The sequence below is a fragment of the Streptomyces sp. NPDC093510 genome (genome assembly GCF_040683555.1).
Lineage (GTDB): Bacteria > Actinomycetota > Actinomycetes > Streptomycetales > Streptomycetaceae > Streptomyces.
Genome location: NZ_JBFBEE010000037.1, coordinates 1 through 55,755, shown reverse-complemented (window position 1 = coordinate 55,755; position 55,755 = coordinate 1). Strand labels below are relative to the sequence as shown.

At 70.2% G+C, this 55,755-nt stretch carries 51 protein-coding genes and 1 pseudogene; 28 read left to right on the top strand and 24 right to left on the bottom strand.

The window, feature by feature from the left end; genetic code table 11:
- Nucleotides 1-5 precede the first annotated feature (5 nt).
- From recA to AB0N81_RS38200, 3 genes and pseudogenes are all read left to right on the top strand, one after another.
- A complete protein-coding gene (gene recA, locus AB0N81_RS38210; RefSeq protein ID WP_365366831.1) occupies nt 6-1,082 on the top strand; it encodes a recombinase RecA in 1,077 nt (358 codons plus the stop codon).
- A gap of 368 nt (nt 1,083-1,450) precedes the next feature.
- Nucleotides 1,451-1,802: pseudogene (locus AB0N81_RS38205) on the top strand (AMP-binding protein); the annotation flags it as partial.
- 22 nt (nt 1,803-1,824) lie between these two features.
- The gene (locus tag AB0N81_RS38200) at nt 1,825-2,346 is read left to right on the top strand and encodes a hypothetical protein (RefSeq protein WP_365366829.1); all 522 of its coding nucleotides are present in this window, start codon (nt 1,825-1,827) and stop codon (nt 2,344-2,346) included.
- A gap of 60 nt (nt 2,347-2,406) precedes the next feature.
- On the opposite strand, the gene AB0N81_RS38195 is transcribed toward AB0N81_RS38200, so the two are convergent.
- Entirely contained in the window at nt 2,407-3,579 is a 1,173-nt protein-coding gene (locus AB0N81_RS38195) for an epoxide hydrolase family protein (protein WP_365366827.1), read from the bottom strand.
- A 103-nt stretch (nt 3,580-3,682) separates the two neighbouring features.
- On the opposite strand from AB0N81_RS38195, the gene AB0N81_RS38190 reads away from it, so the two are divergent.
- On the top strand, nt 3,683-4,258 hold the full coding sequence (locus AB0N81_RS38190; protein WP_365366825.1) for a CGNR zinc finger domain-containing protein: 576 nt from the start codon (nt 3,683-3,685) through the stop codon (nt 4,256-4,258).
- Between the two features lie 277 nt (nt 4,259-4,535).
- The gene (locus tag AB0N81_RS38185; RefSeq protein WP_365366823.1) at nt 4,536-5,150 is read left to right on the top strand and encodes a polysaccharide deacetylase family protein; all 615 of its coding nucleotides are present in this window, start codon (nt 4,536-4,538) and stop codon (nt 5,148-5,150) included.
- A gap of 34 nt (nt 5,151-5,184) precedes the next feature.
- Here AB0N81_RS38185 and AB0N81_RS38180 read toward each other — a convergent pair whose 3' ends face one another.
- Nucleotides 5,185-5,874: a GntR family transcriptional regulator gene (locus tag AB0N81_RS38180; protein ID WP_365366821.1), complete on the bottom strand. Its 690-nt coding sequence runs from the start codon at nt 5,872-5,874 to the stop codon at nt 5,185-5,187.
- 149 nt (nt 5,875-6,023) lie between these two features.
- Here AB0N81_RS38180 and AB0N81_RS38175 point away from each other — a divergent pair, with 149 nt between their 5' ends.
- The 3 genes from AB0N81_RS38175 to AB0N81_RS38165 all read left to right on the top strand — a co-directional run bounded on the left by AB0N81_RS38175 (nt 6,024) and on the right by AB0N81_RS38165 (nt 10,853).
- On the top strand, nt 6,024-7,403 hold the full coding sequence (locus AB0N81_RS38175) for an MFS transporter (RefSeq protein ID WP_365366819.1): 1,380 nt from the start codon (nt 6,024-6,026) through the stop codon (nt 7,401-7,403).
- A gap of 128 nt (nt 7,404-7,531) precedes the next feature.
- Nucleotides 7,532-10,318 (top strand): hypothetical protein, encoded by a 2,787-nt coding sequence (locus tag AB0N81_RS38170; RefSeq protein ID WP_365366817.1) that lies wholly within the window; start codon nt 7,532-7,534, stop codon nt 10,316-10,318.
- Nucleotides 10,319-10,418: 100 nt separating this feature from the next.
- Nucleotides 10,419-10,853: a VOC family protein gene (locus tag AB0N81_RS38165; protein ID WP_365366815.1), complete on the top strand. Its 435-nt coding sequence runs from the start codon at nt 10,419-10,421 to the stop codon at nt 10,851-10,853.
- Between the two features lie 97 nt (nt 10,854-10,950).
- Here the strand turns inward: AB0N81_RS38165 and AB0N81_RS38160 are convergent, their stop codons facing one another.
- Nucleotides 10,951-11,238 (bottom strand): hypothetical protein, encoded by a 288-nt coding sequence (locus AB0N81_RS38160; RefSeq protein ID WP_365366813.1) that lies wholly within the window; start codon nt 11,236-11,238, stop codon nt 10,951-10,953.
- A 151-nt stretch (nt 11,239-11,389) separates the two neighbouring features.
- Here AB0N81_RS38160 and AB0N81_RS38155 point away from each other — a divergent pair, with 151 nt between their 5' ends.
- The gene (locus AB0N81_RS38155; protein ID WP_365366811.1) at nt 11,390-12,121 is read left to right on the top strand and encodes an aminoglycoside phosphotransferase; all 732 of its coding nucleotides are present in this window, start codon (nt 11,390-11,392) and stop codon (nt 12,119-12,121) included.
- Here the strand turns inward: AB0N81_RS38155 and AB0N81_RS38150 are convergent.
- From AB0N81_RS38150 to AB0N81_RS38125, 6 genes are all read right to left on the bottom strand, one after another.
- Nucleotides 12,115-13,080 carry a glycoside hydrolase family 6 protein gene (locus tag AB0N81_RS38150; protein WP_365366809.1) on the bottom strand — a complete coding sequence of 322 codons (966 nt, stop codon included), beginning with the start codon at nt 13,078-13,080 and terminating at the stop codon, nt 12,115-12,117. The genes AB0N81_RS38155 and AB0N81_RS38150 overlap by 7 nt on opposite strands.
- Nucleotides 13,081-13,298: 218 nt before the next feature.
- Nucleotides 13,299-15,530 (bottom strand): glycoside hydrolase family 3 N-terminal domain-containing protein, encoded by a 2,232-nt coding sequence (locus AB0N81_RS38145; RefSeq protein ID WP_365366807.1) that lies wholly within the window; start codon nt 15,528-15,530, stop codon nt 13,299-13,301.
- A gap of 48 nt (nt 15,531-15,578) precedes the next feature.
- Nucleotides 15,579-16,415 carry a carbohydrate ABC transporter permease gene (locus tag AB0N81_RS38140; RefSeq protein WP_365366805.1) on the bottom strand — a complete coding sequence of 279 codons (837 nt, stop codon included), beginning with the start codon at nt 16,413-16,415 and terminating at the stop codon, nt 15,579-15,581.
- Complete coding sequence (locus AB0N81_RS38135) at nt 16,412-17,395, bottom strand: sugar ABC transporter permease (protein WP_365366866.1); 984 nt, start codon at nt 17,393-17,395, stop codon at nt 16,412-16,414. Before AB0N81_RS38135 ends, AB0N81_RS38140 begins: the two co-directional genes overlap by 4 nt.
- A gap of 5 nt (nt 17,396-17,400) precedes the next feature.
- Nucleotides 17,401-18,735 (bottom strand): extracellular solute-binding protein, encoded by a 1,335-nt coding sequence (locus AB0N81_RS38130; protein ID WP_365366803.1) that lies wholly within the window; start codon nt 18,733-18,735, stop codon nt 17,401-17,403.
- A 127-nt stretch (nt 18,736-18,862) separates the two neighbouring features.
- Nucleotides 18,863-19,924, bottom strand: a complete 1,062-nt coding sequence (locus AB0N81_RS38125) for a LacI family DNA-binding transcriptional regulator (RefSeq protein ID WP_365366801.1) — start codon at nt 19,922-19,924, stop codon at nt 18,863-18,865.
- Between the two features lie 169 nt (nt 19,925-20,093).
- Here AB0N81_RS38125 and AB0N81_RS38120 point away from each other — a divergent pair, with 169 nt between their 5' ends.
- Nucleotides 20,094-20,828, top strand: a complete 735-nt coding sequence (locus tag AB0N81_RS38120; RefSeq protein ID WP_365366799.1) for a trypsin-like serine protease — start codon at nt 20,094-20,096, stop codon at nt 20,826-20,828.
- A gap of 208 nt (nt 20,829-21,036) precedes the next feature.
- Entirely contained in the window at nt 21,037-21,723 is a 687-nt protein-coding gene (locus AB0N81_RS38115; protein WP_365366797.1) for an HNH endonuclease family protein, read from the top strand.
- Between the two features lie 143 nt (nt 21,724-21,866).
- On the opposite strand, the gene AB0N81_RS38110 is transcribed toward AB0N81_RS38115, so the two are convergent.
- Complete coding sequence (locus AB0N81_RS38110; protein WP_365366795.1) at nt 21,867-23,228, bottom strand: NAD(P)-binding domain-containing protein; 1,362 nt, start codon at nt 23,226-23,228, stop codon at nt 21,867-21,869.
- Nucleotides 23,229-23,332: 104 nt separating this feature from the next.
- On the opposite strand from AB0N81_RS38110, the gene AB0N81_RS38105 reads away from it, so the two are divergent.
- From AB0N81_RS38105 to AB0N81_RS38090, 4 genes are all read left to right on the top strand, one after another.
- Nucleotides 23,333-23,707, top strand: coding sequence for a metalloregulator ArsR/SmtB family transcription factor (locus AB0N81_RS38105; RefSeq protein ID WP_365366793.1), 375 nt, complete (start codon nt 23,333-23,335; stop codon nt 23,705-23,707).
- A 531-nt stretch (nt 23,708-24,238) separates the two neighbouring features.
- A complete protein-coding gene (locus AB0N81_RS38100; RefSeq protein ID WP_365366791.1) occupies nt 24,239-24,685 on the top strand; it encodes a hypothetical protein in 447 nt (148 codons plus the stop codon).
- Nucleotides 24,682-26,697: an ABC transporter ATP-binding protein gene (locus tag AB0N81_RS38095; protein WP_365366789.1), complete on the top strand. Its 2,016-nt coding sequence runs from the start codon at nt 24,682-24,684 to the stop codon at nt 26,695-26,697. The genes AB0N81_RS38100 and AB0N81_RS38095 overlap by 4 nt, the downstream gene beginning before the upstream one ends.
- Nucleotides 26,698-26,857: 160 nt before the next feature.
- Nucleotides 26,858-27,523 (top strand): MSMEG_1061 family FMN-dependent PPOX-type flavoprotein, encoded by a 666-nt coding sequence (locus AB0N81_RS38090; RefSeq protein WP_365366786.1) that lies wholly within the window; start codon nt 26,858-26,860, stop codon nt 27,521-27,523.
- 521 nt (nt 27,524-28,044) lie between these two features.
- On the opposite strand, the gene AB0N81_RS38085 is transcribed toward AB0N81_RS38090, so the two are convergent.
- From AB0N81_RS38085 to AB0N81_RS38075, 3 genes are all read right to left on the bottom strand, one after another.
- Nucleotides 28,045-28,236 carry a hypothetical protein gene (locus AB0N81_RS38085; protein WP_365366784.1) on the bottom strand — a complete coding sequence of 64 codons (192 nt, stop codon included), beginning with the start codon at nt 28,234-28,236 and terminating at the stop codon, nt 28,045-28,047.
- The gene (locus AB0N81_RS38080) at nt 28,233-28,535 is read right to left on the bottom strand and encodes a hypothetical protein (RefSeq protein WP_365366782.1); all 303 of its coding nucleotides are present in this window, start codon (nt 28,533-28,535) and stop codon (nt 28,233-28,235) included. Before AB0N81_RS38080 ends, AB0N81_RS38085 begins: the two co-directional genes overlap by 4 nt.
- Before the next feature lie 816 nt (nt 28,536-29,351).
- Nucleotides 29,352-30,116 carry a TetR/AcrR family transcriptional regulator gene (locus tag AB0N81_RS38075; protein WP_365366780.1) on the bottom strand — a complete coding sequence of 255 codons (765 nt, stop codon included), beginning with the start codon at nt 30,114-30,116 and terminating at the stop codon, nt 29,352-29,354.
- An 89-nt stretch (nt 30,117-30,205) separates the two neighbouring features.
- Between AB0N81_RS38075 and AB0N81_RS38070 the strand changes: the two genes are divergently transcribed.
- From AB0N81_RS38070 to AB0N81_RS38050, 5 genes are all read left to right on the top strand, one after another.
- Complete coding sequence (locus AB0N81_RS38070) at nt 30,206-31,150, top strand: ATP-binding cassette domain-containing protein (protein ID WP_365366778.1); 945 nt, start codon at nt 30,206-30,208, stop codon at nt 31,148-31,150.
- On the top strand, nt 31,147-31,968 hold the full coding sequence (locus AB0N81_RS38065) for an ABC transporter permease (protein WP_365366776.1): 822 nt from the start codon (nt 31,147-31,149) through the stop codon (nt 31,966-31,968). The genes AB0N81_RS38070 and AB0N81_RS38065 overlap by 4 nt, the downstream gene beginning before the upstream one ends.
- Nucleotides 31,969-32,094: 126 nt before the next feature.
- Nucleotides 32,095-32,727, top strand: a complete 633-nt coding sequence (locus AB0N81_RS38060) for an NAD(P)H-dependent oxidoreductase (protein WP_365366774.1) — start codon at nt 32,095-32,097, stop codon at nt 32,725-32,727.
- A gap of 142 nt (nt 32,728-32,869) precedes the next feature.
- Nucleotides 32,870-33,559 carry a recombinase family protein gene (locus AB0N81_RS38055; RefSeq protein WP_365366772.1) on the top strand — a complete coding sequence of 230 codons (690 nt, stop codon included), beginning with the start codon at nt 32,870-32,872 and terminating at the stop codon, nt 33,557-33,559.
- Between the two features lie 251 nt (nt 33,560-33,810).
- Nucleotides 33,811-37,011 carry a VCBS repeat-containing protein gene (locus tag AB0N81_RS38050; protein ID WP_365366770.1) on the top strand — a complete coding sequence of 1,067 codons (3,201 nt, stop codon included), beginning with the start codon at nt 33,811-33,813 and terminating at the stop codon, nt 37,009-37,011.
- A gap of 35 nt (nt 37,012-37,046) precedes the next feature.
- On the opposite strand, the gene AB0N81_RS38045 is transcribed toward AB0N81_RS38050, so the two are convergent.
- Complete coding sequence (locus AB0N81_RS38045) at nt 37,047-37,736, bottom strand: nitroreductase (RefSeq protein WP_365366768.1); 690 nt, start codon at nt 37,734-37,736, stop codon at nt 37,047-37,049.
- A gap of 95 nt (nt 37,737-37,831) precedes the next feature.
- Here AB0N81_RS38045 and AB0N81_RS38040 point away from each other — a divergent pair, with 95 nt between their 5' ends.
- Nucleotides 37,832-38,494 carry a helix-turn-helix domain-containing protein gene (locus AB0N81_RS38040; RefSeq protein ID WP_365366766.1) on the top strand — a complete coding sequence of 221 codons (663 nt, stop codon included), beginning with the start codon at nt 37,832-37,834 and terminating at the stop codon, nt 38,492-38,494.
- A 6-nt stretch (nt 38,495-38,500) separates the two neighbouring features.
- Here the strand turns inward: AB0N81_RS38040 and AB0N81_RS38035 are convergent, their stop codons facing one another.
- From AB0N81_RS38035 to AB0N81_RS38025, 3 genes are all read right to left on the bottom strand, one after another.
- Nucleotides 38,501-38,704, bottom strand: coding sequence for a hypothetical protein (locus tag AB0N81_RS38035; protein WP_365366764.1), 204 nt, complete (start codon nt 38,702-38,704; stop codon nt 38,501-38,503).
- A gap of 45 nt (nt 38,705-38,749) precedes the next feature.
- Nucleotides 38,750-39,175 (bottom strand): DUF6003 family protein, encoded by a 426-nt coding sequence (locus tag AB0N81_RS38030; RefSeq protein ID WP_365366762.1) that lies wholly within the window; start codon nt 39,173-39,175, stop codon nt 38,750-38,752.
- Between the two features lie 150 nt (nt 39,176-39,325).
- The gene (locus AB0N81_RS38025; RefSeq protein WP_365366760.1) at nt 39,326-40,282 is read right to left on the bottom strand and encodes a LysR family transcriptional regulator; all 957 of its coding nucleotides are present in this window, start codon (nt 40,280-40,282) and stop codon (nt 39,326-39,328) included.
- A gap of 71 nt (nt 40,283-40,353) precedes the next feature.
- On the opposite strand from AB0N81_RS38025, the gene AB0N81_RS38020 reads away from it, so the two are divergent.
- From AB0N81_RS38020 to AB0N81_RS38010, 3 genes are all read left to right on the top strand, one after another.
- Nucleotides 40,354-41,250, top strand: a complete 897-nt coding sequence (locus AB0N81_RS38020; RefSeq protein WP_365366758.1) for a dihydrodipicolinate synthase family protein — start codon at nt 40,354-40,356, stop codon at nt 41,248-41,250.
- Nucleotides 41,251-41,372: 122 nt separating this feature from the next.
- Complete coding sequence (gdhA, locus tag AB0N81_RS38015) at nt 41,373-42,740, top strand: NADP-specific glutamate dehydrogenase (RefSeq protein ID WP_365366756.1); 1,368 nt, start codon at nt 41,373-41,375, stop codon at nt 42,738-42,740.
- Nucleotides 42,741-42,812: 72 nt separating this feature from the next.
- Nucleotides 42,813-43,085: a DUF3253 domain-containing protein gene (locus tag AB0N81_RS38010; RefSeq protein WP_365366754.1), complete on the top strand. Its 273-nt coding sequence runs from the start codon at nt 42,813-42,815 to the stop codon at nt 43,083-43,085.
- A 46-nt stretch (nt 43,086-43,131) separates the two neighbouring features.
- On the opposite strand, the gene AB0N81_RS38005 is transcribed toward AB0N81_RS38010, so the two are convergent.
- The 3 genes from AB0N81_RS38005 to AB0N81_RS37995 all read right to left on the bottom strand — a co-directional run bounded on the left by AB0N81_RS38005 (nt 43,132) and on the right by AB0N81_RS37995 (nt 47,177).
- Entirely contained in the window at nt 43,132-44,298 is a 1,167-nt protein-coding gene (locus AB0N81_RS38005; protein ID WP_365366752.1) for an alkaline phosphatase PhoX, read from the bottom strand.
- Nucleotides 44,299-44,614: 316 nt separating this feature from the next.
- On the bottom strand, nt 44,615-46,444 hold the full coding sequence (gene htpG / locus AB0N81_RS38000; RefSeq protein WP_365366750.1) for a molecular chaperone HtpG: 1,830 nt from the start codon (nt 46,442-46,444) through the stop codon (nt 44,615-44,617).
- A 94-nt stretch (nt 46,445-46,538) separates the two neighbouring features.
- Nucleotides 46,539-47,177 (bottom strand): SMI1/KNR4 family protein, encoded by a 639-nt coding sequence (locus AB0N81_RS37995; protein WP_365366748.1) that lies wholly within the window; start codon nt 47,175-47,177, stop codon nt 46,539-46,541.
- A 185-nt stretch (nt 47,178-47,362) separates the two neighbouring features.
- Here AB0N81_RS37995 and AB0N81_RS37990 point away from each other — a divergent pair, with 185 nt between their 5' ends.
- On the top strand, nt 47,363-48,334 hold the full coding sequence (locus tag AB0N81_RS37990; protein WP_365366746.1) for a fumarylacetoacetate hydrolase family protein: 972 nt from the start codon (nt 47,363-47,365) through the stop codon (nt 48,332-48,334).
- A gap of 446 nt (nt 48,335-48,780) precedes the next feature.
- Here AB0N81_RS37990 and AB0N81_RS37985 read toward each other — a convergent pair whose 3' ends face one another.
- Both AB0N81_RS37985 and AB0N81_RS37980 read right to left on the bottom strand, forming a co-directional pair.
- The gene (locus AB0N81_RS37985; protein WP_365366744.1) at nt 48,781-49,581 is read right to left on the bottom strand and encodes a GAF and ANTAR domain-containing protein; all 801 of its coding nucleotides are present in this window, start codon (nt 49,579-49,581) and stop codon (nt 48,781-48,783) included.
- Between the two features lie 163 nt (nt 49,582-49,744).
- A complete protein-coding gene (locus AB0N81_RS37980) occupies nt 49,745-50,374 on the bottom strand; it encodes a hypothetical protein (protein WP_365366742.1) in 630 nt (209 codons plus the stop codon).
- 253 nt (nt 50,375-50,627) lie between these two features.
- Between AB0N81_RS37980 and AB0N81_RS37975 the strand changes: the two genes are divergently transcribed.
- The 3 genes from AB0N81_RS37975 to AB0N81_RS37965 all read left to right on the top strand — a co-directional run bounded on the left by AB0N81_RS37975 (nt 50,628) and on the right by AB0N81_RS37965 (nt 53,370).
- Nucleotides 50,628-51,893 (top strand): sensor histidine kinase, encoded by a 1,266-nt coding sequence (locus AB0N81_RS37975; protein WP_365366740.1) that lies wholly within the window; start codon nt 50,628-50,630, stop codon nt 51,891-51,893.
- 62 nt (nt 51,894-51,955) lie between these two features.
- Entirely contained in the window at nt 51,956-52,591 is a 636-nt protein-coding gene (locus AB0N81_RS37970) for a response regulator transcription factor (protein WP_365366864.1), read from the top strand.
- 116 nt (nt 52,592-52,707) lie between these two features.
- A complete protein-coding gene (locus AB0N81_RS37965) occupies nt 52,708-53,370 on the top strand; it encodes a class I SAM-dependent methyltransferase (RefSeq protein ID WP_365366737.1) in 663 nt (220 codons plus the stop codon).
- A gap of 90 nt (nt 53,371-53,460) precedes the next feature.
- On the opposite strand, the gene AB0N81_RS37960 is transcribed toward AB0N81_RS37965, so the two are convergent.
- Nucleotides 53,461-54,510 (bottom strand): HAD-IIIC family phosphatase, encoded by a 1,050-nt coding sequence (locus AB0N81_RS37960; RefSeq protein ID WP_365366735.1) that lies wholly within the window; start codon nt 54,508-54,510, stop codon nt 53,461-53,463.
- Nucleotides 54,511-54,650: 140 nt separating this feature from the next.
- Complete coding sequence (locus AB0N81_RS37955) at nt 54,651-55,754, bottom strand: acyl-CoA dehydrogenase family protein (protein ID WP_365366733.1); 1,104 nt, start codon at nt 55,752-55,754, stop codon at nt 54,651-54,653.
- Between the last annotated feature and the right edge of the window lies 1 nt (nt 55,755).

Sequence of the window (55,755 nt, the reverse complement as noted above, 5' to 3'; positions counted from 1 at the left end):
AGCTCATGGCAGGAACCGATCACGAAAAGGCGCTGGACACCGCACTCGCGCAGATCGAGCGGAAATTCGGCAAGGGCGCGGTCATGCGCCTCGGCGAGCGTCCCAATGAGCCCATCGAGGTGATCCCCACCGGATCGACCGCGCTGGACGTGGCGCTGGGGGTGGGCGGCCTGCCCCGCGGCCGTGTGGTGGAGGTCTACGGGCCGGAGTCCTCCGGCAAGACGACGTTGACCTTGCACGCAGTGGCGAACGCGCAGAAGGCCGGTGGCTCGGTGGCGTTCATCGACGCCGAGCACGCCCTCGACCCCGAGTACGCGAAGAAGCTCGGCGTCGACACCGACAATCTCATCCTGTCCCAGCCGGACAACGGTGAACAGGCCCTGGAAATCGTCGACATCCTGATCCGCTCCGGCGCGATCGACCTGGTCGTGATCGACTCCGTCGCCGCCCTGGTGCCGCGCGCGGAGATCGAGGGCGAGATGGGCGACTCCCACATGGGCCTTCAGGCCCGTCTGATGAGCCAGGCGCTCCGGAAGATCGCCAGCGCGCTCAGCCAGACGAGGACGACGGCGATCTTCATCAACCAGCTGCGCGAGAAGATCGGTGTGATGTTCGGTTCCCCGGAGACCACGACCGGTGGCCGGGCGTTGAAGTTCTACGCCTCCGTACGTCTGGACATCCGCCGCATCGAGACCCTGAAGGACGGCACGGACGCGGTGGGCAACCGCACCCGCGTCAAGGTCGTCAAGAACAAGGTCGCGCCGCCCTTCAAGCAGGCCGAGTTCGACATCCTCTACGGCCAGGGCATCAGCCGCGAGGGCGGCCTGATCGACATGGGCGTCGAGCACGGCTTCGTCCGCAAGGCGGGCGCCTGGTACACGTACGAGGGCGACCAGCTCGGCCAGGGCAAGGAGAACGCCCGCAAGTTCCTCAAGGACAACCCCGACCTCGCCGACGAGATCGAGAAGAGAATCCTCGAGAAGCTCGGAATCGGGGTACCGGCGAAGGACGCAGTCGCCGAGGACACGGGCGCCGTCCCGATCTCTGATGCCGCCCGGACCTCGGCGGGAAACGCCGCCTGACAGGAACGGGCGCGGCCCGGCCGGCGGTCGGGCTTCCCACCTATTCAGCATCGCGGCGTGCTCCACGGCCCAGACTCACTCCCATCCCTGTCCCTTGCCGAGAACCTGCTCGTGCGTGTCGGGCGGTACCAGCCCAGACGCGAGGCGCAGAAGACGCCGCGCTCGGCAAGGAACCGATGACCGCGCCCCTCCCGGCGACCGCGGGCTCAAACCCAGGTGATTGGCGACCTCTCCGGCCTGACCGGCGCCGGGCAGCCCTCCGAACCGATGCTCCAGGCAGCCGTCGTGCTGCGCATCCGCTTCACCGCGGAGCCGGACGGCACGCGGCTGCGCCTGGAGGCCGGGGCGACGTCATCGACACCGCGTACGCACGGCGGATCGCCGGGCTATCTGCTGACTTCCCTGCAGTCGATGGCTGCCGACAGCTCGGCCGAACATCAGCACCGGAGCCTCCTCTCCCCCGAGGAACTGGCCCGGCAACTCGACGGCATGGCCGGGCGCCGTGACCTACCGGGCCGACGGATGCACGAGCTGTTCGAGGAGAGGGTGCGTGAGCACCCCCACCGGATCGCCGCTGTGCACAACGGCACGGAATGGACGTATGACGAGCTGAACCGACGTTCCAACCGCATTGCCCACGCGCTGCTCACCCATGGGCTGGGGGCCGAGGACGTGGTGGCCGTGGTCACCGAGCGAAACCTCGAATGGATGGCCGCGGTACCGCTCCGCGCATCACATAGTCGTGGACGGTTTCACACACGCACTGTTCGCCTCACGCGTCGCCGCCGTCTATACGGCGTTGACGACCGGGGCCCGGCATCAGTCGCACTTCCCTGCGGACCTGCGACGGGTCGTCGAGGCGGACACCGACTACCAGCGATCCGACGCCTTTCGCGACGACGGCGACTTCTGGCGGGCGAAACTGGCGGAGCAGACCGACTTTGCGAGTCTCACCACATGGCGGCCTCCACCGAGCGCCGAATCGTTCCGGGAGAACGGCCGTCTCGAACCCGAGGATGCCGCGGTCCTGCGCGACTACGCGGGCGCCCCCGCCACGGTCCACAACCTGAACTCCGGGCCGGTCGAGGATCTGGCGGTCAACGTGTACAACCGCGGGCCCGCCGAGGGAATGCACATCGCCTTCGACGGAAACATTGCGCTTTACACCCGTGAGGAGCTGGCACGACATGTGTGCGACTTCGTGGCGTTGCTCCGGTCGCTGCGGGATCTCGCGGAGAGCGGCCCGGTCGCTCCGTCTCCGTGACTGAAGCCCTTCGGCACGGCGAGCTTCTCGTCCTCTGCCGCGTGCGGTACCCAGCAGTTCTCACCGATGCGCGGCCAGCACCGCCGCGAGCCCCTCCCGGAGGTCTTTGACGAAATACTCGGGGACCTCCAGCGAGGGGAAATGGCCCCCCTTTTCGGGCGACCTCCACCGGACGATCTGTCGGTAACGCTCGCGTGCCCAGGGGCGCGGGCACTTCTCGATGTCGCCGGGGTACATGGTGATGGCTGTCGGGACGTCGACCCGAAGTTCGGGGTCCAGCGAGTTGTGGCTTTCGTAGTAGATGCGGGCCGCCGACGCGCCGGTCCGCGTCAGCCAGTACAGGGTGACGTCGTCGAGAACGCTGTCCATGGAGATCGTCTCGAACGGGCTGTCCTCGGTGTCCGACCACTCGGCGAACTTGTCGAGGATCCAGGCGAGAAGCCCGACCGGCGAGTCGACGAGCGAGTAGCCGATGGTCTGTGGTCGGGTCGCCTGTTGCTTGGCGTACGCCGCGCGGTGGTGCCAGAAGTCGCGGGTCTCCTCTGTCCATGTGCGCTCGGTCGCCGTCAGTCCGTCCGTTGTCAGTCCGGGCGGCGCCTCCGCGAACAATGTGTGGATGCCGAGGACGTGCGTCGGGAACCTGCCGCCGAGAACCGTGGTGATGTTGCCTCCCCAGTCGCCGCCGTGAGCCACGAACGTGCCGTAGCCGAGCCTTCCCATCAGTTCCACCCACGCCGCCGCGATCTTCTCGGTTCCCCACCCGGTGGTGGCCGGCTTGTCGCTGTAACCGAAGCCGGGTAGCGACGGGACGACGACGTGGAACGCCGGCGCGCAGGGATTCTTGGGGTCTGCCAACTCGTCCACTACGCCGGTGAACTCGGCGATGCTGCCCGGCCAGCCGTGCGTCAAGAGCAGAGGAGTGGCGTCTGCGCGCGCGGATCGGCGGTGCAGGAAGTGGATTCCCAGGTCATCGATGGTCGTCCGGTACTGGCCGATCCGGTTGAGGCGCTCTTCGAACGACCGCCAGTCGTACCCGGTGCGCCAGTAGTTCACGACGTCGACGAGGTCGGCGATGGGCACACCCTGTGCCCATCGACGAGGGCCGGGCGCGGCGCCATGAACCGTCTCGGCCTCCGGTAGCCGCGCGGCGGCCAGTCGCGCGCGCAGGCCGTCGAGGTCGGCGTCAGTTGCGTGGGCTTCAAATGCTTGCACGTCGCTGGTGGGACGGGACATGAGACCTCCTGGCCGTCGTGGAACCGGCTGCGAGCCAAAGCGAACCGGCTATGACGGTTCTAGCAGTCCTTCGAGCCACGCCGCAACCAGCTATGGTGGTTCCATGCGTGCTGCGTTCCCCGACTTCCGCCTCGGTACCGTGCTGGCGACCAGCTTCACGGGGACTCTGTCGGAGCGTCATGGCGACTCCGTGGAGCGCATCCCCGTGCCGCATCGACTTGTCGACTGGCTGGCGGTGAACGGCCTCGCCGTGGACTCCTGCACCGCCGCCCAGCTCGACCTCGCCCGGGAGCTGAGGGAGTCGATCCACGCCGCCGCGACAGCGGCCGCGCTCCAGGACGCTCTGCCCGCGTCTGCTGTCCAGGTCATCAACGAGCGCAGCGCTCAGGGGCGGGCCGCGGCGATCCTGACGCCCGAGGGTGAGCGGCTGTGGCGGCTCAGCTCCGGTTCCCGCGTGGAAGACGCCCTCGGCGTGATCGCCGCCGACGCGGTCAGCATCATCGCGGGCGAACGGGACGGCACATTGGCCTTGTGCGCATCGCCGACCTGCCAAGCCGCCTTCTTCGACACCAGCCGGAGCCGCACCCGCAGATGGTGCGACATGAATACGTGCGGGAATCGCCAGAAGAAGGCGCGCTTCAACGCCAACCAGCGCAGAAATCCCAGATCGGCGGGGTGAGCGTCACCTCGGTACTCGGCCGCATCTCAAGGGCGGCGCGCTGTCAGCCGATGGCTGAGGCATGCACTCACCATGGAACACACACTCACCATCCGTGATCACGCATTTCCTCCCTCTCGTCCGACGCCTGCTTGGTACAGGTGCCGGGCTGTCTGCCGCCCTGCTGTGGACTCTCGTACAGGGTCCAGCGGCCCGGCCTGCCGAGGCCGTCACGCCGCGCCCGGCGGCGAGCGCGGAGGGCAAGGGACTGCAAGCGTTGTTCGGGTCGGAGAACCGAGTGATCCGTACGCACGAGCGGGTGGTCGCCGTGACGTTCAACGCGGCCTGGAACGACGCCGGCCTGCACAGCATCCTCGGTGAGCTCGCCCGCCGTCACTCCCCCGCCACGTTCTTCCTGACCGGCGACTTCGCCGACCGCCACCCCGCGGTGGTGAGACAGATCGCGGCAGCCGGCCACGGACTGGGCAACCACTCCTTCAGCCACCCCCGCTTCAAGGACCTGGGCAAGGCGGGACGACAGCATGAAGTGGTGGCTGCGGACCGGGCCCTTCGCACGGCCGGGGCGGGCAGCGCGGTGACGCCGTTCTTCCGGTTCCCCTACAGCGAGACCAGTCCCGCTCACATCCGGGAGGTCAACGCCCTCGGGTTCGCAGACATCGAGTTCACCACCGACACCAACGGATGGAAGGGGACCCAAGGTGGCATGACAGTGGACCGCGCAGTGGACAGGGCAGTGAACGCCCTGCGCCCGGGAGCGGTCCTGCAGATGCACGTCGGAGCGTCGCAGGGACGCACCGAGGTGATCGACGCCCAGGCCCTGCCCCGGATCCTCGAGGCCGTCACCGCCCGCGGTTACCGCGTCATCGACCTGCGCACTCTGCTCACACCCTGAAAAGCTCGGCGCACAGTTCGGCGAGTGCGCGCCCTCAGCGCGTCGCCGAGCCGTTCTCGGCCAGCCGCAGGTTCTCGCTGGAGTGCGCGAGGTAGCGTTCGAGGAGGTCCTCCGCGTGTGCGGTGTCGCCCTTTCGCAGGGCGTCCAGCAGGGCGCGGTTGCGGTCCAGGTACGGCGAGTGCAGGGCCCGCGGGTCCTCCAAGGCGTGGAAGGCCAGGCGTAGTTCGGCCAGGACCGTACGCATCGCCTCGTCGATGCGGGGACTGCCCGCCAGGGCGACGAGTTCGCGGTGGAAGTGGAAGTTCGCCGTGCCCAGCGCGTCCCAGTCCGAGTCCGCCGTGGCTCGCTCACCGGCGGCGACGGCATCCGCCAGGCCGTCGAGGGCGTAGGGCGGCTCCCCCAGGGAGCGGACCACCGCGCACTCCACCAGGAGGCGTACCCGGTAGATGTCGGCCACGTCGTCGGCGCTGGGGCGGCTCACGAAGACACCCCTGTTCAGCTCGTGGACCAGCAGCCGTTCATGGGTGAGCAGCCGGAACGCCTCGCGCAGAGTGTTGCGGGAAACGCCCAGCGCCGTGCAGATCTCGTCCTCGGACAGCTTCGTACCCGGCTTGAACTGGCCCTCGCCGATGCGGGTGCGCAGCACGTCCGCCACCCGCTCGGAGATGCTGGCCCGCCCCAACAGATCTTTGTCGCCTGCCAGTTGATCGCCTTGGCGGCTCATGAACGCTCCTCCCGACACCTCAACGCCGACCCTATGGCACCCCTCCGCCGGGATCAATGACGCATCCCCTTGTGGGATTGTTCACCAATCCCCTACGGTGTCGCTGCATCAACTCACGGCCCCACGAGCCCTTTGAGAGGTGCACGGCCATGAGCACAAGTCCTCCTCCGCCCGACAAGGCATCCTCGACGGCCCCGGACTCGGTGTCCTCGACGGACCCGCAGAGCACGCGGAGCACACGGAAAGATCCTCCGACGGGAGCCGGAGCCGGCGACGGCGACAACCGCGAGCGCCCCTTCGCCTGGTTCCACGCGCTCGGCCAGGACGGCCGCCGGGCCTTCTTCGGCGCGTACGGCGGCTACGGCCTCGACTCCTACGACTTCTACGTCCTGCCCCTGAGTCTCGCCGCCATCGGCACCTACTTCGGGCTCGACAACGGCCAGACCGGCCTGCTCGCCACGGTGACCTTGCTGGTCTCCGCCGTGGGCGGCGCCGTCGCCGGCGTGTTCGCCGACCGCGTCGGCCGGGTGCGCGCACTGGTATGGACGGTCAGCGTGTACGCCGTGTTCACCGTCGCCTGCGGCTTCGCGTCCGACTTCGGCACCCTGCTGGTCTTCCGCGCCCTCCAAGGCCTCGGTTTCGGCGGGGAATGGGCGGTCGGCGCCGTGCTGGTCGCCGAGTACGCCTCGGCCCGGCACCGCGGCCGCACCCTCGGCTGGATCCAGTCCGCCTGGGCGGTCGGCTGGGGCCTCGCGGTGATCTCGTACACCGTGGTCTATCAGCTGGTCGACGACGACCTCGCCTGGCGGATCCTGTTCTTCACCGGCGCCCTGCCCGCCCTGCTCGTGCTGTACGTCCGACGCAGCGTCAAGGACGCGCCCGTCGCCGCCGCGCGGCTCAAGTCCGGTGGGCGGCAGCGCTCTCTCGGGTCAGGCTTCGCCGAGATCTTCCGGGGGCGACTGCTGCGTACGACCCTGCTGGCCGGACTGTTGTCCACCGGTGTCCAAGGGGGCTACTACACGCTGGCCACCTGGATTCCCAAGTACCTCAGCGAGGAGCGCGGCCTCTCCGTGACGGGCGTGGGCGGATTCCTCGTGGTGCAGATCGTCGGCGCCTTCTCCGGTTACGTGACGGGGGCGCATCTGGCGGACCGGCTGGGGCGGCGGCGCACCATCCAGATCTTCGCGGTGCTCTCGGCCCTGTGCGTACTGTCCTACTCCCGGGTGCCCGGTGACTGGGACGAGATCTCCCTGCTGCTCGGCTTCCCGCTCGGATTCTGCATGTCGGCCATCTTCTCCAGCTTCGGATCCTTCCTCGCCGAGCTCTACCCCACCGAAGTGCGCGGCACCGGGCAGGGGTTCACGTACAACACCGGCAGGGCCGTGGGGGCCGCCTTCCCCACCCTCGTCGGTTTCCTCTCCGACAGCTGGGGCGTGGGCGGCGCGCTCGGCTTCGCCGCCGCCGGCTACGCGCTGGCCTACGTCTCGCTGCTGGGGCTTCCCGAAACTCGCGGCATCGAACTGCGCTGAGGCGCGTACGGCACCTCCGTACAGCCGAGGCGCTCCACGCTCCGCACCTCATCCCACACTCCACACCTCACACCAACCCCTCGCCTGCCGAGGAGAGTTGGAGGCATTCCGTGAACGGACCAGCTCCCATGCCCCGGACCGGCCGGGCCGGTGACGGCATCAGGCGGTTCCCCGCCTTCACCGGTTCACGCGACTTCCTGCCCACCTTTCGCAAGGCGGTGGTCCCTCCGCGTACGGAATGGCAGGGCCTGCGCGACAAGGTGCTGCCCGCGCTGCTCCTGGACACGGGGGACGACGGCTTCTCCGACGCACTGCTGGACGCGTTCGCCTACATCCTGGCCCCGGAACCGACCGAGAAGCTGGTCGCGTACGCCAGGGTGCGCCGCCCGACAGGAGCCCGCTTTCTGACCATGCAGGCCGGCACCGGTCTGAACGGAACCAGCCCGCCCCGCATCGGCAGGCTGCGACTGCGGACCTTCCTGCTGATGCGGGACCTCGTGGAACAGGCCCAGCAGGCACGGCAGGCCCAACAGGACCAGCAGGCACAGCAGGACCAGCAGGACCAGCCGCACTCTGATCACCTTCGGCCGACGCGGAACCCCCTGGACGAGAAACCCCTGCGCGATGCCGTCTACCGGCTGCGCACCCAGAGCGGGCCACTCGGCGCCCTGACCAGGCTCAGTTGCGCGGAATCCGCTCCCGTGGGCAGCTGGATCGACAAGGTGTGGCTGGTGGCAGGCCCTCCGCTGCTCCACACCTTTCCCCGGTGGTGCTGGGCGGCCTGGTGGAGCCGGCGGCTCATCAGGTCCAAGCACAGCTGGTTCGTGTCGTGGCGCGGCATCGACGCTTCGGGCCGGCTCTTCGAGCGGATGAGCAATCTGCTGACGTTGCAGGACGGCGGCCCGGAGGGCCAGCTGGAAACGCTCGAAGAGTTACTGTTCCGCGCCCTGCTGGCCGATCTCGCCAAGGCGGGGCCCGGACGGTTCGGCCCCTGGGCGCGCCGCCGGAGGTCCCGCCGTGTGATCCTTCTGGACCTGCCACGTGAGGGCACTCCTGGCGCCGAGCTCACCCGGCGGTTCCTCGACACGTATCTGAAGGTCGGCGTCACGGCGGGCAGCGCCTCGCTGCTGCTGGTGGGGGCGGGGCACGCCGCCGCGTACGCGGACGAGAGCTGGCCCCGGTGCAGCACCCTGAACCGGGCCGCCGAACTGCTGGTTCCGGCGGCCGACGGCGCGACCGCCCCGTTCCCACTGCTCGTCTCGGCGAGCCCACCCGCTCCCGTCGGCACCACCGGGGCCGACCAGGGCGAGCGTCTGCACCCGGCCCCGGTGAAGCACTTCCGCTGGGGTCCGCGGACCGAGCTGACCGGCGCGCTGTCGGTCGCCGCTGCGGCCCTGACCGTGGCGCCCCTGATCGTGTGCCCGCAGCTGGCTTCGCAGGAGAAGGACTGTCTGGACGGCGCGGTCGTCGAAGGGCGCGCCGCTCCCACCCCGCTCCGCGCGGCGACCGATGAGGGCGGGACACCGAAGGAACAGTACGACGAGGTGGTCGGCGCGATCGAGAAGCTCAACGAGAAAGCGCTGACCGCCGAGAAGAAGTTCCACAAGCCGGTGCGCCGGGTCGTCTACCTGGGGTCGGGAGTGGACCCCGACCCCGATCAGGTGGTCATGAACGGCACGATCCCCGAACTCCGCGGGATCCTGCTGGGCCAGGAGGAGCTGAACCGGCTCGCGTCGGAGGACGCGAACCGGGTACGGCTCTACGTCGAAGTACGGGACACCGGAACGAAGTTCAGGGATGTCGTCCGGCACGCGAAGGACGTGGCTCGGGCCGCCAGGGCCAACAGCCGGCACCAGGACAGCCGCACGGTCGTCGGCGTGATCGGGTTCAGGGAGAGCCGGAAGTCGACCAAGGAGGCAGCGCGCGTCCTGAACAACGGGCAGGTGCCGGTGATCGGCACCACGGCCACGGCGGACGCGATGCAGCAGGCAGGCGACTACTACCAGCCGATGTCGCCGGACAACAGCCGGGAGACGGCGGTGGCCGCGCAGTTCGCGCGGGACGGGCGCATCATCGAGACGGCGGCCGGGCGCTGCGAGACGTCCACGCGGGCCCTGGTCGTCAAGGACCCCAACGATCTCTACACCAACGAGCTGGGCGCGAAGTTCGTCCGCAACTTCGGCGGAGGCACCGAGACCTGGGAGTTCCCTGGCGGCGAGGGGGCGGAGATCTCGGCGCGGGACACGGCGGCGCATGTGTGCGACGTCATCAAGGAGGACCGCCGCACCGTCGTCTACTGGGCCTCCCGCGTCGACCGCTTCACCATGTTCGTCAACGCCTACCCCGACTCCGGTTGCGCGGGAATACCGCTGACGGTGATCGGCAGCAACGAGCTCACCAACGCCGCGCTCGGCGGCAAGTTCCTGGAACACAAGTGGCTGCGGCTCTACCACACCGTGCATGTGCTGCCGGACGGGCACCCGGACGGGAACGGCCAGGCCAGGGAGTTCATCTCCCGCTACATCGACCGCTACACGAAACGTGATCCCTGGATCAACGACGGCCATGTGGCACTGGCGCACGACGCGCTGAAGGTGCTGTCGTCCGCCGCGGACCGGGAGTTCACGAGCACCGACGCCGTCGACGCGCAGGGAGTCAAGTCCAAGATCGACGAGGGCATCCGTTTTGAAGGCGTGAGCGGCGACATCCGGATTCCGCACCGGCACGCGGCCCACCCGCCCTTGGACAAGGCGTTGGTCGTGCTCAAGCACACGAAGGGGGGCCAGCGGCTGGTACTGCACTGCGGGGCCTTCCGGCAGAACGGTGACGGCCCGGTCGAACGCTGGGGGCCCGGCGGCCGGTACGCGTGCCCGCCGGACGACCTGACGCCTGACGACCTGGCGCCTGACGCCTGACGCCTGACGACCTGGCGCTTGGCGCCTGGCGACCTGGTACGCAATACCTCGCAACGCTGGTCCCGCCCCGCTTGTCAGAGGTGCGCAGTACCGTCCTGTCATGGCAGCCAGAATCGATCTGACCCTTGATTGCACGGACGCGCACCTCCTGGCCGAGTTCTGGAAGACGGCCCTGGGGTACGTCGACGAGCCGCCGCCCGCTCCCTTCAGCACCCGCGAGGAGTGGCTCGCGCAGTTCGACCTTCCGGATGACGATTCCGCGGACGACGCCGCGTGGCTGTGCGATCCCGACGGCGTCGGCCCCCGGCTCTCCATTCTCAAGGTCCCTGAACCGAAAGCAGCGAAGAACAGACTGCACATCGACATCCGGGTGCAGGGACATGGCAGTTCCGATGAGCGTTGGGCGCGGATCAAGGCGGAGGCCGAGCGTCTGGTGAAGGCGGGCGGGAACGTCCTCGATGAGTTCGATGGGCACCACATCGTCATGGCCGACCCGGAGGGAAACGAGTTCTGCGTCGCTGCGGCCTCGGCCTGAGGACTGAGGGCTGCGGAGTGCGAGCTGAGGACTGCGGCCGACGGGCTCCGCGGAGCTTGCCTCGCGGCACGTACACGGCTCACTACGCGCCCCAAGATCAGCCGAGACCACGATGGGCGGCCCACAACTCCCCGGCGCGGCCGGCAGCATCGGCGACCAGGGCCGCCAGCTCGGGTTCATCGGGAATAGGGAACGAGACGTATGCACCCCGACCACCACCGACCGGTCTGCCATAAGCCTTCACGGCGAGGTGACCGTCCGGGAGAAGCCGGACGTTGAGTGTGGTCAGCGTGAACTCTTCACCGCGTCGAGTGTCCGTCCAGCGGAGCGCCTGAGGTATCACGACATTGATCGCCAGAGCGCTTACTTCCAGGTCGCTACTCATGGACGGATGATCTCACGCGCGTCGCCGCAGGCGCCCGCCACCGACTCACGCGGCAGCCAGTTTGAGCACGACTCGACGCGCGCCCTAGGACTGAGCGAAAACAACGTGCGCCGGGCGAGGTGACATCGGCAGGATGCCCCGCGTGACTAACATGCCGAGCAACGCCGTCCCCGACCCTGCCGTCCTTGATGCCTTCGGCGTGAAGGGGTCCAGGGTTCCGCTGGTGGGTGGGCAGGGACGGAGCGTTCTCGTCGGTGAGTGCGTGTTCAAGCCCGCGGAGGGCCCGGCCGACGAGATCGAGTGGGCGGCCTCCTTGTTCGAAGAGCTGGGGGCGTCGAGCAGTGGCTTCCGCGTTCCGCTGCCTCTGCGGGCCGCCGACGGGCGGAGCGTCGTGGACGGCTGGACTGCCAGTGAGTTCGTGACCGGTCAGCCCGGTCCGCAGGGACGCTGGACCGGTGTGCTCGACGCCGGCCGTGCTTTCCCGGTTGAGCAGGACGCGGCTCAGCTCATCCATGGCGACCTCACGGGCAATGTGCTGTTCGCCGCGGGTCAAGCGCCCGCGGTCATCGACTTCTCCCCGTACTGGCGCCCCCCCGTCTACGCCGAAGCCGTCGTGATTGCGGACGGTCTGCTGTGGTTCGACCTTCCGTCCGACCTGCTGACGGCCGCCGGCAATCATCCTGACTGGCCACAGTTATTGGTCCGCGCACTGATCTTCAGGCTCGTGGCGCACAGCGAGAATGCGCGGTCTCTGGGGCGGGCTCCGTCGGGCGAGGCGGAGCGCTACGCAAGGGCGGCCGACGTTGTGGCGAGGAAGCTGCTGTACCGCACCCGCGCCCGCACCCGCACCCGCACCCGCACCCGGACCGTGCCGGATCAGTAGCCGTAGATCATCTTGTAGGCGACCTCGGGGAGGAACTGCCCGGCCGAAGAGCCCGTTCCGACGCCGCAGTTGCCGTCGGACTCGCCCGGAACCTTGATCCACAGGAGCATCTCGGCGCCTCCGCCCAGTTGGGTGGGGGTGCCGGTACGACGGCCCGCGGGGTTGCACCACTGGCCGTCGGAGCCGTTCCCGTTGCGGCTGGTGTCCACGACGAACGGCTTCGTGTAGCCGTACCGGGCCTTGAGTTCCCTGTTGACGGCGTTGCCGTACGCGGTGTTCTCGGCCGTGGTCAGGTAGTTGGAGACGTCGAGCGAGAAGCCGTGGGCCTGCCGGACGCCGGCCTCGTGGAGGCGCCGGGCCATGGTCGCCGCGTCCGCCCAGGCCGGGTTGCCCGCGTCGAGGTAGACCCAGGTGTTCGGCGCCTGGCGATTGAACTCGGCGAGCGCGCCGGTGAGCATGCCCTCACGTTCGTCGATCTGCGCCTGGGTCATGCAACCGTAGTCGCCGAGGGAGTCCGGTTCGAGGACGACGACGGCCGGGCGGCCCGCGATCCCGCCCGCGAACTGGGCGATCCATTGCGCGTAGGCGGACGGTGAGGAGGCTCCGCCCCCGGAGTGCCCGCCGCAGTAGTCGCGGTTGTAGATGTTGTAGGCGACGAGGACGGGCAGCTTGTCCTTGGCGTCCGCGGCGCCGACGTACGCGCCGGTCGCGGTGCCGATGGTGCCGCTCCAAGAGCCGAACCAGCGGGCCGTCGGGGTGTTGGCGATGGATGCGTTGATCGCGGGCGCCCGGCCGTCGCCGGGGTTGGCCGCTACCCACCGCTTCGCGCTGGAGTCGGGGTCCACGTAGAACCCGTGGGTCATGGTCGTCGGATCGGCCGCGTGGGCCGATGGTGCGGCGGCGAACGCCAGCGACAGTGAGGAGAGCGCTGCCCCCAGGGCGAGCAGTCTGCGGCGCATGACGGTACCTCGGCTTTCTGACGGGATGCGTCGGGCGGTCAGGATGAACAGGAGGCGAAGGAGTGGGGGGAGCGCTCCCAGGGGCGGGCGGCGCTCTCAGGGCGGGCAGCGCTCCCATGGCCGGGCAGCGCTCCCTCACGGCATGGTCGGTCGCAGGTTGGTCGAGTCAGTCCGGGCCGGTCGGCCACCACCCGCCGGGTCTCGGGTCCGGCGAAGGTCTACTTGACCCGCATCTCGCACCACATCCGGCGCCCGTGTCCGACCTCGCGTACCGGACCGCTCAGGGTGAGCGGCACAGTGTGGTGGACATGGGCGCTGGAGGCGGCGACGCGCAGTTCGAGGGCTCCGGGTTCGACGACGCGGCGGCCGTCGGCCCCCGTGTACGCGGCAAGGTCCGCGGGGAACGTGGCGTGCACCTCGGCCGACGCCCCGGCCTCCAGCGGCACCCTGGCGTACCCGACGAGCCGCACCTCGGGGCGGGCCGCCGTGCCGACCGGGTCGTGCAGATAGAGCTGGACCACTTCGGTTCCGGGGCGGTCACCTGTGTTGCGGACGGTCAGCCGCAACGTGGTCTCGCCGTCGGTGGCGAACTCCGTGGCGTCGCAGAGCGGTGGGCCCCAGCTGAACGCGGTGTACGACAGGCCGTGCCCGAACGGGTACAGAGGCGTCGGGTCCACGACGCTGGGGAAGCCGTGCCGGCCGAGCGGCGGCGCGAGGTACGGGGCGGGCTGGCCACCCGGGCTGCGCGGCACCCCGACGGGCAGGCGTCCGGAGGGCTCGACACGGCCGGAGAGGACGCCCGCGACAGCGCCGCCACCCTCCTGGCCCGGGAAGAACGCCTGGACGACGGCGACGGCCCGCTCTGCCCAGCGGCCGAGCGCGTAGGGCCTTCCACTGAGTACGACGATGACGACCGGCACTCCGGAGGCCATCACCTTGTCCAGCACATCGCCCTGCCCGTACGGCAGTTGGAGATCCTCGGCATCACAGCCCTCGCCGGACGAGCCGCGCCCGAACAGGCCCGACCGGTCCCCGACCACGGCCAGGCAGACGTCGGCGGCCGCCGGCTCGTCGACGAACACGGCGGCCGGGAACTCGACACGCAACGCCTCGGCGAACGTCGGCACCTCGACCCCCGTGGGCAGCTCGGGATGGTGCACGCCCACGTGCCGGGGGAACGTGTAGCAGCCGAGCATGGCGGCCTGCTCGTCGGCGAGCAGGCCGACGACGGCGATGCGCGGCCCGCCGCCCAGCGGCAGCGCGCCGGAGTCGTTGGCGAGCAGCACGACCGACTCCTCGGCGACCTTCCGCGCCAGCTCCCGCATGTGCGGGGGGTTCAGGTCGACGGGCTCCCCGCCCGTGACGGGCTCCCAATCGGGGTCGAGCAGTCCCAGTTCGCACTTCTGCGTCAGGACACGCAGCGCGGCCCGGTCGAGCAGCTCCTCGGGGAGCGCGTCGGCGGGGTGGAAACAGCGGGCCGCCGGCAGCTCCACGTCGACACCGGCCGCGAGGGCGAGCCGTGCGGCACGGCCCTCCCCGTCGGCGATCCGGTGCGCCTCCTCGAGGAGTGAGATGCCGTAGTAGTCCGATACGACGGTCCCCGTGAACTCCCACTGTTCGCGCAGCAGTTGGGTGAGCAGGCCCGCGTGGGCGTGGGCGGGCAGGCCGTCGACGTCGTTGTAGGCGGGCATCACGGAGCGGGCGCCGCCGTCGCGTACCGCCATTTCGAACGGTGGCAGGAACACGTCCGCGAGCTCCCTCGGGCCCAGCGAGGCGGGCGCGTGGTTGCGGGCGGCGCGCGAGGCCGAGTGGCCGGCGAAGTGCTTGAGCGTAGCGACGATCCCGGCGGCCTCCAGGCCCCGCACATAGGCGGTGCCGATGGTGCCGACGAGGTACGGGTCTTCGCCGATCGCCTCTTCGGTCCGCCCCCATCGGGGGTCCCGCACGACGTCCAGGACCGGAGCGAGCCCCTGGTGGACGCCGACGGCGCGCAGCGACCTGCCGATGGCCTGCGCCATCTCGGTGATCAGCACCGGGTCGTAGGTGGCACCCCAGGCCAGCGGGGTCGGAAAGACGGTGGCCTGCCAGGCGGTGAACCCGGTCAGGCACTCCTCGTGGGCGATCGCGGGCAGGGCGAACCGGTTTCCGGCACGGACCGTGCGCTGCAGCTCCGCGAGACGGGCGGCCCCCTCGCCGGGTTCGACGGGCACGGTGCCGAAGGGGCGGGTGAGGTGGCCGAGGCCATGGGGCAACAGGGCGTCGAGGGCGGCGCTGCGGGCCGCGTAGGTGTGCTGTCCGGGGGCGACATCGGAGGCTCCGCTGTCGGTGGGCTCGGCGCCGATCCATGCGCTGGACAGCTGGGCGGTCTTCTCCTCGGTGGTCATCCGGGCAAGCAGGTCCGCCGCCCGGACGTGGACGGGCAGGGTGGTGTCCTGCCATGGCTCGACCATGGGACTCCTCAAATACGGTGCGGGACGGGGAGGTTGACGCCTGTGGGCTCAGCCTTTGGTGGCGCCCGTGGTGATGCCACCGATCAACTGCCGTTCGGCGACGGCGTAGAAGGCGAGGGCGGGCAGCATGGCGAGGACGAGATAGGCGAAGACACGGGCGATGTCGGTGCCGTACTGGCCCTGGAACTGCTGCACGCCGATGGGAATCGTCCACCAGCTCTGCTCGCTGAACACCAGCAGCGGGAGCAGGAAGTTGTTCCAGCTGCCGACGACGGCGAGGATGGCCACGGTGCCGAGCGCGGGCCGCGCCATGGGCAGCAGGATCCGCCAGAAGAACCCGAACGCCGAGCAGCCGTCGAGGGTGGCGGCCTCCTCCAGTTCACCGGGGATCTCCCGGAAGAAGCCGCGCAGGATGACGATGGTCATGGGCAGCCCGAACGCGGCCTGCGGCAGGATCACGCCCCAGGGGTTGTCGAGCAGCCCGAAGGTGCGCAGCAGGACGAAGAGGGGCAGGATCGCCACGGCGAACGGGAACATCAGCCCCACGGTGAAGAGGGTGAAGAGCAACTCCCGCCCGCGGAAGGCGAAACGGGCGAGCGCGAAGGCGGCGAGGGCGGCGGCGCCCACGGTCAGCACGGTCGTGCCGACGGCGATCAGCGTGGAGGCGCCCAGCATGCGCCAGAACGAACCGGAGGCGAGTACATCGGTGTAGTTGGACGTCACCCACGGCGAGGGCAGGCCGAACGTGTTGCGGGAGAGCTGGTCGGTGGACTTGAACCCGGACATGAACGCGTACAGCAGTGGCGTGACCATGAAGACGCCGACCAGCCACACCGTCACGTACAGCGGCACGGAGCGCAGCTTCGCGCGCACGCCCGCGCTCATCGGGAGGCTCGCATGGTGGTGAGAGCTCCCTGGGTGTCGCGGCGCAGCACGGACCGCTGGTAGAGGAGGGCGAAGACGAGGCTGATGAGGAACATGGCGATGCTGACCGCGCTGGCGTAGCCGATCTGGTAGCGCTTGAAGCCGAACTGGAACATGGTCACGGCCATGGTCTCGGAGTGGTGGTCGGGTCCGCCCTGCGTGACCACCCACACTAGGTCGAAGAGCTGGATGGCGCCGATCACGGAAAGGAATACGCTGATGCGGATCGTCGGCCCGAGCAGCGGCAGGGTGATGTGGCGGAAGCGGTGCCAGGGGCCGGCGCCGTCGATGCGGGCCGCCTCGTGCAGTTCGGCGGGGATGCCTTGCAGTCCGGCCAGGTACAGCATCATGTGGAAGCCGAAGTACTTCCATGTCATGACGAGGAACAGGGTCGGCAGCACATGGTCCTGGTCGGCGAACCACAGTCCACCGAGGCCGTCGAGGCCGACCGAGCCGAGCACCTTGTCGGCGAGCCCGTCGTCGGGCGCGAAGATCATGGAGAAGAGGACGCCGGTGATGACCTCGGACAGGACGTAGGGGGCGAAGAACAGCATCCGGTACAGGGCCCGCCCGCGCAGTTTCTGGTTGAGCAGCACGGCCATGCCGAGGGCGAACGGGAGCTGCACGCACACCGAGAACAGCACGAGCAGCAGGCCCCGCCACAGGTCCCCGAGGAAGACAGGGTCGCGGATGAGCCGGGTGTAGTTGTCGAGGCCGACGTAGTCCGAGGGGGAACCGAAGCCGCCCCAGTTGAAGAGGCTGACGTAGAGGGCGTACAGGATCGGGGCGAGCACGAGCGCGCCGAACAGGAGCAGGGCGGGCAGGGTGAAGCAGAAGGCGGTCAGCCAGTCGGCGGCCCGACGGGCCGACGGCCGGCCGGTCCTGGTGTCCGGCTGCCGCGGTGGTGCGGGCGCCGGCTCCTTCACGTACGTGGAGGTCATGTCGGTCACTGGCTCTTCGCGACCTGGGTGACCGAACGAGCCACGTCTTCGGGCGACTTGGAACCGGCGATCAGGGCCGCCACCGAGTCGTTGATCTCCTGGCCGACGGCGGGCGGGTACGCCTGGTCGAGGTAGAGCTGGAAGCCGGTCGCCTTGTCGACGGCGTCGGAGACGAGCCCCAGATTGCGGTCGGTCAGGGCGCTCATCGCGTCCTTGACGACAGGCATGATCGCGGCCTCTGTGACGAGGATGCGGTCGGACTCGGCCGTCATGAAGAACTTCAGGAAGTCGACGGCTGCCTTGGGAGCGCCCTTGCGTACCGCGTAGCCGCCTCCTCCGCCGAAGATGTCGGTGCGGGCGCCCTTGCCGCCGGTGACCGCGGGGAACGGGAAGAAGCCGAGGTCCTTGCCGATGCCCTTGCCCGCGTCGGCCTGCGCTACGGGTGCCCACTGGCCCATCAGTTCCATCGCCGCCTTGCCGTTGCCCATGGCGGCCGCCTCCCCGTTGGGCGCGGAGTACGCGGCGCCGAGGTGGCCCTTCTGGAACGGCCGGAGCGCGACGAGCTCCTTGAGGTGCTCCCCCGCCTTGACGAAGTCGTCACCGGTGAAGTCCTTGGCGTCAGCGGCTTTCCGCATGCCGTCGACCCCGGCGATCCGCATGGCCAGGTAGGCCCAGTAGTACATGCCGGGCCACTTCTCCTTGCCCGCGAGGGCGATGGGGGTGATGCCGGCGCCCTTCAGCTTCTCGACCACGTCGAGGTAGTCGGCCCAGGTGGCGGGCGGCGCCTTGACGCCGGCCTCGGCGAACAGCGCCTTGTTGTACCAGAAGCCCACCGCGCCGATCTCGAACGGCACGGCGTACGTCTTCCCCTCGATCTGGTACGGCTTCAGCGAGGCCGCCAGGAGAGTGTCGGCCCACGGCCTCATCGAGGGGGTCAGGTCCTCGACGAGACCGGCGTCGATCTGCTGCTGGAGCACACCGCCGCCCCACGTGTGGTAGATGTCCGGCAGCTTTCCGGAACTGGTCTGCGCCGTCATCTTCGACTTGTAGGCGTCGTTCTCCATCGTGACGAGCTTGATGCGCACATCGGGATGCTCGGCCTCGAACGCCTTGGCCCGCTCGGGCCAGACGGACTTCGACGGCTCCGTGGTCTGGATGTTCCACCACTCCACGACGGTCCGGCCCTCGCTGTCGGTGGTCGTGGACCCGGAGTCCGAGCAGGCGGAGAGGCCCGCCGCGCCAAGGCCCACCGCCGACGCGGTCCCCAGGAAGCGGCGGCGGGAGAGGTCTGGGGACGCGGCGCCGGACGCGGACGTGACGGCTCGGTCGAAGGCTGGCATGGCGCACCTTCCGGAAGAGTTCCGAGAATTATCGGGAGACGGCCATGGAAGTTACGGGCATACGTCGGGGGCGTCAACGGTCCTGACAGAACCGGGCGTTGACGCCCCCTGGGAGTGCGCTGTTCCGTTATGCGCGGTGCGGCGGTGCGGTGCTCGCGCGGACCACCAGCTCGGTCGCCAGTTCCACGCGCGGCGAGGCCAGATCGACGTTCCGCGCGAGGTCGAGCAGCATCCGCGCCGCCAACTTGCCCATGTCCGACAGGGGCTGACGGACCGTCGTGAGAGGCGGCGAGGACCAGCGCACCTCCGGCAGGTCGTCGAAGCCGACGACGCTCATGTCCTCCGGCACCCGAAGGCCGCGACGGCGCAGCGCCTCGATCGCGCCGAGCGCCATCTGGTCGCTCGCGGCGAAGATCGCGGTCGGCGGTTCGCCGAGGTCCAACAGCCGCTCCGCGCCGGTGAATCCGGACTCGTGGTAGAAGTCGCCGGGCACCACGAGCGCGTCGTCGACGGTGACTCCGGCCACGTCGAGCGCGGCCCGGTAGCCGTCGAGCCGGGCCCGTGAGCACAGCAGTCGCGGCGGGCCCTGGATGAACCCGATGCGCCGGTGTCCGAGCTGGAGCACATGCTCGGTCGCCGCCATCCCGCCGGCCCAGTTCGTGGCGCCGACGGTCGGCGCCTCGGTGGCGGGAGATCCGGCCGGGTCGACCACCACCAACGGCACGCCCAGGCGCCGCAGTTCGTCGTGGAGCCCGGGTTCGAGCACCGACGTCACGAGGATCACTCCGTCGGAGGCGCGGGCCCGCAGATTGGTCATCCACTGACGTGCGGCGCCCGCCCGGTCGTGGATCGCGGAGACCACTGTGCCGACGCCCGCCTCGTGGGCGACCTCCTCCACGCCCCGGATGATCTCGACGGCCCACGGACTGTCCAGGTCGTTGAAGACCAGGTCGAGCAGGGCCGCCCGGGCCCCGGGGGCGGTCGGCCGACGCCGGTAGCCGTGCCGGTGCAGCAGGTCCTCGATCCGGGCGCGGGTCGCGGACGAGACGTCCGACCGTCCGTTGACGACGCGTGAAACGGTCGGCACGGACACGCCGGCCTCCCGTGCGATCTCGGCGATCGTCACCTTCGCCGCGCCGTCCGGACTCCGCGTGCCTGCTTTGCGCTGAGCGTCTTCCCCGGCCACCATCCCCACCTCCGTCGCTGGACACCCGGAAAGTCCGGGCGCCTTCCGGAAACCGTAAGCCGTCGCCAGAAGTGAAGGTGACCCAGTACGCCACGGGCGGGCGGAACGCTTTTGCTCAGCAGGCTCTCTCACTACCTGTACGGCTGTACCCCCTTGTGAGGAGTTGTTCTGCATGGTGCGTCGCTTTCGCGTACTGCTACTGACCGTCCTGACGCTGGTCGCGGGCTCGGTGATGTCGTCCGCTCCGGCCTCCGCCGTCATCGGCGGATCGAAGAGCACGTACGGCCCGTGGGCGGTACGCATGCTCGTCGACGGCAAACCGGCGTGCACCGGCACAGCGGTCGCCCGCCAGTGGATCCTCACCGCCTCGCACTGCTTCTACGAGCAGGCACAGCCGGTCGCCGACAGGCGGATCTCCTTCCGGGTCGGCCATCTCGACATGCGGCGGGGCACCACGGTCCGCCCCATCCCACGCAAGCGCGTGGGCAGCGCGCACGCCGACATGATGCTCGTCAAGGTCGCGCCGATGAACGTCCGTATCGCGCGCCTGGCCACGGTCGGCGTCCACCGCGGCCAGGCCGTACGGCAGTACGGGTGGGGCGCGACCTGCACCACTGACGAGAGCGCCTGCCAGTCCCCCGTCCTCAAGCAGTCGGACCTGAAGGTCGTCCGGCCCAACGACCCCCTGTGCGCGGGCCACACCGCACCGGGCGGCCCCGACTTCTGCATGAAGAAGGTGTCCGGGATTCCCGCCGGTGGCGACTCCGGGGGCCCGGTGATGACCGTCGGTCCGCGTGGCACCGAAACCCTCATCGGCGTCTTCAACGGCTCCGACCGGGAGAAGAGCGCCGAGGCCGGGGAGGTCTCCCAGCAGCTCTCCTGGATCCGCTCGGTCATTCGTCGATAGCGACGACGGCTGTACGCCGGGCGGCGCGGCGGAGCGGGAGGCCGGGGAGAGCCTGGAGCTCTCCCCGGCCGGACGGGGTCGGCGCTGTCCGCGTCCCGCCCCCGATCCGGTCCGCGCGCGCCGCTCCAGTACGACTGTTCCCTCCTGCTGGGTGAGATCGGGCCGGAGCAGCCTCCGGACGGCGGCTGCGGCCGGTATCACTGCCTTCGTGATGAACATGCCCGCGCGCGCCCTCTCGGCCGCCGCCTTCGCGCTGCTGCCCCTGACAGCCACGACCGTGCGCGCTGCACCGGCCGTTCCCCAGCCCCGCCCCCTGAGCCTGGCCGACGCGGTCGGCCGGCTGCCGGTGGCCGCGGAGGATCGTGGCGGCTATGTACGCAGTGCGTTCAAGTACTGGGTGGACGATGACCACGACGACTGCGCCACCCGGGCGGAGGTCCTGATCGCGGAGTCCCGGACTCGGGCGGTCCTCGAAGGCGACTGCCGGATCACCGCGGGCTCCTGGTACTCGTACTTCGACGGGAAGACGGTCACCGAGCCGCGGGCCCTGGACATCGATCACATGGTTCCGTTGGCCGAGGCCTGGGACTCCGGCGCCTCCCAGTGGAGTCCCGAACGGCGCGAGGACTACGCCAACGACCTCGATGCCGAGCAGTCGTTGGTGGCGGTCACGACGGAGAGCCACCGCGCCAAGGCCGACCAGGACCCGGCCGAGTGGCTGCCGCAGCTCGCGGACGCGTACTGCACCTACGCGGCCGACTGGACGGCGACGAAGCTGCGGTGGTCACTGACCGTCGACAGGGCCGAGGCCGCCGCTCTCCGCGACCTCGCGAAGGGCTGCGGCCGGCAGCAGGTCGAGTACACGTCCCCTCCGGACGCCGCCGCCGGATCGTAGGGCCGATCCGCGAGACCGCCACGTGCATGGTGTCGAACACCGGTGTACGGAACGGGGGTTCGTCACCCCACCAGGAACGGCCTCTCGAGCGACGACCGAGGCGTCCGCGACCTTCCGCCACCGCCTGGACGGTCTTTCGGGAGTCAGCAGCCGCCCGATGCGGAGGAAGCACCGGCGCCGATCCGCAGTGTCGTCGGGGCGGCGCAGCAACCGCCGGAATCCTCGTCGGCCTCGGGCTCGTCGAAGAGGCCGGCTCCTCCGCAGACTCCGGTTTCCGGCAGGGTCAGCTCTACGCGTTCGGCGGCTTCCTGGTCACCGGCGAGCGCGGCGGCGATGGAGCGGACCTGCTCGTAGCCGGTCATGGCGAGGAAGGTAGGGGCGCGGCCGTAGGACTTCATTCCGACGAGGTAGACGTCCTTTTCGGGGTGGGAGAGTTCGCCCACCCCGTGCGGGTAGACGGTTCCGCAGGAGTGGACGTTGGGGTCGATGAGGGGAGCCAGCCCGGTGGGTGCCTGGAGGCGCTCGTCGAGGCCGAGGCGGAGTTCGTCGAGGAAGGTCAGGTCGGGACGGAAGCCGGTCAGGGCGATGACCTCGTCGACCGCGTCGAGGCGGCGGCCGTCCTCGGCGACCACTACCAGTCGGCCGTCCTCGGCCTTTTCGACGGCGGTGGCGCGGAAGCCGGTGACAGCGTCGGCGTGGCCGTTGTCGACGGCGGCCTTGGCGGCGAGTCCCAGAGCGCCGCGGGCAGGCAGTTGGTCGGCCTCGCCGCCGCCGAACGTAGAGCCGGAGATGCCTCGGCGCAGAATCCAGGTGGCGTGGGTGCCGGGCTCGTCCCCGGCCAGGTCGGCGAGGAGGGCCAGCGCGGTGAAGGCGGACGCGCCGGAGCCGATGACAGCGGTGCGCCTGCCCGCGTAACGGGCCTGTACGGAAGGGTCCTTGAGGTTGGGGACGCGGTAGGAGACGCGGTCCGCCACCGCCCGCTCGCCGAGGGCGGGCAGGCCGTCGCCGCCGAGCGGGCCGGGGGTCGACCAGGTGCCCGACGCGTCGATGACGGCGCGGGCGAACAGGCGCTCCTCGCGGCCGTCCGCGTCCTGGACGTGCAGGGTGAAGGGCTGCTGGTCGCGGTCGGCGTCGACGACACGGTCGCGGCCGGCACGCGCGACTCCGGTGACCGTCGCACCGAAGCGGACCTTCTCGCCCAGGGCGTCGGCGAGCGGCTGCAGGTACCGCTCGGCCCAGTCGCCGCCGGTGGGGTACGTGGCGCCGTCGGGCTTGTCCCAGCCGGTGGGGGCCAGGAGCTTCTCCGCGGCCGGGTCGACGACCTCGGCCCAGGTGGAGAAGAGGCGGACGTGCGACCAGTCGCGCACCGCGCTGCCGGCGGACGGCCCGGCTTCCAGGACGAGCGGTTCGATGCCGCGCTCGATGAGATGGGCGGCGGCGGCCAGGCCGATGGGGCCGGCGCCGATGACGACGGTGGGCAGGGCGGTGGGCGTGCTCTCGCTCATCACGTTCTCCAGTGACAGGTCAGGAGGACGCCGATCTTCTGATTCGACGCCTGTCGATATAAGGGAGATTGCCACGCGGTATCGATGGATGTCAATATTGACGTATGTCGAATTCGAGCGCGGTGAAGCTGCCGGTCCCGAACCAGCCGGACGAGGCGGTGACGCCGTGCTGCCCGCCGCTGAACGAGCGGCCCTTGAGCGCCGAGGAGGCCGAGCGGACCGCGAAGATGTTCAAGGCGCTCGGTGATCCGGTGCGGCTGCGACTGTTCTCCCTGGTCGCCTCGCACGAGGGAGGAGAGGCCTGCGTGTGCGACATCTCCGACGTAGGGGTCTCGCAGCCGACCGTCTCCCACCACCTGAAGAAGCTCAAGGACGCGGGGCTGCTCGCCTCCGAGCGGCGCGGCACCTGGGTGTACTACCGCGTCGAGCCGAGCGTCCTGGCGGCGATGGGCCAACTCCTGACGACGGCGGCCCGCTGAGCCGTACGGGCCCGTACGCGTCGTCGCCGGGGCCGGGGCAGCTCACCGGCCGGCAGCGCCCGCAGCGCGGCGAATCGCAGCCGGCGCGCCTTGGCCCGGCAACTCCGCCGGATTCGAGCGCCGCCCCCCTGCCTGGCGCGGCAGAGTCGGGACGGTGCGAAGGCCGGGACGCCACATCCGCACATTCGCGCTCGCGCGAAGAACTCGCCCGCCTCACCCCCGTACGTGTTCCCTCCGAGGCCGTTAGTCCGGGCACCTGCCCGAGCTTCACGTCAAGGAGGAGGCGCGATGCGTCACGGCATGCAACTCACCCATGCCCAGCGGAACTTCGAACAGGGCGCGCACCTCGTAGCTCACCTGACCGGTTGTTCACCACGCAGTCCTGGAGCGGTGGACCTCCCTTCGACGCCCACCCGTTCACCCGCTCCCTGCTGGAGGACTTCGTCGCGGGGAACCCTCGCGCCAACATGTGCATGTCCGGGGTCAGCGAGGGGGACATCGGGTGCCCCCTCCCGCCCCTTGGAGGCCCCCATGCGCCCCTTGGAGGCCCCCATGCACCAGCCCGCCCCTCCTGTCCGGCACGACGGAACGCCTCCTCCCCGCCTCACACCCGCGGGCGGGCGGCAGGCGGCCGGCGTCCGTAGGGCGATGATCGCGCGGCCGGCAGCCGGCGGCCCTCTCGACCCTGCCGTCCGCGAAGCCGCGCTCCCGCTGCCCTTGAACATGCTCATTTCCCGTGCGTACGTACGACGGGTGGCGGACGGCGTCGAGCAGTGCCGATGGTGCACCGAGTCGAGTGGTGCGCCTGACGTGTGGGGCGAGGTCGACGCCACGCACGCACGCCGGCTCGCGGTCGGCCGACCCTTCTCCTACCGCCTGGAGTTCTCCGGAACCGGGCCGGGCGCCCCGGAACGGAGCCTGCCGGGCAAGGCCGCCGCCCGCACAGGCACCTCATCTCCGGCAGAGGAGCGCGCATGAGCGACACGGTCGAGCCGGGCCCCGCGGACGGCCATGAGCGAGCCGAGGTCCCGCACCCCCGAGAGAAGCGGCTCGGTCCGCCGCCGGCCTCACTGGCGACGGACACCGACGGCGAGGACATCACCGAGCAGATGAAGGAGGCGTACTGGTCGGTCTACGACGGTGCGGCGTCCAAGGCCACCGTCGGTGAGATCTTCAAGCGCCTGCCCCGGACGGTGGGGCAGGTCGGCCGCCTCGCGTGGCAGGCCGGCCCCAAGGACACCCTCTGCCTGATCGTCCTGCAGATGGCCGCGGCCACCATGCTCGCCTTCGGCTTGATGGCCACGGTGGGCGTCGCCCAGCACATCTTCGCCCAGGGCCCTACGCCCGACAGGGTCCGGGCCGCGATCCCCCAACTGTTGCTCGTCGTCGGGCTCCTGTCGCTGCGCGCGCTGCTGGAGTACGGCGTCTCGGTGGCTCAGGCCCGGCTGACGCCCAGGATCCGGACGGCGTTGGAGAAGGAGTTCCTGGAGCTGACCGCGCACGTACGGCTGGAGATCGTCGACAATCCTGACTGGCACGACGAGGCATACCGGGCCCGCGACCGGGGCCTGTTCTACGCCCGGCAGATCGTCGGCCAAGTCGTCAGCCTCGCCTCCGCCACGCTGGGCCTCGTGGGCACGGCCGGCGTCATCACTCTGCTCCATCCACTTCTGATCCTGCTGCTGCCGCTGTCCGTGGTGCCCGTCGGCATCGCCGCCGTCAGCTCCGCGCGAGCCCGTTTCCACAGCTTCAAGCGGTGGAACGCCCTGCAGCGCAGGGTCAACGTCTTCTCCTGGCTGCTGCTCGAACGCGACGCCGCGGCCGAGCTGCGCTCCGACACGGCCCAGCGTGCCCTCCTCGCCGAGCACCACCGACTCACCGAGCGCATCGCCGACGAGGACACCCGGCTCAACCTCGGCTCCGCCCACCTCTCGCTCATCGGCCGGGCCACGGGCGGGATCGGCACCGGCATCACCTACATCGTTCTGGGCGCCATGCTCATCAACGGCTGGCTGCCTCTCGCCGCCGGGGCGGGCGCGGTCCTCGCCATTCAGAGCAGTCATGCCTCGATGACCACGGTCGTCGACGTCGCCCACCTCGTGTACGAGCACGCGCTGTGGGTGGACGACCTCCTGCGGTTCCAGAAGAAGTGCCGGACGTTGCTGCCTCGGCGCACCGGGCGGCCCGCGCCGCCGACCGTCAAAGAGATCACGCTCAGCAACGTCACCTACACGTACCCCGGCAAGGAGACTCCGGCTCTCGACGATGTATCCATGACGTTGCGCGCCGGCACCACGGTCGCCTTCGTCGGCGTCAACGGCTCCGGCAAGAGCACGGCTTCCCGCCTGATCGCGGGGCTGCACGACCCCTCCAGCGGAACCATCGCCTGGGACGGCGTGGACGTGACGGCCATGGACAGCGAGTCGATCCAGGCCGGTGTCGCAACGGTGCTCCAGGACCCGGTCCGCTTCCCGTTCAGCGCACTCGCGAACCTCACGATCTCCCGGGGGACGCTGACCGAGGCCGACCCCGACCGCGCGCTCGCCGCCGCGCGGGCCAGCGGAGCCGAACAGGTCATCGCCGCGCTGCCGGAGACGTGGCGCGCCCTGCTGTCGAAGCGGTTCAAGAATGGACAGGAGCTGTCGGCCGGGCAGTGGGCCAAGATCGCTGTCGCCCGCGGCCTGTACAAGGACGCGCCGGTCCTTCTGCTGGACGAACCCACCGCCAGCATGGACCCCAAGGCCGAACACGCCGTATACCGGGCCGTGTTGCGGGGCGAACACTGCAGCGACCGCATCACCGTGCTCATCTCGCACCGGCTGGCCTCCGTCGTGGAATGCGATCAGATCTACGTCTTCGACGAGGGCCGGATCATCGAATCCGGCTCCCATCAGGAGCTGATGGCCGGCGGCGGGGAGTATGCGGCGATGTTCACCCTCCAAGCCTCCGGCTACCTCACGACCACCAGCACGGAGGTCGAGGCCCAGTGACGGTCCGGGACACAGCCGGGTTCTGCATCATCACGCCACTCGCGGACGCCGCCCCCGAGCGACGCCCCCGAACCCCGCGCCGATGGATGGCGATCGGTCGGCGCGGGCGAGATCACGCGATGACCGGCGCACTTCGAGATCGTCTTCTAGGGTCGTTCGTATGATGATCGACACTGGGGTCGCCGGCTCGCTCTTCGAATCCCTCCAGGCGGACGCCCTCACCGACCCGGGCCAACTACGCGAGCTATACCCGAACCCGAACCCGAACGCGCTCCGCAAGGAGATGGACCACCTGACCGAGGAGACTCGGGCGCTGATCGGCTGCTCCTCGCTGGTATTCATCGGCAGCGCGGACGCCGAGGGCCGGGCGGACGTGACGCCGCGTGGCGGCCCGGCCGGGTTCGTCTCGGTGCTCGACGAGCGGACCCTGGTCATCCCCGACGCGACCGGCAACAAGCGGCTCGACACCCTGCACAACGTGCTGCAGACCGGACGCGTCGGACTGCTCTTCCTCATCCCCGGCCGCCCGACCACGCTGCGCGTCAACGGCCGCGCCTGCGTCTCGGCGCGCCCGGAACTGCTCGCCCAGCTCACAGCCGTTGGAAAACCGCCGGTCACGGCCATCGTGGTGCAGGCCGAGCAGGTCTACCCGCACTGCCCGAAGTCCCTGCTGCGCGCCAACGCCTGGCAACCGGAGCGATGGGTGCCTGCCGACGCCCAGCCGACCAGCGCCGAGGTGACGCTGACCCAGCTGAACCTGCCCGGCCTGACCGTCGACCAGATCGAGGAAGCCGAACGGGAGTCACTGCGCCTGCGTTACGAGTGAGTGCGGACTGAGTCCCTCTCGACGCCGGGCTCTCCACGGCATGGGTCGTCCACGGCATGGGTCGTCCACGGCATGGGTTCCTCGGCGTATGCCGTACTTCATGGCCCTCACTCTGTCAGGGCCTGCCTGCGGGCACGGTGTCCTTCGTCAGCAGCGTGTCACCGGACCAGCAGAGCCGGTAGAGGTCGACTTGGTCCAGCAGGTCGCGGCCAGAACGGTAGAACGCGCAACGGGCGCCGGGCGGCAGGGATGCGGAACGGGCGTAGTCGGACAGGTAGGGGTAGGCGCGGGCCTGCAGCAGAGGGGCGAGTTCGGCGCGCAGTCGGCCGATGGCCAGCTCGTCGAACCGGGAGGGCGGCAGCGGTGGGGAGCGGTCTCCTACGGCATCGCGAACCCTCGGGTTCCGACCGGCGCCCCGAGCGCAGTCACCTGTCCCGGCGTCGGCGTCCCGGGACGGGCGGTGGCCTGGTGCGGAAGGACAGCGGACTGCGTGCGGGCGGGCGGGCGGCGCTGAGGGTTTCTCAACGGCCGTCGCACGGATCGTCGTCCGCGGAGATCGGCTTGGTGTCGGCAGCCAGGCAGGAGGAGTACACCCGCGGCGGCGTGGGGCGCGGCTCCGGTTCCGACGCGGACGCGGCGGCAACGGCGATGATCACCCCGGCACCGGCGCAGGCCAGCCCTGCCATCGCGGCGAGCCGTGTACCGCGACTCACTGATCGCCACGCAAGTGGTCGTGCAACTCGTCGTCGCAGTCGTCCTCAGTACCGACGCGAATTAGCGCGAACCCCTGCATTTCGTTCGACTCGCCTTCCCGCTTGGCCTTCGCCAGCTGCTTCTCGATGTTCGCGATGTACTCGGCGCACTCGGCGCTGACGGGCTTCTCACGCGGATCCGGTGTCGATGAGGCGTTCAGTCCGGCGGTGGCGGCGATGCCGACCGCGCACAACGTCACCCACGCGGCACCCCACGCGCGGCGACTCATCTGTTCGGGCCTATCGGCTTGGGCATCCACGCATCCTACGAGCGCCGCAGAGGACTGTCGACGAAGTCGAAGTAGTCCCTCGACCCGGGCGGTGGGCGGTCTGCGGTGTGCGGTGTCAGCAGCGCCGGGCATACTGCCCCCACAGCGGTCGAAGTCGTGGCGGGGGGCAAGAGCGTGCAGGGTCGGGCGCCCGGGTCGAGGCGTGGCCGTGCGTGGAGTGACGCGGAGGAGGCTCAGCTTGTCGACGGGGTGCGCGAGGGGCTGACCTGTCCGAGCTCGCTGAGCGGCATGGCCGTACGACGGGCGGCATCCACGCGCGTCTGAACCTGTTCGTTCCAAAGGCCGGCCCGTCCGGCCCGTCCGGCCCGGCGGTCGACGAACCGCTGGAGTGGCTGAGGGCCCGTCTGGTCGGCGACCCCGGCTACGCGTGGCGGAGCGTGCGCGAAGAGCGGCGTCGCGGTGAGCGGGACGAGCGTCATGAGCGGGACATCTCTGTCGCGCCTTCCGCGGACGCCTCGGCCAGCGGGACCACCACCGTGCTGGCCGACTGGGAGCGCGCGACCGGCCATGTCCTGCGCCCCGGGCGCCGTGAGGTCTTCCTTGCGCGGAAGGTGGTGCACGATCTGGCGGCCAAGGCTCCGGAAGTACGGGAAGAGGCGGCCCGGCGGCTGTGGCACGACGGTTCAGAGCTGCTTGTGGACCACTGGTTGCTCGAGTGCGTGTGCCCGGGCGCCGAGCGTCTGAGGCCCGACTGGTCGCTGGTCGCCGCCCGCGACACCGCATGGTGGGGCCGGGGGAACGCCTGCGCGTCGGACTCGAAGAAGTTCGGGTCCTGGTCTTCGAACTTCATGGTCGACTACGAGCCTGCCCTGGCCCGTCCTGTTCGGACTCCGCCGTTGATGGGAGGGCCGCAGCGATGCAGCCGAGGACGCGCTGGAGCCCCTGCCGGAACTGGTCTTCGCGGCTCAGGTGCGGCTGGCGCGCCTCCATCACGATCTTGGTGAAGATCGGGTACTCCCCGCTCTTCACCAGCCGGTCGACGTACGGGTAGCTCCGCGCCATCCATTCCGACTCGTTGAGCCCGCTGCGGCGGACTTCCCTGGCCGTGCTGATCTCCTCGCGGACGGTGCCCTCGACGTAGCTGTTCAGCAGGGCCACGAGGCCGAGGTTCTCGTCGATGGGGACGAAGGCGTCGAGCACCCCCATCAGCCGTTCGATCAGAAGCAGTTGGTTGGGGCCAAAGCTGGGGAGTGACCGCTGCACGGTGGCGATCCACGGGTGCCTCATCCACATGGCCCGCTGCTCGCCGGCATAGCGGGTCAGGTCGGCGCGCCAGTCGCCCGAGGGCATGTCCGTGACGTCGATCTCGCCCATCACCTGGTCGGCCATGAGCTCGACCAGGTTCTCGCGGTTCGGGACGTACCGGTAGAGGGACATCGCGCCGGCGCCGATCTCGGCGGCGATCCGCCGCATGGTGGCGGCCTCAAGACCCTCGGCGTCGGCGATCCGGACGGCCGCCTCGGTGATCTTCGCGCGGCTGTAGACCGGCGTCGGCCCGTAGGCCGCGCGCTCGGGTCGCATCCAGATGTTCACGTACTCGGCGTCAGCCACTGTTCCCGCCTCCTTGGTTGCGTACATAGTACCCAGTCGTTTAGCGTGTCCGTCGAGACCGCGTACAACGTACTCAGTGGAGGGGTTTTATGACTGATCCGATCGTGGTCGCCGAAGGGCTGCACAAGTCCTTCGGCGATACCCACGCCCTACGGGGTCTGGACCTGAGCGTCCCGAGAGGAACGGTCTGCGGCGTGCTGGGGCCCAACGGCGCGGGGAAGACGACCGCGGTGCGCATCCTGGCGACCTTGTCCGATCCCGACGCCGGGCACGCCCGCATCGCCGGACACGACGTCGTCCGCGACGCCGGCAAGGTGCGCGCCAGGATCGGGCTCGCGGGCCAGCACGCCGCCGTGGACGAGAAGCTCACCGGCCGCGGCAACCTGCGCATGTTCGGGCGCCTCTCCCACCTGTCCCGGCGAGAGGCGCACCGGCGGGCCGACGAACTGCTCGAACGCTTCGATCTGACGGACGCCGCCGACCGGCAGGTCACCGGCTACTCCGGCGGCATGCGGCGCCGCCTCGACCTGATCACCAGCCTCATCCTGCGCCCCGAGGTGCTCTTCCTGGACGAGCCGACCACCGGCCTGGACCCGCGCAGCCGCGGCGAGATCTGGCACAACATCCGCGAGTTGGTGGCGGACGGCACCACGGTAGTGCTGACCACGCAGTACCTGGACGAGGCCGATCAGCTGGCCGACGACATCGCCGTCGTCGACCACGGACAGGTGATCGCCACGGGCACCCCCGACGAACTGAAGGCCACCATCGGCGACCGCCTCGACGTCGAACTCGAAGACCCCGCCGCCCTCCATCCGGCGGCGACCGTACTGAAAGCCCTGGCCGGGACCGATCCCACGACGACCGGCGACGACCGGCTCAGCGTCGCCCTGCCGGGCCGCAGCTTCCGGCTCTTCGACGTCATGCGCGAGCTCGACCGGGCCGGGGTCGCCGCGGCCGACGTGCGGCTGCGCCGCCCCACCCTCGACGAGGTGTTCCTGCGCCTCACGGACGACAAGGAGCTGGCCCGATGACCGACCTCGCCCCGCCGCCGGGCCACCGCCTGCGGTGGACGTGCACCGACGGGCTGACCCTGGTCGGCCGCGAGCTGGGACGGCTGCGACACGCTCCCGGCGAGCTCGTTGCGGCGCTGATCTTCCCGGCCGTCATGGTCGTGCTGTTCGGGTACGTCTTCGGCAGCGCGATCCAGGTGCCGGACGGCGGCGACTACCGCGAGTACCTCATGCCGGGCCTGTTCGCGATGGTGACCTTCTCCGCGTGGCTGGGGGTCATGACGCGGATGGCCGCCGACGCCTCCCGCGGTGTGATGGACCGCTTCCGCTCCATGCCGATGGCGCGCTTGGCGGTGCCGTTCGGGCAGACCGGCGCCGACCTGCTGACCGGCCTGCTGATGCTGGCCATGATGGTGGGCACGGGCCTGCTGGTGGGCTGGCAACCGCACCGCGGCCTGATCCCCACCGCCCAGGCGTTCCTGCTGATGATCGTGCTGCGGTACGCGCTGAGCTGGGTGGGCGTCTATGTGGGCCTAGCGGTGAAGAACGACCAGGTCGCCGATGCGATGGTGCCGTTGGGCCTGCCATTCACGATGCTGTCGAACGCGTTCGTCCCGACCGACGGCATGCCGGGCTGGCTGCGCTTCCTGGCCGACTGGAACCCGGTGAGCGCGCTCACCGCAGCCTCACGGGAGCTGTTCGGCAACCCGGGCACCCCGTCCGGAAATGTGGCCTGGCCACTGGCGCATCCGGTGACCACTGTCCTGCTCTGGTCTGCCGCGCTTCTGGTGATCTTCGTCCCGCTGTCGCTCCGCGCCTACACGCGCAGAGGGCGCTGACCACTCCAGGCATCTGCCCTCAAAGCCGCTCACCGCGCCGGAGAACCACCGGAATCGCACTGCCATCGAAACCAGCACCCGCACCAACACCAACACCAACACCAACACCAACACCATGGAGACGCTATGAGCCTGTTCCGACTCGATGCCAGCATCCTTCCCGGCACGTCCGCCAGCGCTGAACTCGCCGACCTCGTGGAATCGGAGTGGACCGCAGTCCATCGGGACGCGCCGGTGATACGCCGCCATCTGGGCACCGACCCGCTGCCGGCCGACGCCTGGGCACACGCCCACACCGGCAACTTGGCACCCGAACCCGACCGCACTCCCGCCCAGCGGGACGCGCTCGCCCTCGCTGGGTCGCTCACCGCGGAACTCGAGGCCGCCGAGGCGGTGTTACTGGCCGTGCCGCTGTACAACTTCGGTGTCTCCCAGCACTTCAAGACCTGGGTCGACCTGGTCATCGCCGGGGCGCCCCTGGGCAGCCCGGTACTCAAGGGCAAGCCGACCGTCCTGGCCACCGTGCGAGGCGGCGGCTACGCCCCCGGCACTCCGCGCGAAGGCTGGGACCACTCCACGCCGTACCTCAAGCGAATCCTCGCCGACGTGTGGCAGGCCGACCTCGTCGTCATCGAACGCGAGCTCACCCTCGCCGCCACCTCCCCCGGCATGGAACACCTCCAGGACCTCGCCGCCGACGTGCATACCAAAGCCCTGGCCGCGGCCCGCGACGCCGGCCGTGAAACCGCAGCCAAGTGACGCTGCCCGCTTCCGCGCACTCTGCATCCGCCGGGCCAACGACGGTTGATCGGCTGTGCGGTCAGCTCGGGGCACGGTTGCGGCTTTGCCACCCGAGCCGACGGTGTTTCACAGACGGTCACTCATGAAACGGTCCGGGGTCGTGAGCGACGACTTCAAGCGACCCCGGCGCGTGAAATCGCACGACTGCCCGATGTCCGCGTGCGCCGCCCCGGTGGGCTCCCCGTGCCGGACCGGCAAGGGCAACGTGGCCATCCAGTACCACACCGCCCGCTTCCGCCTCGGCTATGCCCGCGCCTCGACCGCCCGGCAGTCCCTCGACGCACAGCTCGACTCCCTCGCCGAGGCCGAGGTGACGCGGGTCTTCTCGGAGAAGATCTCCACCTGTGCCACGAAACGGCCCGAGATGGCGGCCGCCGTGAAGCTTGCCGGGGAGATCCGCTCCTCCGGCGCCGCCGTGACCCTCGTCGTCCACGAGCACAAGCGGCTCGGCCGCGGCATCGAACTCGCCATGCTCGCCGAGGAACTGAAGGTGAGCGAGGCCGGGCCGGAGTTCCTCACCGGAGAGCTGAAGGGCTCGCACGACCCGGCCAGCATCGTGTTCACCGTACTCGCGGCCATGTCCGGGATGGAACGCGAGTACATCCGCGACCGCACCCCACCGTCATGCGGATGCTGCACGAACACGACGAGCAGGCCGCTACGGCAGCGAGGAGTTCTGCAGGAGCCAAGGCTGGGGTCTTCTGTCCACGGACGGAAACCGCACCCGCAGGCTCCGTTCGTACGGCGGCCGGTTCTCTGCCCCTGGATACGCTGCACCTCTGCTCCTTGATCCTCCAGCACGGTTGGGCGTGGCACAGCCGTCCCTACCGGCCCCGGCCGGCTCCGTCGTCGGACGGTCTCCTCTCACCGGCAGATCAGTTGTCGAGGGCCTGGTAGAGACGCTCGCCGGGCTCGCCCTGGAACGGATGACGGCCGGCGGTAGGATCATGCAACTTCGGGGAGGACGCGGCGGCCAGGGGGTCGGATCGTCGTCCGTGACACACCCTCCCCGCACCTGGGGAGGGATTTTCCGTGAGTTCCATGGCTCGTCATGCCCTGATGCGTCACCGTCGCGCGAGACGTCTCGGCATCGCCGTGACCGTCTCCGCCGCCATCGTGGCGGGGATCGGGCCTCTGGGGGTGTCGGCCTCCGCCGCACCGACCGCGTCCGGGGCCGCTGACGCCTCCGATGCCTCCAATGTCTCGGCCGCCTCGGCCGCCTCGGCCGCCTCCGAGGCCGTGGTGCCGGCGACCGAGCGCAGCAAAGACCTCTCCGTCTCCTTGTTCGCGCCGGAGCAGCTGAAGGGCGCCGACGGGGCAGGCGCCAAGGGGGTCTTCCACCGCTTGGAGGGCTACGACGGGTTGGTCTGGACGCGTTACGCGGACGGCAAGACCTTCCCCGTGCCCGAGGCCGTGCAGGCGCTCGGCGTGCAGCCCACGGGGAGCGATTCTCTGGCCAGGCGGCCCGGCGGCGGCAACGTCGTCGAGATGTGGGACGCGGTGGACCGGACGACGCGTACGCTGCGCTATCCCGAGAGCCAGATCTTCGTGGCGACGTACGGGTCCACGGTCGTCACGCACACCAAGTCGGCCGACGACACGGGGCCCGAGCCCGACACCCTGCACCTGCTCACGCCGGGCGCCGACGGCGGGACGCGTGATGTGACGGTCAGCGGGCTGCCCGCGGGGAGCGTGGTCGGTCCGCCGCTCGGCGTCGACGAGACGTCCTTCTTCTTCCTGGGCGCGACGGGTGGCACCAACCGGGTCTTCGAGGCCGACCCGAGGACCGGGAAGGTCACGGGCCGGAGTGCCGCACTGCCGACCGGCCACATCCTCGCCTCCCTGTCGCCCGAGCACATCGCGGTCTACAGCAGGAACTCACCCGACGTCCTCGTCTTCGACCGCTCCGACCTGTCGGCAGCTCCCCGGACCGTCAGCCTCGAGAACGGCACGCTTCAGCCCCGGGACGCCCTCGCGGTGGTCGGCGACTGGCTGGTGTACCGCCCCCGCACCGGTGCCGCGGCCGGTTCGGTGAAGGCCGCGCCGATCGGCGGCGGCAGCCCGGTGACGCTCGTCGGGAAGATGAACCGCCCCGCCATTTCCGCGGGCCCCGCCGGTACGGCCGTGGTGGTCGGCCCTGCGGACGGGCAGCAGGCCATCCAGCGCATCACCGCCGACAGCACGGGGCGACCGGTCGTCACCGTGGTCAAGCCGCTGCCCAGGCCGAAGGCCGCGGTCCGCGGACTGGCCCTCGCTCAGGGCCGATTGCTGGTCACCGACTCATCGAGCGGGCGGCGCGACGACTACGCCCGTACGGTCGACGGCGCGCCGGCGAACGGGGCCCCGGGCTTCGGCGAGCGTTCCTCCTTCACGCCGGACACGAACGTGCTGATCGGCGGCGGATGCCCGGCGGCGGACCTCGCCTGCTCGCAGATCCACGGCACCGACGACGGCCGGATCGCATGGCTGGAGCACGACCAGGGCGAGGACCGGCTCCGGGTGCACGGGCCCGGCCGCACCGACTTCTTCGAGAAGAGCGTCCCGGCGGGCGGAACGATCACCGACGTCTCCGGCCGGTACGTGCTGTACACGGCGGCCGACAAGCAGTACGTGTACCGGCTCGACAACTACGCCTCCCCCACGCTGACCCGGGACGCGGGCCCGGCCGCCCTCTGGGGTGACGTGCTCTGGACGCCGGGGACCACCCCGGGCACGGTGACCGGGTACGACCTGACGGCGAAGAAGACCGTGCACGAGGTGACCACGGGCGCCGGCTGCGACCCCACCGAACTGCAGGCGCTGGGGCGTTGGCTGTACTGGAGCTGCGGCGCCGACGGGCCCGCGGGGGTGTACGACCGCACGGAGAACAGGACGGTCACCGTGCCTGCGGGCGAGGCGCTGCTCGGCGACGGCTACGTGGTCACCCACGACAAGGCGGCCGGCAAGCTCGAACTGACCACGGTGTCTGGCGGCACCGCCGCCACCCGGCGCATCGGTGACCTGCCCGACACGGGCGTCTCCCAGCGCCACGTCCGGTGGACCGTCGACAAGTCCGGCACCACCGCCGCCTACGTCGACGACCAGGAACGCGTGCACCTGGTGTCCTCCGGCGAACCGGCCCAGCCGATCGAGCGGCTGGCACCCGACGAGAACGCCGCCTCGGTCCGGGCGACCACACCGGACGAGACGCCCGACACCCTCACCCGGCTGCTCCTTTCCAAGCCCGCGGCGGGCTGGAAACTGACGGTGCGTGCCCGCACCACCGGGAAGGTCGTGGACACGGTTGAAGGCGGCGTCACGCGTGGCGCGCTGACCGTGGGGTGGCACGGAGCCGACCCGCAGGTCACGGGCGAGTTCCTCCCCAACGGGGCCTACGACTGGTCCCTGTCGGTGCGGCCGCACGACGGAGTGGGCGCACCACTGGAGACGCACGGCACGGTGATGCTGCGTGGCGGTGCGGCCGTACGTCACGACCACGCGGGTGCCGAGGCGGAACCCGACGGGGCCGGGGACCTGCTCACCATCAACTCCTCGGGCACCATGACCTTCCAGCACGGCGACGGGAAGGGGGGCTTCGCGGGCAAGTCGTCCGCCGGCGGCTGGTCCACCAAGGCCCTCGCCGTGCCTTTCGGCGACCTGGACAAGGACCGCTGCAACGACGTCCTGGTCCGCATGCCCGACGGCGCCTTGCGCGGTTACCTTCCGCAGTGCGGGCAGCCACCGGCCCCGTCCTCGCCGTACAAGAAGCTGGGCGACGGCTGGAACGCGTACGACGTCCTCACCTCGCCCGGCGACCTGACCGGCGACGGCCGTGCCGATCTCCTGGCCCGCAAGGCGTCGACCGGCGATATCCACCTCTTCGCGGGCAAGAGCGACGGGACGCTCACCGCGGGCAAGAAGATCCGGTCCGCCTGGAAGTCCTACACGCAGATCCTCGGGACCGGTGACCTCAACGGCGACGGGATCGGAGACGTCGTGGCCCGGCACAAGGACGGAACGCTGTACCGGTACGAGGGCCGGGGCGACGGCACGTTGAAGGACCGGGCCAAGGTGTTCACCGACTGGGGCTTCTCGTACAACACCCTGGTCGGTGTCGGCGACATCACCGGGGACGGCAAGGCGGACCTGGTCGCGCGCGACACCTCCGGCAGCCTCTACCGCGTCGACGGCAAGGGCAACGGTTCGTTCAGCGGGCGCAAGAAGATAAGCACTGGGTGGGGTGGCTACAAGGGCCTTTTCTAGAGCCTGGAGCCACTGTTGCGGGGGGGGGCCGGGCGTCAGCCGTGGAATGTGGTGGTCTCCCCCAACGTGGCGCGTTCGGTGACGATGTGGTTCACCGGTGCGGCGTCGTCGGCGTACCCGAACGAGATCCCGACGAGCAGTTTGCCTGAGGTGACACCGAGTTCGGCGCGCACCTCATCGGCGTAGAAGCTGAGCAGTCCCTGCGGGCAGCTGGCCACGCCGTACGCGGTCATCGCCAGCAGGAGTGTCTGCATGTACGCGCCGACGTCGGCAGCCAGCCGCGCGTTGTCCCGCTCGGAGACGAAGAGGAACGCGACATGCGGCGCGCCGTAGAACGCCAGGCTCTCGGCGTCATAGGCCGCGCGCGCCGCATGGTCGTCGAAGCCGATGCCCAGTGTCCCGAAGAGCGTGCCGCCGAAGGCGGCCCGCCGCTCCTGCTGCACCGGCGAGTAGAGGTCGTTGCTGTACGGGAAGTCGACCGACGTGCGCTGTGCGGCGTGGGCCGCCTGAAGGGACTCCGCCAGACGGTCGCGCGAGGCGCCGCTGGCGACGTCCACCCGCCACGGCTGCGCGTTGGAGTTGGACGGCGCCGCTCCGGCCAGCGAGAACATCGCGCGCATCGTCTCCTCGGGCACGGGTTCGGGCCGGAAGGCGCGCGTCGCGCGGCGGGCGCGGATCAGCTTCTCCGCGTGGCTGCTCAGCTCGGTGTGGTCGGGCCGGCTCATGGGAACTCCTCATCGATGTAAACGACTCCGTTTACTTGCGGTGAGATAGTAGACCCACGTCTCGGGCAAAGTAAACGCGGCCGTATGCTTTCTTCATGGGCGTGGGTATGGGCATGGGTACGGGCGCGGGCACGAGTACGGGCGCGACGAGTGACACGACGCGGCGAGGCGGGCGGGGCGCGAGGGAGCGCATCCTGGCAGCCGCCGCCCGGCTGTTCGCGGAACAAGGGATCGCCGGAACCGGCATGGAGCAGGTCGCGGAGGCGGCACCGGTGTCCAAGCGGACGCTCTACGCCCACTTCCACTCCAGGGACGAACTGGCGCTTGCCCACTTGCAGGCGCTTGTCTCGTCGGGGAACACCATGGAGGGGGTGCTGATCCGTGCGGACCTCAGCCCTCGCGAACGGATTCTCCGCCTGTTCGATCAGCCCGCTTCGGACACGTCTTCAGTGCGAGGGTGCCCCTTCATCGACGCGGCGGCGGAGTTCCCCGACCCGAAGAATCCGATCCACGCCTACGCCCGCGAACAGAAGCTCCGGATGGTGCGGTTGGTCACCGACCTGGTGGCGGAACTGGGCTGCGGTGAACCCGCCGCACTCGCCGAGCAACTGGTGACCCTCGCGGACGGGGCAGCCAGCCGTGCCATGGTGCTGAACCAGGCGGACTACGGCCGCCACGCGCACGCGGCGGCGAAGACCCTGTTGGAACAGGCTCTTACGCGCGGGCCTTCGCGGACAGCCGCTCCGAGCGGTGCCTGAGAGTCCTCACGGGGACTGGCGCTGCGAGCGTCGCGCCGCGTGGAGTGTGGTGCCGAGGACTCCGCCCGCGCCTCCGCCGAGCACCAGGCCCATCGCCAGGCTGTCGAAAACAAGCAGACCGAGCACGAGCCCGGCCGCAATGCCGATCAGCATGCCTACGACCATGCCTGTGCCGATGGACGGTGCGTCGACTTCCTCGTTGTTCGTCACACGATCATGGTGCCCAACGCACCCTCCAGATGCCAGCCTTTCCGCTCACTGACAGCACAGGCGGTCGATTTCCTGTGGGTCGAGGCCGGTCAGTTGGGCGATGCGCTGTGCGGGAATCCCCGCGTTCAGGGCGCGATGCACGAGGGCCTGCCGGTCCTGGGTCGTCTCCCGGAACGCGAGCAGTTCGCTCTCCATGTCCGTGTCGGCCTGAGGCGCGCACTCCTGCCGGACCTTCACCGCCTCCTCCTCGCTCAACGGCACCGGCAGCCGCTCGGCATCCTCCGGGATGAGCGTCTCGGCCTCGGCGGGCAGGATCCTGACCTGCTCCGAGGACACGGAGGCCTCGTGGGCCTGCAACCACCCGTGCACAGCAGGGGTTTCCTTGCATTCCAGGGCTCCGACGGCGGCGAGGGCCGCTCCCAGTCGAGGGTGCCGGTCGGGGAGGAGGAACAGGTACGCGTCATCGGCCATCGCGGGAAATCGCCTTCTCGTTCGGACGTCTGGACGTCGGCCGGTCACGAATGGTGAGGCCCAGGCACACGCGTGCCCGCGGTCGTCCGATTCACTCAGGGTTTGTGGCCCGAAGCTGTCGGCCCGACCTCAGGAACCCGTCGTACGACATCAAACCGCCGTACGACATGAGCCCGCCATGCGATCGACCGCCGTCGTCGCCGCGTCCACGAAGGCGGCGATCGCCGGATGGGCACCACCGCCCGCGCGGAACGCGACCTTCGAGCGGCGGAACAACGGCAGCTCGGTGAGCACCACGCCCGCCGGGCTCGGCACGGCGGCCATCTCCGGCACGAACCCGGCTCCCTGCCCGGCGGCGACCAGGGCCAGCACGGTGCGGAAGTCGTTGACCTGGTGGCGAATCCTCGGCTGAAATCCGGCGGCCTGGCAGGCTCGTACGGCCATCGCGTGACCGGTCGTACCGTCCCGCGCGGTGATCCACGGAACCTCGGCGCAGGACCCGAGCAGCGCCGCCAGCGTCTTCCCGTTCCCGTTCCCGTTCCCGTTCCCCTTCCCGTTTCGCGTGGCCTCGCTCCCGGCACGGGTGACCAAGTACATCGGTTCCTCGAGCAGAGGCACCTCGTCCACGGTCGTGTCCGGCGTCGCGGGTACGAAGTCGTAGTCATGGACGAGGGCCACGTCCAGCTCTCCGGCCCGCAGACCGTCGGACACGCGCGCGGAGTCGATCTCCCGCACCATGGGCTCCAACAAGGGGTGGCGGCAGGTCAGTTCGGCCAGCGCGTGCGGAACGATGGTGTGGCCGCCTGAAGGGTACGTACCGATACGCAGCGGTCCGCCGATGCCGTCCCGCGCGCCCGCCAGCTCGGCGACCGCCTGTTCGAGGCGGTTCAGCACCGCGTCGGCGTGCGCGACGAGGGAGCGGCCCGCGGGCGTAAGGATCACGCGTCTGCCGCTGCGTTCCAACAAGGGCACGCCCGCCTCCCGCTCCAGCACCCCGAGCTGCTGGGAGACGGCGGACGCGGTGAAGGTCAGCGCTTCGGCCACGGCGGCGATGGTGCCCCGCCGGTCCAGTTCGCGGAGCAGATGAAGACGACGGACATCGAGCATAAGTTCAGCTTAGGTGTGAAGGCGGAAATCTGAAATGGATCTACCGAGTGGTGTGGGCCAGGGTGGGAGCCATGAACGCCGAACCGACCTTCACAGGCCTGTACGTCCCCCTGATCACTCCGTTCACCGCCGATCTGCGCCTGGCCCCCGACGCGCTGGCCCGGCTCGCCAACGAGGCGCTGTCGGCCGGTGCCTCCGGTCTTGTCGCCCTCGGTACGACCGCCGAAACCGCCACCCTGACCGCCGAGGAGAGAGAGACGGTGGTCCGTATCTGCTCGGCCGCCTGCCGGGCACACGGGGCACAGCTCATCGTCGGGGTCGGCACCAACGACACGGCCGCCGCCATCACGACCCTGCGGGAACTGGCGGACAAGGGGGACGTCGCCGCGGCGCTGGTGCCCGCGCCTCCCTACATCCGCCCCGGCGAAGCGGGAACCCTCGCGCACTTCACCGCGCTGGCCGAGCACGGCGGCCTCCCGCTGATCGTGTACGACATTCCGTATCGCACCGCACAGACGCTCAGCGCCGACACGATCGCCGCGCTCGGCCGCCTGCCGGAGGTCGTCGGCATCAAGCACGCGACCGGCGTGATCGACGCGACCACCATCGAATTGCTCGGCTCGCCCCTGCCGGGTTTCGCGCTGCTCGGCGGTGACGACATCGTCCTCTCGCCGCTCGTCGCGGCGGGCGTCCACGGCGGAATCGTCGCGTCGGCCAATCTGCGGACAGCCGACTTCGCCGAGATGATCGCGCTGTGGCGAAGAGGCTCCGCCGCGCCCGCCCGCGGCCTCGGAGCCGAGCTGGCCCGACTGTCCGCCGCTCTCTTCACCGAACCGAACCCGACGGTCATCAAGGGAGTCCTGTACGCACAGAACCGCATCCCCAGCCCGGCCGTGCGCATGCCGCTGCTGGCCGCCTCCGCCGATTCGGTCCGCCGGGCGGCACCTCTGGCCGTGGGCCGTGAATGACACGGCGCCACAGGTCGGCCCGATGGCCGGGTCTCGCATAGTGGTCACTCTCTGGACCCGATGCCCGGTCGCTGTGTTTACATGCGCGTAATACCGTGCCGGCCGTGCCAGAAAGGGCCCCTTTGACCACGCGACCCGATACGAAGACAGCGCAGCCAGTGCTCTCGCAGCTGCTCACCGAGATCGAACACCGCAACCCGGCCCAGCCGGAGTTCAACCAGGCCGCCCGCGAGGTGCTGGAGACGCTGGCGCCGGTCATCGCGGCTCGCCCCGAGTACGCCGAAGCCGCACTGATCGAGCGCCTGTGCGAACCGGAGCGGCAGATCGTCTTCCGGGTGCCGTGGCAGGACGACCGCGGTCACGTGCGGGTCAACCGCGGCTACCGGGTGGAGTTCAACAGCGCACTCGGCCCGTACAAGGGCGGCCTGCGCTTCCACCCGTCGGTGAACCTCGGCGTCATCAAGTTCCTGGGCTTCGAGCAGATCTTCAAGAACGCGCTGACGGGCCTCGGCATCGGCGGTGGCAAGGGCGGCAGCGACTTCGACCCGCGCGGCCGCAGTGACGCGGAAGTCATGCGCTTCTGTCAGTCGTTCATGACGGAGCTGTACCGGCACATCGGCGAGCACACGGACGTACCCGCGGGTGACATCGGCGTCGGCGGCCGGGAGATCGGCTACCTGTTCGGTCAGTACCGGCGGATCACCAACCGCTGGGAAGCGGGCGTCCTCACCGGCAAGGGCCCGAACTGGGGCGGCTCCCTGATCCGTCCGGAGGCGACCGGATACGGCAACGTCCTCTTCGCGGCGGCGATGCTGCGTGAGCGCGGCGAGACCCTCGAAGGCCGGACGGCGGTCGTGTCCGGCTCCGGGAACGTCGCCATCCACACCATCGAGAAGCTGGCCGCCCTGGGCGCCAACGCCGTGACGTGTTCGGACTCCTCCGGCTACGTGATCGACGAGAAGGGCATCGATCTCGACCTGCTCAAGCAGGTCAAGGAGGTCGAGCGCGCCCGGGTGGACACCTACGCCCAACGCCGCGGCGCCTCGGCCCGCTTCGTGCCCGGCGGGCGGGTCTGGGAGGTGCCGGCCGACATCGCGCTGCCGTCGGCCACGCAGAACGAGCTGGACGCCAGTGATGCCGCCGCGCTGATCCGCGGCGGTGTGAAGGTGGTCTCGGAGGGCGCCAACATGCCCACGACCCCCGAGGCCGTGCGCCTCTTCCAGCAGGCGGGAGTCGCTTTCGGTCCCGGCAAGGCGGCCAACGCGGGCGGTGTCGCGGTCAGCGCTCTGGAGATGGCCCAGAACCACGCCCGCACGTCATGGTCGGCGGAGCGCGTCGAGGAGGAGCTGACGCGCATCATGAACGACATCCACAGCACGTGCCACGAGACCGCCGAACGCTATGGCGCCCCCGGGGACTACGTGACGGGCGCGAACATCGCCGGCTTCGAGCGGGTGGCGGACGCGATGTCCGCCCAGGGCGTCATCTGACACCACCGGCCGGCAGCCCGTGTCGCGCCGCAGATCCAGGCCCCCGTGACCTGCGGTGCGACACTGACGGACGTGACGGACAACGAGCAGCAGACGGACCGGCGCCTGGAACGGGCCATCCTGGAACTGTTGGAGCGTCGCAGCCCGTCCGCGACGATCTGCCCCTCCGACGCCGCACGTGCGGTGTACGAAGGGGAGGACGACGGTTGGCGCGCGCTCATGGAACCGGCTCGCCGCGCCGCCCGCCGACTGGTCACGGCCGGCGAGGTGGAGATCACGCAGGGGGGCCGCCCCGTGAGCCCGACGGACGCCCGCGGCCCGATCCGGATCCGCCGCGTCCACTGACCCGGGGCCCGACGCCGGAGGCCGTGCGCCGGGCGCCGGTGCGTGCTCAGGCCGTGGTGCGGAAGGGTCCTGTGACCTCGTAGGTGATGCCGCCGGAAGAGCTCCCGGACGTACCGCGCTGGCTGGAGAAGTACAGCCGCCTGCCGTCGGGCGAGAAGGCCGGCCCTGTGATCTCGGAGCCGGACTGGCCGTTGACGCGCAGGAAGGGGGCCACGACGTCGGCGGGGGTGATGACGCAGATCTCCATGTTGCCGCCGTCCTCGGCGACGAACAGGTCCCCCGAGGAGCTGCCGGTGACGTTGTCGACACCGGTCAGGGGCGCGGTGCCGTTGGTGACGAGGCTGTCGTCGTAGGCGAGTTCGTAGGTGCTGTCGCGCAGATTGAGCCGCCAGAGACGGTTGTCGCCCTTGGTGGTGAACCAGACGGTGTCGGCGGCGTAGTGGCAGCCCTCGCCGCCGTTGAAGATCTTGGCGCCGGAAACCTGGTCGCGGGTGTAGGTGGGCGAGCCGTCCGGGTCGGGCACGTTCGTCCAGGTGAAGGAGCCGGACGTGCCGGTGCCCGCGACCAGCACCTGGAGGGTGCCGGAGGAGAGGTCGCCCCAGGTGGTCGGGGTGAACCGGTAGAAGCAGCCGTCCGACTCGTCCTCGGTCATGTAGATCACCTTGCGCACCGGGTCGGCGGCGGCCGCCTCGTGCTTGAACTGACCCATCGCGTTGCGGCGGACGGCGGCCTTCGCACCCCACGGATCGGTCTCGTACACGTAGCCGCGACTCACCTCCTCGCACGACAGCCAGGTGTTCCAAGGAGTGGCCCCGCCCGCGCAGTTGTTACGGGTGTTGGACAGGACCCGGTAGGCGCCCGTGACGGAACCGGCGGAGTTGAACTTGACGGCGCTCGCCCCGCCTCCGGTGGCGAGCTCGGAGTTGGAGACGTAGATCCAGCCCGCTCCGTCGGCGAAGCAGGCGCCGCCGTCAGGGGCGCCGTGCCACGTGTACGAGGTGCCGGAAACCGTTCGGCCCGAGCGGGCTATGACGCGGCTGGTGAAGCCGGCCGGCAGCATGATGCCGTTGGCATCGGCGGCCAGCAGTCCGCCGTAGGGGCTGGTGCCGTTCTGGGCCGGTGCCGCGTAGGCGGCGCCGTGCATGAGGGTGCCACCGAAGACGGCGGCGGAGGTGCCGAACACCGCACCACGCAGGAAATTGCGACGGTCCACAGAGACTCCTACACCGAGAAGCGAACGACGGGTCGGCGGGCATCGCCGACGGTCACAGGGACCGTAGGGGCCCTGCCCGGGCAGGGGCAGGTACGAGTGGGCCAACTTTTCACGGCGAAGGGGTGCGCCTTCGTGGGGCGGGAGTTGCCGGTTGGGCACCGAGTGAACTGTGCGAAAACCTTCTGTGATCCGGATGACGCGCCGGATCACACACGGCGCGCCCCCTGGGCGGGGCTGTCCACGGGCACGATTGCCGCGCGTACATCGGTACGCGCGGCAATCTTCCCCATCAAGCGTCGGGCGGCAGCCTCGGCGCTCAGATCGTCTTGCTGAGGCGGTCGGCCAGCAGGGAGGCGAAGCGTGCCGGGTCGGTGAGGTCGCCGCCCTCGGCGAGCAGGGCGGTGCCGTACAGCAGCTCGGCCGTCTCGCTCAGTCCCGGGTCGTCGGGGCGCTCGTCGTGTGCGGACTTGACCGCGCCGACCAGCGGGTGCTTCGGGTTCAGCTCGAGGATGCGCTTGACCGACGGGAGTTCCTGGCCCATCGCCTTGTACATCTTCTCCAGGGCCGGCGTGAGGCCGTCGGTGTCGCTGACCAGGCACGCCGGTGAGCTGGTGAGCCGGGTCGTCAGGCGCACCTCCTTGACGTCGTCGAGCGTTTCGTTGAGCCAGGTCAGCACTGCCGCGTACTCGTCGGCCTCCTCCGGCGACGGCTCCTCCTCGGAGGGCAGGTCCACCGCGCCGCGGGCGATGGACTGGAACTCCGTGCCCGCGTAGTCGCGGACCGCCTCGACCCAGATCTCGTCCACCCGGTCGGTGAGGAGCAGGACCTCGTACCCCTTGGCCCGGAACGCCTCCATGTGCGGGGAGTTCTCGATCTGGGCGCGGGTGTCGCCGGTCATGAAGTAGATCTTGTCCTGGTCCTCCGGCTTCCGGGCGAGGTAGTCGGCCAGAGTGGTGGGCTCCTCGCCGGCGGTGGAGGCGAAGGAGGCGATGTCGAGGATCGCCTTGTGGTCCTCCGTCCCGTCGAGGAGTCCCTCCTTGACGGCAGGCCCGAACTCGCGCCAGAACGTGCGGTACTTCTCGGCGTCCTTGGTCATCAGGTCCTTGATGGACGCCAGGATCTTCTTCGCCAGGCGGCGGCGGATGAGCTGGATGTGCCGGTCCTGCTGGAGGATCTCGCGGGAGATGTTCAGCGACAGGTCGGCGGCGTCCACGACACCCTTGACGAAGCGCAGGTGGTCGGGCAGGAGCTCGCGGCTGTCGTCCAGGATGAACACACGCTTGACGTACAGCTGGAGGCCGTGGCGGGCGTCCCGCTGGTAGAGGTCGTGCGGGGCCCGCGACGGCAGGAACAGCAGTGCCTCGTACTCGAAGGTGCCCTCGGCCCGCATCTGGATGATGTCGAGCGGGTCCGTCCAGTCGTGGCTGATGTGCCGGTAGAACTCCCGGTACTCCTCCTCGCTCACCTCGGAGCGCGGGCGGGCCCAGAGCGCCTTCATCGAGTTGAGGGTGGTCTCCCCCATCCGGACGGGGAAGGAGATGAAGTCCGAGTACCGCTTGACGATCTCCCGGATCTTGCCTTCATCGGTGTAGTCGTAGAGGGCGTCCTCCTCGTCGGCGGGCCGCAGGTGCACGCGGACCGACGTGCCCTCGGGGGCGTCCTCGACGGTCTCGATCGTGTACGTGCCGTCGCCGCCCGACTCCCAGCGCACTCCCGTCGGCTCGCCCGCCTTGCGGGTGAGGAGTGTGACCTTGTCGGCGACCATGAACACGGAGTAGAAGCCGACGCCGAACTGGCCGATCAGCTCGGCCGACTCCTTGTTCTCCTTGAGCCGGCGCAGCGTCTCGGCCGTTCCGGACCTGGCGATGGTGCCGATCAGCCCCACGACCTCGTCACGCGTCATGCCGATGCCGTTGTCCCGCACGGTCAGCGTGCGGGCCTCCTTGTCGGCCTCGATCCCGATGTGCAGGTCGTCCGTCTTGAGGCCGTCGTCCTTCAGGCCGGCCAGGCGCCGCTTGTCCAGGGCGTCAGAGGCGTTGGAGATGAGTTCGCGAAGGAAGATGTCCTTGTTCGAGTAGATCGAATGGACCATCAGATCCAGCAACTGCCGCGCCTCGGCCTGGAACTCCAGCGTCTCGGTACTCATGACTTCCCTTCTGGGCGGTTGGTCTGTGCGACGCCAACATTTTCCGACAACGGTTTCACGGGGTGGCGCGGGGGTCCCACCTCCTACGGACTCGTCATCCGCGGCACGGCACCCACAGCCCCGCCTGTTCCGGATCCGAGGGCGGTCCCCACACCAGTGCCCCGTTCACCAGGCCGGGCTTGTATCCGGTGACGAGGGCGGGCGTTTCCAGGGCGTCGGCCGTCTCTTCCAGGTAGGTGGTCAGGGACTCGAACTCGACCCTGCGTTCTCCGAACCGGTCCCAGTAACCGAGTCTCCCTGTCTCGGCGTCCAGGTAGAGGCCGGACGTGTGGTCGTCGGCAGCATAGGCACAGACCGGGATCCAGGCCGCGCGCCAGATCAAGAACTCGTCGTCGTTCTGCTGCTGCCGCTGCTGCTGCTGCTGCCGGAGCATGTGCCGTTGGTAGACCTCGATGACCGCGGGAAAGCTCATGGGCGCCCACTGCTCCCACAGAAAAGCGGCCCCCGGCACCGAATACGTGCCCGCGCAGAGCCGCCACAGGGCCTTCAAATCCGCCGGCAGGCGCACGCCCAGCGTCTGCTGCAAGGCGTCGAGCTGCTCCTCCGATGCGCCGGGTCGCAGCATGGGCACCGTGGCGGGAGCGTGGTGACGCAACCAGGTCTCGATACGGTGCCAGGCGTCGGCTATCTGCCTTTCCTGGATCTTCTGCACACGTCGCGTGTCGTCGTTCACGCCGTCACCGTAGCCCGGCGCGGCGCGTCAGGAAGGGCCCGGTCGGTTCGAGCGGCGGCGTCGCTTCTTCAGCCGAGGGGATCTGTCGTACGGATGGCAGCCATCCACAGAAACGATTTCCCTGGTCATGGGTGGCGGGGCCAGATTGGTGCTCTCGCCCGACCCCACTCCGCCGGAGCCGCACCATGCGTTTCGCCGCTTACGAGAACCGACACCGCCGCCGGGTGGCGGTCGTGGAAGAGGACGGCACCCTCTTTCCGCTGCCCGGCGTCTCCTCGCTCACCGTCCTGGTCCAGGAAACCGGCGGGCTCCCCGGGCTGCTCGCCGCCGGCGCGGCCGCCCTCGACGCGCCCCCTGGCCCGCACGTCTGCGAGGTCCGGCTGCTGGCCCCTCTCCAGCCCGCGTCCGTACGGGACTTCGTCACCTTCGAGGAACACGTCGAGGGGGTACGCCGCTCCGTGGAGGGAACCGGCGGCGTCCCCGAGGAGTGGTACGCGGCCCCGGCCTTCTACTTCACCAACCCCCACGCGATATTCGGACCGCACGACGGCATACCCGTGCCGCCCGGCTCGGCCGTCCTGGACTTCGAGCTTGAGGTGGGTGCCGTGATCGGCCGCGAGGGCCGCGACCTCACCCCGGAAGAGGCCCGGGACCACATCGTCGGCTACACCGTCTTCAACGACTGGTCCGCCCGCGACCTCCAGGGCGCGGAGATGAAGGTCGGCCTCGGCCCGTGCAAGGGCAAGGACACCGCCACCGCCCTCGGCCCGTACCTCGTCACCGCCGACGAGTTGGAGCCCCACCGTGACGCCGACGGTTTCCTGCGCCTCGCCCTGACCGCCGAGGTCAACGGCGAGATCGTGGGCCACGACCTGCTGTCCAACATGAGCTGGACCTTCGAGGAGATGACCGCCTACGCCTCCCGCGGCACCCGTGTCGTCCCCGGCGACGTCCTCGGCTCCGGCACCTGCGGCAACGGTGGCTGCCTCGCCGAACTGTGGGGCAGACGCGGCGAACAGACCCCGCCGTCCCTGGAGCCGGGCGACACCGTCACTCTCACCGTCGAGGGCATCGGCACCCTCACCAACACCGTCGTCCCCGGCGCCGAGCCCGTCCCTCTCCCGGCCGGCCGGCGCCGCTCCCGGGAACGGCCGTGACCGACGGCCAGGGCGCGCTCACACTCTTTCGGTGCCCTGGGCCGCGCTGCCTCCGTGCACGCGGCCGCCGCCGGGTGTCGGCAATCGGCGGCGGCCGCGTGGCGCGGGAACAGGTGGCTCCCCTCCACTGGTGTTCCCACGCCGTTGTCCTCCCTGCTGCCTCTGCTGGAGCGCGCGGGACCCGCTCCAGGGGCGGCCGGGAGGACGGGATGCCGGGACCCTCCGTGTCCGCTGCCGAGGATCAGAGGGTTCCGGCCGTCTACGGCCGTGCTGTCCTGTGCGCAGCCCGGGGTCTGGGGAGCCACGAGGCATGGCCGCCATGCGGGGTTTCAGCACGTGCGTCAGCCTCTGAGGCCGACGGTAGGCGCTCCGGGTGAGAAATCGCTACAGGCTCTCGCGCCGGACCGCAGCACGGTGGGCGCACCGGCGCACACGCAAGCACGGCGTCAGGTCGTGGCGGGAGCATTGTCGGTGCCGCTGGGCGGGGGGAGGGTGATGGTGCCGTCGACGATCTCGCGTGCGAAGTCGGCCAGGCGCAGATGGTGGCGTCGGGCGTGGGTGCGCATGTGGTGGAAGGCGGTGTCGGGGTCGGTTCCGTGGCGGGCGGTCAGGAATCCCTTGGCCTGTTCGATGACCGTGCGCGTGACGAGGGCTGTTTCGAGCTGGGTCCGTACGGTGCGGTGCTGGTCGAGGGTCGTCTGCTGGAGCAGGGAGATGGCGGTGGCGTCGGCCAGGGCCCTGGCCAGATGCCGGTCGGCCTCCAGGAGCGGGCCGGGAACGCGGCGGAAGAGGTTGAGTACGCCGATGGTCTCCCTGCGCAGCCGGATCGGGGTGGCGTGCACGGAGGTGTAGCCGGCGGGGCGGGCGCGGGCGGTGAAGCGCGGCCAGCGTGACGCGGCGACGCTGTCGATGGTGTGGTCCACGGCCACGGCCTGCTGGAACGCGGTGCAGCACGGGCCTTCACTGGCGTCGAGTTCGAAGAGTTCGACCAGGCGGACGCGTTCGGATGAGGCGGCGACCAGCCGCAGGGACCCGTCGGCGGGGGCGAGCATGACGCCCGCGTCGCCGATGTCCAGGAGGTTCATGCAGTGTTCGGCGACGCGGTAGAAGAACTCGGCCGGGTCGAAGTCGTCGACCAGGGTGTCGGCCAGGTCGATCAGCGCGGCGGTGATGCGGGCCTCCCGCGGCAGGCCCGATAGGCCGTTCCTCGAGGGCGGGTCCGGCTGCGTGAACGGCGAGCTGGGCATGGTGGCCTCCGGTCCGGTGAAGGTCGGCGACCAAGGCCGGAAGCACACAACGGGGGCTGGGCGGAATACCACCCGGCGGGGGGGGGGCGACCTACTGTCAACCTACTCCCTGCCAGGATCACGAAACAGCTGTACGGCAGATGTCGCATATGCCTGTCGCAGATCACCGGGGAGCGGTGTGCGTCGCGTGATCTTCCGCCGTACGCGGGGCAGTTGCCCCGTCGATTCGCCATAGGGCGGCCGCGAGCCAGGTCAGCGTGGCGCCGACCACGATGTGCAGGGCGCTGGTGAGCACGGAGTCGGGCAGGGCGATCAAGAAGGCGAAGAGGGGCAGCGCTGTCGCGTAGGCCCATGCCGGGACGCGTGGGAACACCCGGGCGCGGACCGTTGCCGCCCCGAACAGGACGCAGCCCACGGCGAAGACGACGGCGGAGCCGATGAGTGCGGGGATCGTGGGGCCCGTCAGGGTCTCTTCTATGACCGCGTCGTCGAAGTGGAACAGCACCAGGTTCGACGCGAACGCGGCCCCGCCGAACAGGCCGAGGCCGATGAGGTTGACGACGTAGGCCGTCTCTCCGAACCGGCCGGTGACCGCGCCCTGGCGCCGGTGCAGCGCGGCGAGCAGCGGCAGCGAGAAGGCGGGCGACAGCGCGAGGAAGAAGCTGGTCGCGGTGGTCTCCCCGGTGAAGGCCTCGACGAGCGCGGGCAACGCGATGAGCAGCCCGGCCAGCAGGCCGGAGAGCGCACCGATGCGGTAGGGGCGGGTGTGGTCCATGGTTGAGGAGGTGGGCATGTGGGTGCTCCGATGTGTCGGGGGCGGGGCCGGCCGTGAAAGTGCGGGGCCTGGGCCGAGAACGCTAGGGAGCCGGCGGTCGGCGGCGGCAGGTGCGGAACGGCGGGACCTGCTGCCGTTCGTCATGGCGTGGCCCGCCGCCGCCCGGCCGACGGGCACGTGCCGCTCGGCCATTCCCCGCCGGGGTGCCGGCTTCCCCTCGCTCTCCGGCCGCCGCCCCGTCTAGCGTGGGTGGCACGGAGGGGGTGGGCGCATGGCCGCGTACGTGCCGGTGCCGTGGGTGTCTCCCCTGCTCTACGCCGCGGTGCTGTCCGGCGGCCTCTACTACGCGGTGGCCGGCCTGGATGCCGGGTCCGGCACGTCGCCCGGGCGCACGGCCTGCTTCGCCGGGGGGCTGGGGGCGTTGTTCGCCCTGGAGGCGGTGGAACGGCGCGTCACGGCGGGGCGGACGCCCCTGGTGGGCGCGGTGCGTGGGGGTGAGCGGCGCGGGCGAGCGTCGGGGGCGGGACGCGGGGCTGCGGCACGGAAGGTGCTGCTGAGCGCGTGGCGCGGGGCCCACGTCCAGGCGTCGCTGCTGCTCGGACGCTGCGTCCTGATCACGGCCGTGGTCGCTCTGGATGTGTCCGGGCTGGCTCAAGTGCTGTTCGTGCTGCTGCCGTTCACTGCGTACTTCGTCTTCGGGCGCGGTGTCGCGCTCGCGCTGGGCGCACTGTGCGTGGCCGGCCTGCTGAGCGGGTTCGCCCTGACCGCCCCCGGTTGGCACCGTGATGTGGAGCACGTGTCGGACCTGCTGATGCTGTGTGTCGGCCTGGTCCTCGCGCTCTCCATGGCAGCCGTCGCCGTCGGCGAGCAGCGGGCGCGGCAGGCGGTGGAGGTGTACGCCGCACAGGTCGCGGCCCTGTCCGCGGCGACCGAACGCAACCGTCTCGCACGGGACATCCACGACAGCCTCGGCCACCATCTCACCGCGGTCTCCGTCCAGTTGGAGCTCGCCTCGGAGTTCCGGGACCTGGATCCCGACTCCGCCCGGCGCGCGGTGGACGAGGCACGGCAGTCGGTGAGACGCGCACTCGGCGACGTACGGCAGTCCGTAGGGACCCTGCGCGACGAGGCACCGCGCAGGTCGCTGGCGGTGACACTCGCGGAGCTCGCACGGGACAGTGAGGCGGCCCGGCCGCGCGTCACCGTGGAGTTGGACGGCACTGAACAGGGCTATGGGGACGCCGAGTTGACCACGCTGTATCGCGCCGCGCAGGAAGGGTTGACCAATGCCCGCCGGCACGCGCGGGCGTCGCGGGTGACGGTGACGGTCCTGCTCGCGGAGCGTGCCGCGCGGCTGGAGGTGAGCGACGACGGGTGCGGCTTCAGCCCGGACACGGTCGCTCCCGGGTTCGGGCTGCTCGGGATACGGGAGCGGGTGCACCTGGTGGGCGGGAGCGTGGACATCGACAGCTCCCCCGGCGCGGGGACGCGGCTCACGGTGACAGTGCCGCGCGGTGCCGGCGGAGGGACGACGTGAGCGAGGAGGAGGCGGAGGTGGCGGAGGCGGGGACAGGGGCGGAGGCGGGGACAGAGGCGGGGGTGGCGGTGCGGGTTCTCGTCGTGGACGATCAGCGGCTCATCCGGGACGGCATCGCCTCCCTGCTCTCCGTCCGGCCGGGCATCACGGTCGTCGGCACGGCCATGGACGGCAGCGAAGCCGTCGCGAAGGTGCTCGAACTGCGGCCGGACGTCGTACTGATGGACGTCCGGATGCCGGGGATGGACGGTGTCGAGGCCGTCACCGTCCTGCGCGGTGAGGCACCGGAGTGCCGGGCCGTGATGCTGACGACGTTCGACGACGAGGAGTACGTCGTCCAGGCGCTGCGCGCGGGTGCCTGCGGCTATCTGCTGAAGGACCTGCCAGCCGACGAACTCGCCCGCGCGGTCCGCCTCGCGCACGCGGGCGTCGCCCAGCTGGACGCCTCCGTGACCCGGCGTCTCGCCGCGTCGCTGCCCGCCCCGCGCCCCGGGGCGGAGACGGCCGCTCTGCTCAGCCCGCGCGAGCTCGACATCCTGCGGCTCGTGGCGCGCGGCAGGACCAACCGGGAGATCGCGGCGCAGTTGTACCTCAGTGAGGGCACCGTGAAGAACCACGTCTCCCACATCCTGGGCCGCCTCTCCCTGCGTGACCGCACCCAAGCCGCCCTGTGCGCCCGCGACATGGGTCTCCTGTGATCTGAACGGAACCTTCCTATTCGTTCGGGAGTCGCGGGACGGCATTCACTGTTACGGTCGTGAAGGGATTCTCCATTCAGGATGCAACCAGCCGTATAGTGGGAGGCGTTGCCTTCATGGCTCATCAGATCGATTCCACCGACATGCTCCTTTCCTACGTCAGGGACGTGTCCCTCCGCGACGATGACGCTCTGAGAGGACTGCGGGAGGAAACGGCGCAGCTGCCCGGGGGCACGGCCATGCAGGTCATGGCGGAGGAAGGGCAGTTACTCGCCCTGCTCGTCCGGCTCACCGGAGCCAGGGCGGTGCTGGAGCTCGGCACCTTCACCGGTTACAGCACACTGTGCATGGCCCGTGCGCTGCCCGCCGACGGCAAGGTCGTGACCTGCGACGTCACCGACCGGTGGCCCGACATCGGCGCCTCGTACTGGAAGCGGGACGGCGTCGGCGACCGGATCGAGCTGCGCGTCGGGGACGCGAAGGACACCCTGGACGAGCTGCTCGCGGAGCGGGGCGCCGGAGCCTTCGATCTCGTCTTCATCGACGCCGACAAGACCAACTACCGCGCCTATTACGAAAAGGCTCTCACTCTCACCAGGAGCGGTGGTCTTCTGGTCATCGACAATACGCTGTTCTTCGGGCGCGTCGCGGACCCGGAATTCGACGACGCGGACACCGTCGCCATTCGCGAGCTCAATTCGGCGCTCACCACGGACGAGCGCGTGGACATTTCCCTTCTGCCGATGGCGGACGGCATCACCCTGGCCCGTAAGCGCTGATGTCCGGGTGCTGATGCGGGACGGGGCGGCCCCGGGGCGCGTGGCGCTCGTTCCGGGGCCGCCCCGGCGGCTTCCGCCCGCCGTCGTCGCTCAGGCCAGGGACACCGCGCTCACCTTGACCGTCGTCGACGCCGGACGCGGCGCGGGCCGCAGATGCAGCCGCTGGAGGTCGTCCGCCGCCTGCGGGAGCGTCGCGACACAGGAGCACGGGTCGCCGTCCGTGAACCCCGCGAAGCGATAGGCGATCTCCATCATGCGGTTGCGCTCGGTGGGCCTGAAGTCGGCCACCAGATGGGTGTCCGCGCGGGCCGCCTCGTCGATGAGCCAGTTGAGGACGGTCGCGCCCGCGCCGAAGGACACCACGCGGCACGAGGTGGCGAGGAGTTTGAGGTGCCACGCCTGCGGGCGGCGCTCCAGCAGCAGCACACCCACCGCGCCGTGCGGGCCGAAGCGGTCCGTGAGCGTGACCACCAGGACCTCGTGGCCGGGATCGGTGAGCAGCCTGCGCAGGTCGGCGTCGGAGTAGTGCACCCCGGTGGCGTTCATCTGGCTGGTGCGCAAGGTGAGTTCCTCGACGCGCGACAGCTCCTCGTCGGTGGCGCGGCCGATGCGCATGTCCAGCTCCAGGGAGCGGAGGAAGTCCTCGTCCGGCCCGGTCGCCTCGGCCCGTGCGGCCTCGCGCAGGAAGCCCGCCTGGTACATCTGGCGCCGCCGCCGGGAGTCCACCGTCTGCATGGGCGGCGTGAACTCCGGGCGGGAGGGGAGGAGCTGCGCGGCCTCGGCGTCGTAACAGCGGACCTCGGGCAGGTGGTAGGTGACCTCGGCGCGTTCGGCGGGCTGGTCGTCGATGAAGCCGACGGTGGTCAGGGCGAAGCCCAGGGTTTCGGCGATCCGGCGTACGGACTCCGACTTGGGTCCCCAGCCGATCCGCGGCAGCACGAAGTACTCGGCGACGCCGAGCTTCTCCAGGCGGGCCCACGCCGTTTCGTGGTCGTTCTTGCTGGCGACGGACTGGAGGATGCCTCGGGAGTCCAGCTCCACGACGACATCGCGGATCGCGTCCGGCAGCGTCACCTCACCGTCCTCCAGGAGGGTCCCCTGCCACAGAGTGTTGTCGAGGTCCCAGACCAGACATTTCATTACGGGGGTGGGGGCGGGGGTGGGGGCGGATGCAGGGGACGCGCCCGGCGCGTCGTGTGTCCCCGTGGTCCCAGTGGTCCCCGCGGGCCCCGCGGCCGCCGTGGGCGTGTTCGCTCCGGTGGTTGTCACTCCGATTCCCTTCACACGCTGCTGCCGAGGACGTGCCGGGCCAGCATCAACTGGCACATCTCATTGCTGCCTTCGATGATTTCCATCAGCTTGGCGTCGCGGTGGGCGCGGGCCACCAGGTGTCCGTCCTGGGCTCCGGCGGAGGCCAGGACCTGGACGGCGGTGGCCGCGCCACGGGCCGCGTTGACCGCGCTGACGTGCTTGGCCAGGACGGTGGCCACGACCTGTTCCGGTGAACCCTCGTCCCAGCGGCGCGAGGCGTGCTCGCAGGCGCGGGTGGCGTTCTGCTCGGCGACGAAGAGCTCGGCGAGATGGCGGGCGACGAGCTGGTGCTCCCCCAGCGGAACGCCGAACTGTTCGCGGGTGGCGGCGTGCCTGGTGGCGGCCGTCAGACAGCCGCGCAGGATGCCGACGCACCCCCAGGCCACGGACATCCGCCCGTAGGCGAGGGCGGTGGTGACCAGCAGCGGCAGGGGCAGCGACGAGCCGCCGAGCACGTGCGCCGCCGGGACCCGCACCGCGTCGAGGGCGATGTCGGCGTGCCCTGCCGCGCGGCAGCCGAGCGGGTCGGCGACGCGCGTGACGCGGACGCCGGGAGTGTCCGCGGGGACGACGACGGCAACCGCCTCGTCCCCGTCCGCGACATCCGCGTCGCCGCCGCCGGCACCGTCGTCGTACCGGCCGAACAGGACGAGCAGGTCGGCGTAGTGTGCCGCGGTCACCCAGACCTTGTGGCCGTCGAGGACCACCGTGTCGCCGTCGCGGCGCACCCGGGTCGTCATGGCGGACAGGTCGCTTCCGGCGCCGCGTTCGCTGAACCCGGCCGCCGCGAGCCCGCCGCCGGTGAGCCGCGGCAGGAACGCCGTGCGCTGCTCGGCGGTGCCGAAGCGCTCGATGGTCCAGGCGGCCATGCCCTGCGAGGTCATGACGGACCGCAGTGAGCTGCACAGGCTGCCGACGTGCGCGGTGAACGCGCCGCCGGCCGCGCTGGACAGGGCCCGGCCGCCGTACGCGGCCGGGACCTGGGCACACAGCCGCCCGGCGGCGCCGAGCTCTCTGAGCAGGCCGATGGGCAGCAGCCCCGCCCGGTCCCAGGCGTCGGCCTCACCTGCCACC

Bases quoted from the DNA above. Each gene is read 5' to 3' on its own strand.
- AB0N81_RS38165 (WP_365366815.1), top strand. From the start codon at position 10,419: ATGGCAGCCAGAATCGATCTGACCCTTGATTGCACGGACGCGCACCTC.
- AB0N81_RS38100 (WP_365366791.1), top strand. From the start codon at position 24,239: ATGCGCCCCTTGGAGGCCCCCATGCACCAGCCCGCCCCTCCTGTCCGG.
- AB0N81_RS38145 (WP_365366807.1), bottom strand. From the start codon at position 15,530: ATGGTCGAGCCATGGCAGGACACCACCCTGCCCGTCCACGTCCGGGCG.
- AB0N81_RS37960 (WP_365366735.1), bottom strand. From the start codon at position 54,510: ATGAAATGTCTGGTCTGGGACCTCGACAACACTCTGTGGCAGGGGACC.
- AB0N81_RS38140 (WP_365366805.1), bottom strand. From the start codon at position 16,415: ATGAGCGCGGGCGTGCGCGCGAAGCTGCGCTCCGTGCCGCTGTACGTG.
- AB0N81_RS38175 (WP_365366819.1), top strand. From the start codon at position 6,024: ATGAGCACAAGTCCTCCTCCGCCCGACAAGGCATCCTCGACGGCCCCG.
- AB0N81_RS37975 (WP_365366740.1), top strand. From the start codon at position 50,628: ATGGCCGCGTACGTGCCGGTGCCGTGGGTGTCTCCCCTGCTCTACGCC.
- AB0N81_RS38020 (WP_365366758.1), top strand. From the start codon at position 40,354: ATGAACGCCGAACCGACCTTCACAGGCCTGTACGTCCCCCTGATCACT.
- AB0N81_RS38050 (WP_365366770.1), top strand. From the start codon at position 33,811: ATGGCTCGTCATGCCCTGATGCGTCACCGTCGCGCGAGACGTCTCGGC.
- AB0N81_RS38060 (WP_365366774.1), top strand. From the start codon at position 32,095: ATGAGCCTGTTCCGACTCGATGCCAGCATCCTTCCCGGCACGTCCGCC.
- AB0N81_RS38180 (WP_365366821.1), bottom strand. From the start codon at position 5,874: ATGAGCCGCCAAGGCGATCAACTGGCAGGCGACAAAGATCTGTTGGGG.
- AB0N81_RS38130 (WP_365366803.1), bottom strand. From the start codon at position 18,735: ATGCCAGCCTTCGACCGAGCCGTCACGTCCGCGTCCGGCGCCGCGTCC.
- AB0N81_RS38150 (WP_365366809.1), bottom strand. From the start codon at position 13,080: ATGCGCCGCAGACTGCTCGCCCTGGGGGCAGCGCTCTCCTCACTGTCG.
- AB0N81_RS38110 (WP_365366795.1), bottom strand. From the start codon at position 23,228: ATGAGCGAGAGCACGCCCACCGCCCTGCCCACCGTCGTCATCGGCGCC.
- AB0N81_RS38040 (WP_365366766.1), top strand. From the start codon at position 37,832: ATGGGCGTGGGTATGGGCATGGGTACGGGCGCGGGCACGAGTACGGGC.
- AB0N81_RS38095 (WP_365366789.1), top strand. From the start codon at position 24,682: ATGAGCGACACGGTCGAGCCGGGCCCCGCGGACGGCCATGAGCGAGCC.
- AB0N81_RS38155 (WP_365366811.1), top strand. From the start codon at position 11,390: ATGCCGAGCAACGCCGTCCCCGACCCTGCCGTCCTTGATGCCTTCGGC.
- AB0N81_RS38120 (WP_365366799.1), top strand. From the start codon at position 20,094: ATGGTGCGTCGCTTTCGCGTACTGCTACTGACCGTCCTGACGCTGGTC.
- AB0N81_RS38030 (WP_365366762.1), bottom strand. From the start codon at position 39,175: ATGGCCGATGACGCGTACCTGTTCCTCCTCCCCGACCGGCACCCTCGA.
- AB0N81_RS38135 (WP_365366866.1), bottom strand. From the start codon at position 17,395: ATGACCTCCACGTACGTGAAGGAGCCGGCGCCCGCACCACCGCGGCAG.
- recA (WP_365366831.1), top strand. From the start codon at position 6: ATGGCAGGAACCGATCACGAAAAGGCGCTGGACACCGCACTCGCGCAG.
- AB0N81_RS38195 (WP_365366827.1), bottom strand. From the start codon at position 3,579: ATGTCCCGTCCCACCAGCGACGTGCAAGCATTTGAAGCCCACGCAACT.
- AB0N81_RS38190 (WP_365366825.1), top strand. From the start codon at position 3,683: ATGCGTGCTGCGTTCCCCGACTTCCGCCTCGGTACCGTGCTGGCGACC.
- AB0N81_RS38170 (WP_365366817.1), top strand. From the start codon at position 7,532: ATGCCCCGGACCGGCCGGGCCGGTGACGGCATCAGGCGGTTCCCCGCC.
- AB0N81_RS38105 (WP_365366793.1), top strand. From the start codon at position 23,333: ATGTCGAATTCGAGCGCGGTGAAGCTGCCGGTCCCGAACCAGCCGGAC.
- AB0N81_RS37990 (WP_365366746.1), top strand. From the start codon at position 47,363: ATGCGTTTCGCCGCTTACGAGAACCGACACCGCCGCCGGGTGGCGGTC.
- AB0N81_RS38025 (WP_365366760.1), bottom strand. From the start codon at position 40,282: ATGCTCGATGTCCGTCGTCTTCATCTGCTCCGCGAACTGGACCGGCGG.
- AB0N81_RS38070 (WP_365366778.1), top strand. From the start codon at position 30,206: ATGACTGATCCGATCGTGGTCGCCGAAGGGCTGCACAAGTCCTTCGGC.
- AB0N81_RS38125 (WP_365366801.1), bottom strand. From the start codon at position 19,924: ATGGTGGCCGGGGAAGACGCTCAGCGCAAAGCAGGCACGCGGAGTCCG.
- AB0N81_RS38065 (WP_365366776.1), top strand. From the start codon at position 31,147: ATGACCGACCTCGCCCCGCCGCCGGGCCACCGCCTGCGGTGGACGTGC.
- AB0N81_RS38045 (WP_365366768.1), bottom strand. From the start codon at position 37,736: ATGAGCCGGCCCGACCACACCGAGCTGAGCAGCCACGCGGAGAAGCTG.
- htpG (WP_365366750.1), bottom strand. From the start codon at position 46,444: ATGAGTACCGAGACGCTGGAGTTCCAGGCCGAGGCGCGGCAGTTGCTG.
- AB0N81_RS37965 (WP_365366737.1), top strand. From the start codon at position 52,708: ATGGCTCATCAGATCGATTCCACCGACATGCTCCTTTCCTACGTCAGG.
- AB0N81_RS38090 (WP_365366786.1), top strand. From the start codon at position 26,858: ATGATGATCGACACTGGGGTCGCCGGCTCGCTCTTCGAATCCCTCCAG.
- AB0N81_RS38160 (WP_365366813.1), bottom strand. From the start codon at position 11,238: ATGAGTAGCGACCTGGAAGTAAGCGCTCTGGCGATCAATGTCGTGATA.
- AB0N81_RS37985 (WP_365366744.1), bottom strand. From the start codon at position 49,581: ATGCCCAGCTCGCCGTTCACGCAGCCGGACCCGCCCTCGAGGAACGGC.
- AB0N81_RS37980 (WP_365366742.1), bottom strand. From the start codon at position 50,374: ATGCCCACCTCCTCAACCATGGACCACACCCGCCCCTACCGCATCGGT.